At 64.3% G+C, this 45,066-nt stretch carries 39 protein-coding genes and 1 pseudogene; 27 read left to right on the plus strand and 13 right to left on the minus strand.

What is annotated here, in order from left to right; all coding sequences use genetic code 11:
- Positions 1-95 precede the first annotated feature (95 nt).
- A complete protein-coding gene (locus tag AC0L3X_RS37870; protein ID WP_473317246.1) occupies positions 96-1,316 on the plus strand; it encodes a glycosyltransferase family 4 protein in 1,221 nt (406 codons plus the stop codon).
- Positions 1,313-2,260 (plus strand): NAD-dependent epimerase/dehydratase family protein, encoded by a 948-nt coding sequence (locus AC0L3X_RS37875; protein ID WP_473317247.1) that lies wholly within the window; start codon positions 1,313-1,315, stop codon positions 2,258-2,260. Before AC0L3X_RS37870 ends, AC0L3X_RS37875 begins: the two co-directional genes overlap by 4 nt.
- On the opposite strand, the gene AC0L3X_RS37880 is transcribed toward AC0L3X_RS37875, so the two are convergent.
- Both AC0L3X_RS37880 and AC0L3X_RS37885 read right to left on the minus strand, forming a co-directional pair.
- Positions 2,248-3,267: an MraY family glycosyltransferase gene (locus AC0L3X_RS37880; protein ID WP_473317248.1), complete on the minus strand. Its 1,020-nt coding sequence runs from the start codon at positions 3,265-3,267 to the stop codon at positions 2,248-2,250. The two genes, AC0L3X_RS37875 and AC0L3X_RS37880, sit on opposite strands and share 13 nt — an antisense overlap.
- Entirely contained in the window at positions 3,264-4,223 is a 960-nt protein-coding gene (locus AC0L3X_RS37885; RefSeq protein WP_473317249.1) for a lysylphosphatidylglycerol synthase transmembrane domain-containing protein, read from the minus strand. The genes AC0L3X_RS37880 and AC0L3X_RS37885 overlap by 4 nt, the downstream gene beginning before the upstream one ends.
- Positions 4,224-4,444: 221 nt before the next feature.
- On the opposite strand from AC0L3X_RS37885, the gene AC0L3X_RS37890 reads away from it, so the two are divergent.
- The 11 genes from AC0L3X_RS37890 (at position 4,445) to AC0L3X_RS37940 (ending at position 20,316) form a co-directional block, all read left to right on the plus strand.
- Positions 4,445-5,434, plus strand: a complete 990-nt coding sequence (locus AC0L3X_RS37890) for an SDR family NAD(P)-dependent oxidoreductase (protein WP_473317250.1) — start codon at positions 4,445-4,447, stop codon at positions 5,432-5,434.
- Between the two features lie 7 nt (positions 5,435-5,441).
- Positions 5,442-6,854 carry a mannose-1-phosphate guanylyltransferase/mannose-6-phosphate isomerase gene (locus tag AC0L3X_RS37895; RefSeq protein ID WP_473317251.1) on the plus strand — a complete coding sequence of 471 codons (1,413 nt, stop codon included), beginning with the start codon at positions 5,442-5,444 and terminating at the stop codon, positions 6,852-6,854.
- A 183-nt stretch (positions 6,855-7,037) separates the two neighbouring features.
- A complete protein-coding gene (locus AC0L3X_RS37900; RefSeq protein WP_473317252.1) occupies positions 7,038-8,042 on the plus strand; it encodes a Gfo/Idh/MocA family protein in 1,005 nt (334 codons plus the stop codon).
- 34 nt (positions 8,043-8,076) lie between these two features.
- The gene (locus AC0L3X_RS37905) at positions 8,077-9,228 is read left to right on the plus strand and encodes a DegT/DnrJ/EryC1/StrS family aminotransferase (RefSeq protein WP_473317253.1); all 1,152 of its coding nucleotides are present in this window, start codon (positions 8,077-8,079) and stop codon (positions 9,226-9,228) included.
- A gap of 230 nt (positions 9,229-9,458) precedes the next feature.
- Positions 9,459-10,985, plus strand: coding sequence for a murein biosynthesis integral membrane protein MurJ (gene murJ, locus AC0L3X_RS37910; RefSeq protein ID WP_473317254.1), 1,527 nt, complete (start codon positions 9,459-9,461; stop codon positions 10,983-10,985).
- A 225-nt stretch (positions 10,986-11,210) separates the two neighbouring features.
- Positions 11,211-13,943 (plus strand): helix-turn-helix transcriptional regulator, encoded by a 2,733-nt coding sequence (locus AC0L3X_RS37915; protein ID WP_473317256.1) that lies wholly within the window; start codon positions 11,211-11,213, stop codon positions 13,941-13,943.
- A gap of 146 nt (positions 13,944-14,089) precedes the next feature.
- A complete protein-coding gene (locus tag AC0L3X_RS37920; RefSeq protein WP_354141818.1) occupies positions 14,090-15,076 on the plus strand; it encodes an alpha/beta hydrolase in 987 nt (328 codons plus the stop codon).
- Positions 15,077-15,522: 446 nt separating this feature from the next.
- Entirely contained in the window at positions 15,523-16,440 is a 918-nt protein-coding gene (locus AC0L3X_RS37925) for an NADP-dependent oxidoreductase (RefSeq protein WP_354141819.1), read from the plus strand.
- A 429-nt stretch (positions 16,441-16,869) separates the two neighbouring features.
- Positions 16,870-17,145, plus strand: coding sequence for a DUF1127 domain-containing protein (locus tag AC0L3X_RS37930; protein WP_354141820.1), 276 nt, complete (start codon positions 16,870-16,872; stop codon positions 17,143-17,145).
- Between the two features lie 283 nt (positions 17,146-17,428).
- The gene (locus AC0L3X_RS37935) at positions 17,429-19,738 is read left to right on the plus strand and encodes a xanthine dehydrogenase family protein molybdopterin-binding subunit (RefSeq protein WP_354141821.1); all 2,310 of its coding nucleotides are present in this window, start codon (positions 17,429-17,431) and stop codon (positions 19,736-19,738) included.
- Positions 19,739-19,869: 131 nt separating this feature from the next.
- Complete coding sequence (locus AC0L3X_RS37940; RefSeq protein ID WP_028153044.1) at positions 19,870-20,316, plus strand: c-type cytochrome; 447 nt, start codon at positions 19,870-19,872, stop codon at positions 20,314-20,316.
- Between the two features lie 135 nt (positions 20,317-20,451).
- Here AC0L3X_RS37940 and AC0L3X_RS37945 read toward each other — a convergent pair whose 3' ends face one another.
- Positions 20,452-20,730 carry a hypothetical protein gene (locus AC0L3X_RS37945; RefSeq protein WP_157789076.1) on the minus strand — a complete coding sequence of 93 codons (279 nt, stop codon included), beginning with the start codon at positions 20,728-20,730 and terminating at the stop codon, positions 20,452-20,454.
- Positions 20,731-21,094: 364 nt separating this feature from the next.
- Between AC0L3X_RS37945 and AC0L3X_RS37950 the strand changes: the two genes are divergently transcribed.
- Entirely contained in the window at positions 21,095-22,378 is a 1,284-nt protein-coding gene (locus AC0L3X_RS37950) for a cystathionine gamma-synthase family protein (RefSeq protein ID WP_304490583.1), read from the plus strand.
- A gap of 132 nt (positions 22,379-22,510) precedes the next feature.
- Here AC0L3X_RS37950 and AC0L3X_RS37955 read toward each other — a convergent pair whose 3' ends face one another.
- A complete protein-coding gene (locus AC0L3X_RS37955; protein ID WP_473317257.1) occupies positions 22,511-22,768 on the minus strand; it encodes a DUF1127 domain-containing protein in 258 nt (85 codons plus the stop codon).
- 170 nt (positions 22,769-22,938) lie between these two features.
- Here AC0L3X_RS37955 and AC0L3X_RS37960 point away from each other — a divergent pair, with 170 nt between their 5' ends.
- Entirely contained in the window at positions 22,939-24,507 is a 1,569-nt protein-coding gene (locus AC0L3X_RS37960; RefSeq protein ID WP_473317258.1) for a winged helix-turn-helix domain-containing tetratricopeptide repeat protein, read from the plus strand.
- 90 nt (positions 24,508-24,597) lie between these two features.
- Here AC0L3X_RS37960 and AC0L3X_RS37965 read toward each other — a convergent pair whose 3' ends face one another.
- Positions 24,598-25,014, minus strand: coding sequence for a CHRD domain-containing protein (locus tag AC0L3X_RS37965; protein WP_014493929.1), 417 nt, complete (start codon positions 25,012-25,014; stop codon positions 24,598-24,600).
- A 153-nt stretch (positions 25,015-25,167) separates the two neighbouring features.
- On the opposite strand from AC0L3X_RS37965, the gene AC0L3X_RS37970 reads away from it, so the two are divergent.
- Positions 25,168-26,097, plus strand: a complete 930-nt coding sequence (locus AC0L3X_RS37970) for a c-type cytochrome (RefSeq protein ID WP_473317259.1) — start codon at positions 25,168-25,170, stop codon at positions 26,095-26,097.
- Between the two features lies 1 nt (position 26,098).
- Here AC0L3X_RS37970 and AC0L3X_RS37975 read toward each other — a convergent pair whose 3' ends face one another.
- The 3 genes from AC0L3X_RS37975 to AC0L3X_RS37985 all read right to left on the minus strand — a co-directional run bounded on the left by AC0L3X_RS37975 (position 26,099) and on the right by AC0L3X_RS37985 (position 29,471).
- Positions 26,099-27,664, minus strand: a complete 1,566-nt coding sequence (locus AC0L3X_RS37975; RefSeq protein ID WP_473317260.1) for an alpha/beta hydrolase — start codon at positions 27,662-27,664, stop codon at positions 26,099-26,101.
- Between the two features lie 148 nt (positions 27,665-27,812).
- Entirely contained in the window at positions 27,813-28,847 is a 1,035-nt protein-coding gene (ypfJ, locus tag AC0L3X_RS37980) for a KPN_02809 family neutral zinc metallopeptidase (RefSeq protein WP_354126245.1), read from the minus strand.
- A gap of 378 nt (positions 28,848-29,225) precedes the next feature.
- A complete protein-coding gene (locus AC0L3X_RS37985; RefSeq protein ID WP_014493934.1) occupies positions 29,226-29,471 on the minus strand; it encodes an Lrp/AsnC ligand binding domain-containing protein in 246 nt (81 codons plus the stop codon).
- A gap of 129 nt (positions 29,472-29,600) precedes the next feature.
- On the opposite strand from AC0L3X_RS37985, the gene thiD reads away from it, so the two are divergent.
- The 4 genes from thiD to AC0L3X_RS38005 all read left to right on the plus strand — a co-directional run bounded on the left by thiD (position 29,601) and on the right by AC0L3X_RS38005 (position 33,524).
- On the plus strand, positions 29,601-30,401 hold the full coding sequence (gene thiD, locus AC0L3X_RS37990) for a bifunctional hydroxymethylpyrimidine kinase/phosphomethylpyrimidine kinase (RefSeq protein WP_354141824.1): 801 nt from the start codon (positions 29,601-29,603) through the stop codon (positions 30,399-30,401).
- Positions 30,402-30,620: 219 nt separating this feature from the next.
- Positions 30,621-31,433, plus strand: a complete 813-nt coding sequence (locus AC0L3X_RS37995) for a UDP-2,3-diacylglucosamine diphosphatase (protein ID WP_028153339.1) — start codon at positions 30,621-30,623, stop codon at positions 31,431-31,433.
- The gene (locus tag AC0L3X_RS38000; RefSeq protein ID WP_354126247.1) at positions 31,433-32,476 is read left to right on the plus strand and encodes a glycosyltransferase family 4 protein; all 1,044 of its coding nucleotides are present in this window, start codon (positions 31,433-31,435) and stop codon (positions 32,474-32,476) included. The genes AC0L3X_RS37995 and AC0L3X_RS38000 overlap by 1 nt, the downstream gene beginning before the upstream one ends.
- Positions 32,477-32,540: 64 nt before the next feature.
- The gene (locus AC0L3X_RS38005) at positions 32,541-33,524 is read left to right on the plus strand and encodes a threonine/serine dehydratase (protein WP_028153337.1); all 984 of its coding nucleotides are present in this window, start codon (positions 32,541-32,543) and stop codon (positions 33,522-33,524) included.
- A gap of 73 nt (positions 33,525-33,597) precedes the next feature.
- Here the strand turns inward: AC0L3X_RS38005 and AC0L3X_RS38010 are convergent, their stop codons facing one another.
- Entirely contained in the window at positions 33,598-35,406 is a 1,809-nt protein-coding gene (locus AC0L3X_RS38010) for a caspase family protein (protein WP_354141825.1), read from the minus strand.
- A 154-nt stretch (positions 35,407-35,560) separates the two neighbouring features.
- Between AC0L3X_RS38010 and AC0L3X_RS38015 the strand changes: the two are divergent.
- Positions 35,561-35,692, plus strand: a pseudogene (locus tag AC0L3X_RS38015) (RbsD/FucU domain-containing protein); the annotation flags it as partial.
- Positions 35,693-35,759: 67 nt separating this feature from the next.
- Here the strand turns inward: AC0L3X_RS38015 and AC0L3X_RS38020 are convergent.
- Positions 35,760-36,068, minus strand: coding sequence for a VOC family protein (locus AC0L3X_RS38020; RefSeq protein ID WP_354141826.1), 309 nt, complete (start codon positions 36,066-36,068; stop codon positions 35,760-35,762).
- A 151-nt stretch (positions 36,069-36,219) separates the two neighbouring features.
- Between AC0L3X_RS38020 and AC0L3X_RS38025 the strand changes: the two genes are divergently transcribed.
- Positions 36,220-36,579 carry a hypothetical protein gene (locus tag AC0L3X_RS38025; RefSeq protein WP_071912117.1) on the plus strand — a complete coding sequence of 120 codons (360 nt, stop codon included), beginning with the start codon at positions 36,220-36,222 and terminating at the stop codon, positions 36,577-36,579.
- Between the two features lie 138 nt (positions 36,580-36,717).
- A complete protein-coding gene (gene budC, locus AC0L3X_RS38030) occupies positions 36,718-37,488 on the plus strand; it encodes a meso-2,3-butanediol dehydrogenase (RefSeq protein WP_354141827.1) in 771 nt (256 codons plus the stop codon).
- Between the two features lie 218 nt (positions 37,489-37,706).
- Here budC and AC0L3X_RS38035 read toward each other — a convergent pair whose 3' ends face one another.
- Positions 37,707-39,071 (minus strand): hypothetical protein, encoded by a 1,365-nt coding sequence (locus AC0L3X_RS38035; protein ID WP_354141828.1) that lies wholly within the window; start codon positions 39,069-39,071, stop codon positions 37,707-37,709.
- Positions 39,072-39,146: 75 nt separating this feature from the next.
- Here AC0L3X_RS38035 and AC0L3X_RS38040 point away from each other — a divergent pair, with 75 nt between their 5' ends.
- On the plus strand, positions 39,147-40,343 hold the full coding sequence (locus AC0L3X_RS38040) for an MFS transporter (protein WP_354141829.1): 1,197 nt from the start codon (positions 39,147-39,149) through the stop codon (positions 40,341-40,343).
- On the opposite strand, the gene dgcA is transcribed toward AC0L3X_RS38040, so the two are convergent.
- On the minus strand, positions 40,313-41,308 hold the full coding sequence (dgcA, locus tag AC0L3X_RS38045; RefSeq protein WP_354141830.1) for an N-acetyl-D-Glu racemase DgcA: 996 nt from the start codon (positions 41,306-41,308) through the stop codon (positions 40,313-40,315). The genes AC0L3X_RS38040 and dgcA overlap by 31 nt on opposite strands.
- A gap of 143 nt (positions 41,309-41,451) precedes the next feature.
- Here dgcA and AC0L3X_RS38050 point away from each other — a divergent pair, with 143 nt between their 5' ends.
- Genes AC0L3X_RS38050 through AC0L3X_RS38060 form a run of 3 tightly spaced genes read left to right on the plus strand, consistent with a single transcriptional unit; the run spans position 41,452 to position 44,268 of the window.
- Complete coding sequence (locus AC0L3X_RS38050; RefSeq protein ID WP_166090162.1) at positions 41,452-42,585, plus strand: MlaE family ABC transporter permease; 1,134 nt, start codon at positions 41,452-41,454, stop codon at positions 42,583-42,585.
- A gap of 2 nt (positions 42,586-42,587) precedes the next feature.
- Entirely contained in the window at positions 42,588-43,370 is a 783-nt protein-coding gene (locus AC0L3X_RS38055; RefSeq protein ID WP_063982229.1) for an ABC transporter ATP-binding protein, read from the plus strand.
- 16 nt (positions 43,371-43,386) lie between these two features.
- Positions 43,387-44,268: an MlaD family protein gene (locus AC0L3X_RS38060; RefSeq protein WP_028153328.1), complete on the plus strand. Its 882-nt coding sequence runs from the start codon at positions 43,387-43,389 to the stop codon at positions 44,266-44,268.
- Positions 44,269-44,447: 179 nt separating this feature from the next.
- On the opposite strand, the gene AC0L3X_RS38065 is transcribed toward AC0L3X_RS38060, so the two are convergent.
- On the minus strand, positions 44,448-45,066 hold a 619-nt coding region (locus AC0L3X_RS38065; RefSeq protein WP_473317262.1), incomplete at its 5' end, for a hypothetical protein.

Below are 45,066 nucleotides of genomic sequence, written 5' to 3' on the forward strand. Positions count from 1 at the left end.
GCGCTGGAGCAGGCGATCGCGCGGGACGATCGGGCCACGATCAAGACGATCCTGAAGGATGCGGTTCCGGAATTCGGGTCGACCGCGGCCTGACCATGCAGTCTCAAGGCAAGATCGTCGTCGCGAGCCAGCACTATCCGCCTGATCCGAGCACGACGGCGGCGATCATGGCAGAGATCGCTTGCCGCGTCGCCGTCGACCACGAGGTCATCGTGCTGTCGGGCTCGCCCGGTGAATTGCCGGCCTCGCAAACCGGCCCGGGCAAGCCGCGCGTAATTGCCATCAAGAACCGGATGGCGGGAAAAGCCGCGCTGGTGCGACGTGGATTGTCCGAGCTGCTGTTTGCGGCGCGCACATTCTTCGCGCTGATCCGGGAGCTTAAGTCAGGTGACGTCGTGGTCACCGTCACCGCGCCGTTCATGCTGCCTTACGCGGTCGCGGCAGCGGCAAGATGCAAGGGCGCGCGCTCGGCGCTGATCATGCACGACCTCTTCCCCGATGTTCTCGTGATGGCGGAAATCCTGAAGCCCGGCTCGTTGGTGACGCGGACGATGCGCGCGGCCAACAGCCTGATGTTCCGCGCGCTCAATGCCGTCATCACCATCGGCCGCGATGCGGAGCGGCCGCTCTTGAGCTATTCCGGCATGACGCGGAACAAGATCCGCTTCATCCCGAACTGGGCGACGCTCGTACCCGCGGCGCGTCCCCTGGCGCCGGACAATCCGTTCCGCAAGGCGCTTTCCGCGCGATTCATTGTCGGCCTGTCGGGCAATCTCGGCTTCACCCATGATCCGGAGATCGTGTTCGAGGCGGCACGTCTTTTGAAGGACGAGCCGGACATCCACTTCCTGCTGTCCGGCTGGGGCATCGGCTTCGAGCGACTGAAGCAGTTGCAGGCCGAAGCGAACTTGCCCAATGTGTCCTTCGTGGCGCGGGTCGCGGATGCCGAGCTCGAGGCGTTCCTGGCGGCTGCCAATCTCTGGATCATTCCGTACCGGAAGGACGTGGCGGGGGTGTCGGTGCCGAGCCGGTTCTACAATCTGCTGGCGGTCGGCCGTCCCGTGGCGCTGGTCTCGGAGCCGGAGGCCGAGGCCGCGTTGACGGTGGTGGAGAACGGGCTCGGCTGGGTCGTGACGCCGGGCCGCGCCGATCAGCTCGCCGACGCAATCCGCGCGGCATCCCGTTGCGACGCCGCCGCCATGGCCGAACGCGCGGTGAAGGCGGCGGCGAGATTCGACCGGACGACCGCGATGAACGCCTATGCCGGGCTGATCGACGAATTGTTGCGCAACCCCGATCTGGCGGAGCAACGATGAGCGAGCGAAAACCGGTCGTGCTGGTGACAGGGGCGAGCGGCTTCGTCGGCCGCCATGTCGCGCCCGAGCTGACGCGCGCGGGATGGTCGGTCCGCCGCGCGGTGCGCAGCCCGGAGGGTGTCGACGACGAGGCCGTGATCGAATCGATCGGCCCCGATACCGATTGGCAGGCGGCGCTCGAAGGCGTCGACGCCGTGGTCCATCTCGCCGCGCGCGTGCATCACAAGCACGAGGAGCACGCGGTCCAGCTCTACCGCAACGTCAACATCGCCGGCACGCTGCACCTGGCGCGCTCCGCGGCGACGGCGGGCGTGCGCCAGTTCATCTTCGTCAGCACCGTTCTCGTGCACGGCCGCAGCAATGAAGGCCGCGCGCCGTTCAGCGAGGAGGACATCCTCACGCCGCGCGGCCTCTACGGCATGTCCAAGGCCGCCGCTGAGGCGGGCCTGAGGACGCTGGCGCGCGACAGCGACATGAAGATCTCGGTGATCAGGCCGCCGCTGGTCTATGGCGCCGGCGCCAAGGGCAATTTCGCGGTGCTGACGCGCGCGGTGAATCTGGGACTGCCGCTGCCCTTTGGCGCGATCCGCAATCAGCGCGCGTTCCTGGCGGTGCAGAATCTGTCGTCGTTCATCCTGCGCCGGCTGGCTCACCCCGATCCTACGAGCAATTTCGAGATCTTCCTGGTCGCCGACAGGGAACAGGTCTCGACGCCCGAATTCATCGAGCGGCTGGCAAAGGCTGCCGGCAAGAACTCGCGGCTGTTCGGCATGCCGCCGGACCTGCTCTCAACGCTGCTCAGCGTGATGGGCCGGCAGGATACCCATGACAGCCTGATCGGCTCGCTCGAGCTCAACCTCGCCAAGGCGATCGCGACCGGCTGGCAGCCGCAGGTCTCCCTCGACGAGGGCCTGCGGCTCGCGCTGTCGGCTCAGGACGCCTGAGGGCGGGAGAAGCGGCGCAGCACGAATCCGATCGCGATCGCGCCCGCGACGAGCGAGAGCCATGTGACCGAGGTCGAGCTTGCGTGAACGGTGACGACGGCAAGCACAGCCAGCAATAGATTGAGCGCGAACACATCGCCGATCACGCGGCGGACCGTGAAGCCGTTGTCGGTGGCGCGCTGGTAGAAGTGCGAGCGGTGCGCCGACCAGAATTGTTCGCGCCGCGCGATGCGCCGAAACAGCGTGACGGTGGAATCCACGAGATAATAGGCCGGCAGCAGCAGCGCCGCGGCGGGCTGCCCTTGCCAGGCGAGCTCCAGCAGGCACCAGCCGAGCAAAAGTCCGATCGGCAGGCTGCCGACATCGCCCAGGAACACTTTTGCGACCGGACGGTTGAACGGCGCAAAGCCGAGCATGGCGCCGCACAGCGCCGTGGCGATCAGCGCGGCCGGCCATGAGAGGTCCCCGAGCCATCCGAGCAGCAGCAGCGCTGCGGTCACCGGCACCACTTCTGCCACCGTCATCAGGTCGAGCCCGTCCATGAAATTGACGAGGTTCACGAACCAGACACCGGCGAGCAGGATGAGGCCGCGCTCCAGCGCAAGCGGCAGCGCCGGCACGATGCGCGCGGTCTCGGGCGCGGTGAACACGACCGCGCCGACGCAGGCTGCTTGCAGCACCAGCCGCACCAGCACCGGAAGCGACACGATATCGTCGGCGAACCCGACCAGCGCGATCACGATCGTCGCAATGACGAGCGCGGAGGGGATCGGAACGTTCGCCCAGACCGCCCACGCGGACGTGACGACAAGCGTCGCGGCGATCACCGCGATGCCCGCGCCTTGCGGCGTCGGAATGCGATGCGAGGACCGCGCATTCGGCCGCGCCAGCGCGTAGCGCTGGAGCAGGGGACGGCTGGCCCAGGTGATGAAGGCCGATATCAGCGCGGCAATCGCGACGGCAAGCAGCGAAGGCACGGCGGCAACGGCATCAGCGGCCGGGCTCACTCCGGCACCCCGAGCTGCGCCGACCCCTGCGCGGCCTTTTCCGCGCTCAGGATCCAGACCAGGCCGCCGATCGCGCCGACGATGAAGAGCACGGCGCCGAACAGCAGCGAGACGTTGACGCCTTCGTTGGCGGAAAGCCCGGCGAAACCGAAGGCCAGCCCCATCGTCGCCTCTCGCACGCCCCAGCCGGCGATCGAGATCGGCATCAGGGTGATCAGCATGATCGGCGGAATGAGGAGGAATGTCTGGCCGAAGCTGACCGGTGCGGCGATCGACTGCACCACGCACCACGCAATGACGACGGCGAGCACGTGAACGAGAAGCGACAGAATTGCGACGATCGGTCCGCGCTTGGCGTTGAAGATCACGCGGTTGGCAATCACGGCGCAGGCGTGGATGTGATGGGTGGCCCACCAGGTCTTCAGCCACGACCATTTCAGCGCGCCGAAGATCAGGAAACCGACGCCGCCTGCGAGCGCCGCGAAGTCGACGAGCAGCAGCGCCGAGCGTCCGTGCGGATCGGTGATGAGCTCGTAGCTCCAGGGCAGGCTCGCGACGACGACGATCGCCAGCGCGACGAGGCCGATCGCGCGGTCGACGAAGATCGAGTAGGTGGCCGCGCGCCATCCGGCGCCGGCGCGCGCGACCAGCCACAGCCGGACCGCATCGCCGCCGATCGCGGAGGGCAGCGTCTGGTTGAAGAACGCGCCGATCACGTTGTAGCGCATGGCGCGGCCGAGCTCGAGCGGCGCGCCGCATTCGGCGCTGATCTCGCGCCAGCGGACCACGCCGACGAAGATTTGCAGGAACGTGACCGCGATCGCCATGGCGATCCAGAGCAGACTGGTCGCGGTCAGGCGCGAAAACAGTTCGGACAGATCGACCTTGCGTAGCGCCAGGTAGAGCAGCGCTCCGGAAATCAGGATTTTGGCCGTCGACAGCAGGATTCGGCGCATCTCGCCCGCATGAACAGGGTTTGCGAAGATTTGAGGCAACCCGACGCGAGGCGTCGAATTCGGCCGCTTTGGTATGGTCTTGGCGCCGATCTTGCAATAGCGCTTATCTGGAGCGGTGATGAATAGCGGCGGGGCTATTGCGACGGCCTCGATACCGCGGCTAAAGAGGCGCCGCGGGGCCGGCTTGGGGATCGCGTGGCAACAGATCGCTTGGGAACAGGATGACGGATCAGGCGATTTTGGTCACGGGAGCCGCCGGGTTCATCGGCTTTCACGTCGCCCGGCAGCTTCTGGCTGAGGGCCGGCCGGTGGTCGGGCTCGACAATCTCAACAGCTATTACGATCCGGCGCTGAAACAGGCGCGCCTGGCGCTGCTTCGGAACGATTCCCGCTTCACCTTCGTCGAGGCCGATCTTGCCGACCGCGAGACCATCGCGGCGCTGTTTGCGCGACATCGATTTGACAAAGTCGTGCATCTCGCGGCGCAGGCGGGCGTGCGCTACTCGATCGACCATCCGCACACTTACGGCGATTCCAACCTCCAGGGCTTTCTCAACGTGCTGGAGGGCTGCCGCAACAACTCTTGTCGTCATCTCGTCTACGCCTCGTCATCCTCCGTTTATGGCGCCAACACTAAACTGCCATTTGCCGTCCAGGACCGGACCGACCATCCCGTGAGCTTCTATGCCGCGACCAAGAAGGCGAACGAATTGATGGCGCAATCCTACAGCCATCTCTACCGGCTGCCGGTCACGGGCCTGCGCTTCTTCACCATCTACGGCCCGTGGGGCCGGCCCGATATGGCCCTGTTTCTGTTCGTGAACGCCATCATGGCGGAGCGTCCGATCCGGCTCTTTAACCATGGCAAAATGCGTCGCGACTTCACCTATATTGACGACGTCACCCGTGTAGTATCCAAGCTCATCGATCGGGTGCCCGCGGATGACCCGGCTGCCGCAAATGCGCCGTCTAAGGTCTACAATGTCGGCAACCACCATCCGGAAGAGCTGATGCATGTCGTCGGGCTTCTGGAGCAGGAGCTGGGTCGGACGGCAATCAAAGAATTGCTGCCGATGCAGCCGGGAGACGTCTTGGAAACGTTCGCGGATGTCGAGGATCTGACGCGCGACACCGGCTTTGCACCGTCAACGCCGATCGCGCTCGGGGTCCGTAATTTTGTCACCTGGTATCGGGACTACTTCAAGGTTTGAAATGACGATGGACAAACGCATTATCCCCCTGATCATGTGCGGCGGTGCCGGAACGCGGCTGTGGCCGGCTTCGCGCGAGGTGCGCCCAAAGCAGTTCCTGCCGCTGTTCGGCACGCGCTCGACCTTCCAGGACACGCTGCTGCGCGTGTCCGATGCCTCGCTGTTTGATCGTCCGATCGTCATCACCAATGCGTCCTATCGCTTCATGGTGCTGGAGCAGCTCGCCGAGATCGGCATCGAGGCCGACGTGATCCTCGAGCCGATGCGGCGCGATTCCGGCCCCGCGATCGCAGCGGGCGCGGTGTTCGCGCAGAACCGTGCCAGTGACGCGATCGTGCTCGCGCTCGCCGCCGACCACGTGGTGCAGGACAACGCAGCGTTTGTCGCGGCGTGCCGCGAGGGCCTCACCGCCGCGAGCGCCGGGCGCATCGTTACCTTCGGCGTCAAGCCGGAACGGCCGGCGACCGAATACGGCTATATCAGCCCGGGCGAGGTGATCTCCGGTGAGGTGCACGCCGTCGCGCGCTTCGTCGAAAAGCCTGATGCCGTGAAGGCGGCCGACTACGTCAGTTCGGGCTATCTCTGGAACAGCGGCAACTTCATGTTCCCGGCCACTGTGCTGCTCGACGAATACCGCAGGGTCGACGCGGCGAGCGTCGAGGCGGTGTCCAATGCAGTGAGCAATGCCGGCCGCGATCTCGGCTTCGTGACGCTGGAGCCCGAGGCGTTTGGCGCGGCGAAGGCGATCTCGATCGACTATGCGGTGATGGAGAAGACCTCGCGCGCAGCGGTCGTGCCGGTGTCCTGCGGCTGGTCCGACGTCGGCTCCTGGCGTGCCGTGTGGGAATTGTCCGACAAGGACACGCAAGGCAACTCGGCACATGGCACCGCCGTATTCGAGGATTCGCGCAACTGCAACGTCACGAGCGATCATGCGTTGGTCGCGCTTGAAGGCGTCGACGATCTCGTCGTGGTCGCCACCGCGGATGCGGTGCTGGTCTCGCGCCAGAAGGATGCCAACGGCCTGAAGCGCCTGGTGACGAAGCTGAAGGCGGTCGCACCGAAGGTCACCGAGGAGCATCTCAAGGTGCACCGGCCCTGGGGCAGCTACCAGTCCGTCGACAATGGCGAGCGCCATCAGGTCAAGCGCATTGTCGTCAAGCCGGGCGGGCGCCTGTCGCTGCAGAAGCACCATCATCGTGCCGAGCACTGGATCGTCGTCCGCGGTGCCGCCCGGGTGACCGTCAACGAAACCGTCAAGACGGTGCACGAGAACGAGTCCATCTACATCCCGATGGGCGCGGTGCACCGGATGGAGAACCCCGGTAAAATCATGCTGGAACTCATCGAGGTCCAGACCGGCAGCTATCTCGGGGAAGACGACATCATCCGGATTGAAGACGACTATCAAAGGTCGTAACCAGCAAGCTCCGAATCACGCGACCCGGGCCGACAAGGCGGCCTGTTTTTCGCCTTAAGGCCCGGGGAACGTGTAACTTTTTGAATCAAATCGTGTCCGGACCGTCAGGTCGGCATTCGCCACAAATGTGGCGCCCGTGCTAGAAGCGGCCCGGGGATTTGCGTTGAATCGGGGTTTACTCAGATGAGTTCCAAAGGGTTTGCACCGGCAAAGGCCGGCTTGCGCGTTGGCGTCATTGGCGCGGGCGTGATGGGCAGCAACCATGCGCGCGTGCTCGCGGGTCTTCCGGGCGTCAGCCTCGTCGGTGTGGTCGATCCGTCGCCAGCGCACCTGACCCGCACCACCGAGCTTGCCAGCTGCCAGGGTTTCGAGACGCTCGACCAGCTCCTCGCCGAAGGCGTCGACGCCGTCACCATCGCCGCGCCGACCCATCTGCATCACGAGGTCGCGCTCGCCTGCATCGCAAGGAACGTCCATGTGCTGGTGGAGAAGCCGATCGCCTCCACGGTCGCGGAAGGCCGCGAGATCGTCGCCGCCGCGCAAAAGGCCGGCGTCACGCTGATGATCGGCCATGTCGAGCGCTTCAATCCGGCGGTCGCCGCCGTCAAGCAGGCGATCGCGGGCGAAGACATTCTCTCCATCGCGATCACCCGTGTCGGCCCGTTCCCGCCGCGCATGTCCAATGTCGGCGTCGTCATCGACCTCGCCGTGCATGACATCGATTTGATCCGCTGGTTCACCGAATCCGACATCGTCGAGGTGCAGCCGCAATTGTCGAGCGCGGTCGCCGAGCGCGAGGACATCGCGCTCTTGCAGTTCCGCACCGCCAACGGCGTGCTCGCGCACATCAACACCAACTGGTTGACGCCGTTCAAGGCGCGGAGCGTCACGGTCGCGACCCGCGACAAATACGTGATGGGCGATCTGTTGACGCGCCAGGTCACCGAGTGCTTCGGCTTCAAGCCTGATGGCAGCTATTCGATGCGGCATCTGCCGGTCGGCCACGACGAGCCGCTCCGTGCCGAGCTGGTCGCGTTCCTGAAGGCCGTGCGCAACGGCGAGACGCCGGCGGTCACCGGCGACGAGGGCGTCGCCAGCCTCGAGATCGCCACGCAGTGCCTCGAAACGCCGTCGCGGCCCGCCGCCTCGTCGGCTGCCCGCAAGGGCCCGCGCCGCGTCGCCGGCTGATTCCCTTTCCATGTCGACCACTCAAGAAGGCGCCATGAACCAGCACCTGCGTTCCGAACCCATTCCCTTCATCGACGTCGCCTCGCAGCGGCGCCGGCTCGGCGCCTCGCTCGATGCCGCCGTCAAGCGCGTCCTCGACCATTGCCAGTTCGTCAATGGCCCTGAAGTCGCCGAGCTCGAGAAGCAGCTTGCGGCCTATAGCGGCGCCAAGCACGTGATCGGTTGCGCCAGCGGCACCGATGCGATCCTGATGGTCATGATGGCGAAGAATGTCGGCCCCGGCGATGCCGTGCTGTGTCCGTCCTTCACCTTCATCGCAACCGCGTCGCCGGTGGCGCGGACCGGCGCGACGCCTGTTTACGTCGACGTCGATGAAGCCACCTTCAACATGAGCCCGGAGTCGCTGAAGCGCGGCATCGCGACCGCCCGCAAGGCCGGCCTGAAGCCGGTTGCAGTGATCCCGGTCGATTTGTTCGGGCAGCCCGCCGATCACGACGCCATCGCCGAGATCGCCAGGGCCGAAGGCCTGTTCGTGCTCGATGACGCCGCCCAGGGTTTTGGTGCGAGCTACAAGGGCCGCAAGCTCGGCACCTTCGGGCTCGCCACCGCGACCAGCTTCTTCCCGGCAAAACCGCTCGGCTGCTTCGGCGACGGCGGTGCGATCTTCACTGATGACGATGAGCTTGCCGCGACACTGCGCAGCATCCGCGTGCACGGGCAGGGCGTCGACAAATACGACAACGTCCGCCTCGGCCTGACCGGCCGGCTCGACACCATGCAGGCCGCGATCCTGATCGAGAAGCTGAAGATCTTTGACGACGAGATCGCCGCCCGCAACAGGGTCGCGGAGCGCTACGCCCGAGGCCTGTCCAATGTGGTAACCGTGCCGCGTCTGGCACCGGGCAACACCTCGGTCTGGGCGCAGTACACCATCCGTCTCCCTGAGGGCACCGACCGCGACGGCTTTGCCGCCGCGCTGAAAGCCCAGGGCGTGCCGACCGCGATCTATTACGGCAAGTCGATGCACCAGCAGACCGCCTACAAGCAGTATCCGGTCGCCGACGGCGGCCTGCCGGGCTGCGAGAGCCTGTCGCAGGACGTCATCAGCCTGCCGATGCATGCCTACCTGACCGAAGCCGACCAGGAACGTATCATCGCCGCCGTGCGCGGCGCGATCGCGGGCTGATTTCGCCGTTTTGCCGCGCTGGTCGTCATGCCCGGGCTTGTCCCGGGCATCCACGTTCCTTGTGTGCGTGGCAAGGCGTGGATGGCCGGGACAAGCCCGGCCATAACGCTGTGGAGACTGTCGGCGCTCCTGGCGCGCGCCTTATGTGCGATTGCCCTCCCCCGGGAGGGGGCACACCTCTGCCGCGGCTTGCACCTAGACCTAATCGCGCCATGCTCTAAAACAGACGCATGCTCGGACGCATCTTCACGGTCGGTGGTTACACGCTGCTCTCGCGGCTGACGGGATTTGCCCGCGACATCATGCTCGCGGCGATCCTGGGCGCCGGCCCCGTGGCCGACGCCTTTTTCGTGGCGCTGCGGCTGCCCAATCATTTCCGCGCGATCTTCGCCGAGGGCGCCTTCAACGCCGCCTGGGTGCCGGCCTATGCCCACGTCCATGGCGAGCGCGGGGAGGGGGCGGCAAAACTGTTCGCCGACCGCATCTTCACGCTGCTGCTGGCCTCGCAGGTTGTGCTGCTGATCGTCGCGTGGCTGTTCATGCCGCAGGCCATGAGCATTCTGGCGCCCGGCTTCAGTGAGGACGCCGAGCAGCGCAAGCTCGCGATCGAGCTGACCCGGATTACCTTTCCCTATCTGCTGCTGATCACGCTGGTGACGCTCTATGGCGGCATGCTCAACGTGATGCAGCGCTTTGCCAGCGCCGCGGCCGCGTCGATCTTCCTCAACATCTCCATGATGATGACGCTGGCGGTTGCCGCCTGGTTTCCCAGTGCGGGCCACGCCGCGGCCTGGGGCGTCCTGATCTCCGGCTTCCTGCAATATTTCCTGCTCGCGGGCGATCTCGCGCGCCATGGCGGCCTGCCGCGCTTTGCGCCGCTGCGGCTCGACGAGGACGTCCGGGGCTTCTTCAAGGCACTGGGACCGGCGACGCTGGGCTCGATGGGCACACAGGTCGCGCTATTCGCCGACACCATCATCGCGACCTTCCTGCCCGCAGGCGCGCTGTCCGCGCTGTATTATGCCGACCGCCTCAACCAGCTGCCGATCGGCGTGATCGGCATCGCGATCGGCACGGTTCTGCTACCGGAGATGTCGCGGCGGATCACCGCCAACGATCATGACGGCGCGATGAAGGCGCAGCGCCGCGCCTTCGATTTCACGCTGCTGTTCTCGGTGCCGTTCGTGGCGGCCTTCATCACCGTGCCCGACGCGATCATGCGTGCGCTGTTCGCCCGCGGCGCGTTTTCGAAGGCCGATGCCGCCGCCGCCGGTGCCACGCTCGCGGCCTATGCCATCGGCCTGATCCCCTTCGTGCTGATCCGCAGCGCGGTCGCGACCTTCTATGCGCGCAAGGACACGGCGACGCCGGTGCGCGCCTCACTGACCGGCATCGCGGTCAACGTTGCTCTGAAGGTCGCCCTGATGGGATCGCTCGCCCAGATCGGCCTCGCGCTGGCGACCGCCGTCGGTGTCTGGACCAATCTGCTGCTGGTGCTGTTCTTCGCGGTGCGGCGCGGTTTTCTCGTGCTGGATCGCGCATGGCTGACGTCGCTCGCCAAATTCCTGCTGACCGGACTGATCCTCGCCGCCACGTTCTGGTTGATCGCGCGGTTCAGCGGTTCCTATCTGTCCTCGATGCGCTTCCACGATGAACTGACGTTGGTCCTGCTGGCCGTAGGAGGCACGATCATCTACGCGCTCGCGATCCTCGCGCTGTTCGGCCGCAACTGGCTGGTCTCGCTCGTGCGCGGCTAGGCCTGTATCAATCCGGCGGGCCAAAGGCTGCTGCAGCAGGCGAGACATGCCGGAAGCAGCCATCACGTATACGGCTCTCCTCTGGTTCCCGGTACATGCTAACGTTAAACCTCGACTGAGTTCGAAGGGTGCAGTGCCACCAACGGTTATGCGATGACCAGACGGGCGAAAAAGACAGCCTCGTCGCCGAAAAGGCGCAGTGGTGCTGCCCCTGCGTCTCCAAGTTTGCAGGGTCGTGCGCAGGACATTGCTCTGATTGATCATCTGATCGAGCGGATCGACCAGGGGGGATCCACGCTTGTGATCAGCGGCGAGCCGGGCATCGGAAAATCTGCGCTTCTCGATGTGGCCAGGCACAGAGCCAGTAAACACGGCTTCTCCTTCCTGAGCATGACCGGCGTCCTGGCCGAAGTCCATTTGCCGTTTGCAGCACTTGAACAGGCCCTGCGTCCGCTGATGAAGGGGGCAGAGCGCCTTGTCCCTCGCCAGCGATCGGCCTTGCTGGCTGCATTTGGCATGCAGGATGACACGGGGGCGCATATTTTCCTGGTTGCACTCGCGACGCTGTCTCTGCTGAGCGAAAGGGCGACGCGCGAGCCTCTGCTGCTTGTTGCCGACGATGCCCAATGGCTGGATCAGGCTACCTATGGGGTGCTGGCCTTCATCTCGCGCAGATTGAGTTCGGACCCGATCGTTCTGGTGGTGGCCATGCGCGATGACTTCAAGGGTTCGCTTGGCGACGCCTCGACCCAGAGGCTGCGACTTTCAGGGCTTGACGCGGCCGATGCCGAGCATCTGCTCGATGCCAATGCGCCGGGCCTTCCTGCGGAGCTGCGCAGCCGCTTCCTTAAAGAAGCCTCGGGCAATCCCCTGGCCCTTGTGGAGCTGCCTCGCGGAGAACGAGCCGCTGGAGATACGCCGTGGCTTCCGCTGACCGACCGGCTCGAGCGCGCCTTCTCCAATCGCTTATCCGACCTCCCGCCCATCGGGCGATTGCTGCTGTTCGTGACGGCAGAAAACGACGGGACATCGCTCCACGAAATCCTTTCCACCGCCGAAGCCGTGTTGGGCGAGCGCGTGGGGATCGATGCGATGGCGCCCGCGGTCGCCGCCAAGCTGATCGAGATCAACGGAACGGAGGTGCGGTTTCGGCATCCGCTGGTTCGCTCCGCCATGCACCAGGCCGCCGACCCGGCGACCCGCCAAAGGATCCACGCCGCGCTTGCTGCCGTGCTTCACGATCAGCTCGACCGCCAATTATGGCATCGTGCCGCAGCAACGATCGGACCTGACGACGAGCTCGCCGGCGAATACGACCTGATGGCGGCGCGCGCGTTGCGGCGCGGCGCCGTGGCGATGGCGATCGAGGTTCTGGAAAGCGCGGCACGGCTGAGCAGCACGGCGAAAGCGAGAGGCGATCGGCTGTTGCGGGCAGCCGAGCTCGCCGCCGACCTTGGACAGCCGGAGCTCATGGAGCGCCTGCTGCGGCAGGCCGACATCGACGAGACGAACCAGTTGGCGCTGGTCCGGATCGCCTGGTGCCGTGAGATCAGCCAGCCTCCGGCGGCCAACCATCCCGCGAAGATTCTCGCCTTGATCGGGTTCGCCGCGAAAGCCCACGCCGCCGGCGCGATCGATCTCGCTGGCAATCTTCTTTGGCGCGCCGCGCAACGCTGCTGGTGGAGCAGCGCAAGCGATGAATTTTGCAAAAAAGTTTACGACGCGGCAACGCAGCTGGAATTGCCCGACACGGACCCCCGCCTGATCGCGATCTCCGCTTACGTCGAACCGCTGCGGCGCGGAGCTGATGTGTACCTCAAGCTGCAGGGGCTTGCGGGAACGGCGCCCAGCGATCCCACCATTGCGAGAATCCTCGGCAGCACCGCCAATGTCATCGGGACCTTCGACGTCGGCGTGAACTTTCTCGCCGAGTCCAGTGCCGTGCTGCGCATGCAGGGACGGCTCAGCGATCTCGCCCGGGTGCTTTTCGCCCAAGGGTGGGCGGAAATGGAAGTCGGTGACTGGCGGGGCGCCATGAGGGAGGCCGAGGAATCCGCCCGGCTTGCCGAAGAGACCGGCGGGCTTCCGTGGATTGCCGCAGCCACGATCCTGAAAGCCAGGCTCGCAGGAATGCAAGGCAATCTGGAGCAATCCGAAGCGTATGCGGCGCAGGCGGAAGCCCTGGCCCTGTCCATCGGCGCGAGTTTCCTGCTGGCCATGTTGCAGATCGCACGAGGCGTATCCGCAATCGGCGCGGGCCGGCATTGGGAGGCCTTTGAGCATCTGCGACGCCTGTTCACGCCGGCCGATCCCGCTTTCAATTTCGGCCTTCAGTTCTTTGGCCTCGCGGATTTCGTGGAGGCCGCCGTGTCGTCCGGCAATGCGGACGAGGCGAGCCGCGTGCTTGATGAGATCGAGCGCGCCTCGGCTCCGACGCCGGTGCCGTGGGTCGGGACGATGCTGCAATATGGCAAGGCGTTCCTCGCTGCGCCGGAAGACGCCGAGCCGTTCTTCCTGCAAGGTCTTGGACTGCAAGGTCCTGGGCCGGCCGCGAAGAAATGGCCGTTCCTGCGAGCCCGTTTTCTCCTGGCCTATGGCGGATGGCTGCGCCGCCAGCGCAGATCCGCCAATGCGAGGGCTCCGTTGCGCGAGGCACGCGACATGTTCGATGCGCTCGGCGCTTCGCCCTGGAGCGATCGGGCCCGCGAGGAACTGCGCGCGTCCGGCGAAACCAGCCGCCGGCGAACCGAACAGGTGTGGGACACGCTGACCCCGCAGGAGCTTCACATCGCGCAACTCGCCGCCGAAGGTCTCTCGAACAAGGAGATCGGCGCCAGACTGTATCTGTCCCACAGAACTGTCGGGTACCACCTGCACCGGATCTTTTCGAAGGCCGGAATCACCTCGCGGTCCGGGCTACGCCCCGTTCTCGCAAGCATCAGCCGCCCCGCGGACTGATCGCCGTCCCGTCATCGGACTGGTCATTTGACAGAAGCGGCAGCCCCTCCGCGCGGGCTAGCTGTGCGAGTGCGTCTACCCTCAAGCAAAAGTTGACCATGAAACTGTTCTCTTCACTCGCAATCCTCAGCCTCGGAGCAATCCTCATGACCCAAGCCGCCGATGCGGCCCCAGACGCCGGGACCGACCCCCGGATCGATCCCCAGGTTCGCGCCTTCCTGCGCGAGATCAACAAGGATCCGAGCCCGTTCTGGGAGCTGCCCCAGCCCAAGCCGCAGGACATCCTGACGGAGCTTCAGAAGAAGACGCCAGTCGACATGTCGGGGGTGAACACGACCGAGCAGACCATCACCCAGGATGGTCAGTCCGTGAAAATCTACATCATGAAGCCCGAGCACGTGACCGGAAAGCCCGGCGTACTGCTGTTCATTCACGGCGGTGTCTGGATCGTCGGCAATTTCCAGAACCATCAGCGTCTGTTGCGCGACCTGGTGGTCGGCTCCGGCCAGATCGGTGTTTTCGTTGAGTACACGTCCCTGCCGAAGGCGCGCTTCCCCACGCAGCTCGACCAGTCCTATGCGGTGCTGAAATGGGTGGCGAGCCACGCCGAAGAGTTCGGCGCGGACGGTGGCCGGATCGCGGTGGCCGGCAATTCGGTTGGTGGCAACATGACCGCGGCATTGTCGCTGATGGCCAAAGACCGCGGCGGCCCCAAGATCAGCTATCAGGTCATGATGATCCCGGCGACCGACGCCAGCGTGGACACCGCGTCCTATCATGAATACGGCGCGGGACGATTTCTGGCCCGTGCCTTCATGAAGTACGGCTGGGATCTGTACGCGCCGGATGCAGCGACGCGCAACAACCCCTATGTCTCGCCGCTGCGCGCCAGCCTGCAGCAATTGAAGGGGCTTCCCTCGGCTCTGGTCGTCACCGCAGAGAACGATCCGCTGCGCGACGAAGGCGAGGCTTACGCGCGCAAGCTCAAGGAGGCCGGAGTGTCCGTGATCGCGACCCGCTACAACGGGATGATCCACGACTTCGTCCTGCTGAACGGCATCCAGAGCGACCCCGAGCCCCAGGCCGCGATTCGGCAGATGTCGGCGGAGATCAAGGCACATCTCGCGCCTTGATCCAGCCTTGGAAGAGCAGGCGGCGACATTGTCGCCGCTTGCTACGTATTGATTGATCCCGAACTTATGATTGCGACGTTCTCGCGCAACGCCCCGCTGACTGAATAAGTCCAGTCGGTTGGTGTCTGCAGCAACTTGCCAAGCCCAGTTTTGCGATTCTCGTCGGCTCACAGTCTCAAGGCCGACATCACGGCATCGGTTGGTACAGCCAGAATCGTCAATCTTGGTACTTTTTTATAGCCAGGCGCAACGCATCTACTCGCTACGACCATAGATCGGAGCGAGCCCGATCCATCGGGCTTAGCGGGAGTTCCGATCAGTGCAGACAACTCAATCGCCGACACGGAGACAGGAGTTCCACACTGCCTAGCATTTTGTGGAAAGCCGGCGCGTGCGCGCTCCCTCGCATTTCCACCGAAGAGACAAATGACCAAGGAGAAAATCTCATGAAGGCTATCGTTGCAACGGAGCAAGCCGCGGGAACGGCCGGCATGAAGCTGGTGCACCGGCCCGAGCCACAGGCGGCGATAAACGATGTCGTCGTCCAGGTTCATGCGTCGAGATTTATCCCGACTGAGCTTGCGTGGCCCTCGAGCTGGGCCGATCGCCTTGATCGCGACCGAACGCCGTCGATCCCTGGGCACGAGCTGGCCGGAGTGGTCTCTGCCCTTGGATATGGAACGACGGGGCTGTCGGTGGGACAACGGGTGTTCGGCCTCGCGGACTGGTATCGTGACGGCACGCTGGCCGAGTACGTGGCAATCGAGGCGCGCAACCTTGCGCCGTTGCCGGGCGACGTCGACTTTACCGTGGGCGCGAGCCTGCCGATCTCGGGCCTCACCGCGTGGCAAGGGCTGTTCCAGCACGGTCGCCTACAGGCGGGGCAGAGCGTGCTGGCACACGGGGCTGCAGGCGCAGTCGGGTCTATGGTGACGCAACTCGCACGAGCGGCCGGAGCTTACGTCATCGGCTCCGGACGTGCCGCCGATCGTCAGACAGTGCTCGACCTCGGCGCGAAGGAGTTCGTCGACCTCGACAACGACGCACTGGAGGACATCGGCGAAGTCGATCTGGTGTTCGATGTCATCGGTGGTGACATCCAGAAGCGGTCCACAGCACTCATTCGAGCCGGGGGAACACTGGTGTCCATCGTCGGGCCGGCGGAGGCGCAGCCTTCCAACGGGCTGGCGATCGACTTCGTCGTCGAGGCTGATCGTGCCCAACTGAGTGAGATCGTCCAGCGGGTGCGGGACGGACGACTGCGGACCAACATCGGCAACGTCTCGACCCTCGACGATGCCGTCGCCGCCTTAAATTCGACCGAGCGACGTAAGGGAAATACGATTATCCGCGTTCGTCCCTGAGCGACGCACGTCCGTTGATGCGCGCAGCCGGTCGGCTCGTCCAAGTCGGCCGGCTGTTGAGAATGTCCCAGGGGGCAATGGCCGCCCTCTCAGAGCGGTCGTAAACGTCCGCTTTGGAATGCCCCTCGCGTAGGGGGCATGAACCGTCGCGTCGAATGAGCGAATTCGTCGGAGCGAGGGACTCGCCTCCAAGGTGCAACCGACCTCCGCACATCCCTTGATTTTGCACGATTGCCGTGGTATTGGCGCCGCATGATCAAATCGTCGCGCCATTTCAACCGCAACCACATGACCCGCTTCGGCTGGGCCGTGGAAGGAGTCGCGCGCTAGGAATTCGACGACGACATCTTTTCCACCAGGCCCCGCCGGCATCGGACGGGGCCTTTTGTTTGGCCACGCTCCCTGCCGGCACAACAGCAGGAGCATCCGATGCCACCCCAACAGACGGACATCTCATCCGAGATTGAGTGCGATGCCGCGAGGCTTCGGCTCGACCTCTCCATCGTCTTGAGACTGATCAAGCGATACTGGCGTGCGTTTCAGGAGCGGCGCCAGCGCCCGCAGGTCGCATTGCAGGACCTGAGTGACAGGGAGCTGATGGATATCGGCTTGACGCGTAGCGAGATCGACTACATCACGCCTGAACGTGCTATCGATACGCTGAGAGATCGCGCCACGGATCTTTGGAGGCGGGGCGTGATATAGGTGATCAACCGTCAGAAGCGGAGATACGCTTTGCGAACAAGCGGCAGTCAGCACGGCTACTTCTTAGGAGTGCACCGCGGGACGAGTTCGGCAACTATCGTGCCATCAACCGGACCGTTCCTCACAGGGAAATGACCGGGCTGCGGCGTTTTCGTCGCATCCCGCTCTGACTGGCGAGGCACCGGGAGAGTCTTCGCGGCCTGTGCACGCCTAAAGCCGTTTGCCTTGCCACTTTTTCCACGGCAATATGCCCGCAAAACAACCATGAGGACGGGAAAAGAAAATGGCGGCTCCCATCAAGTTCGGCGTTGGCCAAAGCGTGCTGCGCAAGGAGGATGACGCGCTCATCCGCGGCAAGGGCCGATATACCGATGATTATGCGCCGCAGGCCGCGCTTCGCTGCCTGATGCTGCGCTCGCCGCACGCGCATGCCAAATACACCATCGATGCGAGCCGGGCTCGCACGCTGCCGGGCGTTGCGCTGATCCTGACCGCCGATGACGTCAAGGACCTCGGCAATCTGCCCTGCCTGTTCAATCTCGAGACCGATCCCTTCACCGGCCCGCCTTACCCGATCCTCGCCAAGGACGAGGTGCGCCATGTCGGCGATTCCATCGCCTTCGTGGTCGCCGAGACCATCGACCAGGCCCGCGACGCGATCGAGGCGATCGAGGTCAAATGGAGCCCACTGCCGGCCGTGACCGGCGTCGTCAACGCCGTCAAGAAGGGCGCGCCGCAGGTCTGGCCGGACAAGGCCGGCAACGTGCTGTTCGACGTCTCGATCGGCGACAAGGCCGCGACCGAGGCTGCCTTTGCCAAAGCGCATGCGGTGGCCGAGATCTCCATCGTCAATCCGCGCGTGGTCGCGAGCTTCATGGAGGCGCGTGCGGCGGTTTGCGAATACGACGCCAAGCGCGACCACCTGACGCTGACCGTCGGCAGCCAGGGCAGCCATCGCCTGCGCGACATCCTCTGCCAGAACGTGCTCAATATCCCGACCGAGAAGATGCGGGTGATCTGCCCCGACGTCGGCGGTGGGTTCGGCACGAAGCTGTTTCCGTACCGCGAATACGCCTTGATGGCGGTCGCCGCGCGGCAGCTCAAGAAAGCCGTGAAATGGGCGGCCGACCGCACCGAGCATTTCATGGGCGATGCGCAGGGCCGCGACAACGTCACCACCGCCAAGATGGCGCTGGCCGAGGACGGCAAATTCCTCGCGATGGATTGCGACCTGATGGGCGACATGGGCGCGTATCTGTCGACCTTCGGCCCCTACATTCCCCATGGCGGCGCCGGCATGCTGCCGGGCCTCTACGACATCCAGGCCTTCCACTGCCGGGTGCGCACCATCTTCACCAACAGCGTGCCGGTCGATGCCTATCGCGGCGCGGGGCGGCCCGAGGCGGCCTATGTGATTGAGCGTCTGGTGGACGCGTGCGCGCGAAAACTCGACATGACGCCGGACGCCATCCGCCGCAAGAATTTCATTCCGCCGAAGGCGCTGCCCTACAAGACCGCAACGGGCAAGGTCTATGATTCCGGCGATTTCGCCGCGCATCTCAAGCGCGCGATGGAGATCGGCGAGTGGAAGGAATTTCCGAAGCGCGCCAAGGCGGCCAAGAAGAATGGCCTGATCCGCGGCATTGGCCTTGCGAGCTATGTCGAGATCTGCGGCGTGATGGGCGAGGAGACCGCCAATGTGCGGCTCGATCCCAACGGCGACGTCACCGTTCTGATCGGCACACAGTCGAGCGGGCAGGGCCACCAGACGGCTTATGCGCAGATCGTCGCCGAGCAGTTCGGCCTGCCCCCGGAGCGCGTGCACGTGCGCCAGGGCGACACCGACGAGATCGCCACGGGGCTCGGCACCGGCGGCTCGGCCTCGATCCCGTCAGGCGGCGTCAGCGTCGAGCGCGCCACGCGTGAGCTCGGGCAAAAGCTGAAGGAGATCGCGGCGCAGGCGATGGAAGCCAGTGCCGGCGACCTCGAGCTCTCCGAAGGCATCGTGCGGATCGCCGGCACCGACCGTTCGATGTCGTTCGCCGATCTCGCCAAGCGCGGGAGCGCCGATCCATCGAAGCTTAACGGCAGCGCGACCTTTGCCAGCGCCGACGGCACCTATCCGAACGGCACGCATCTGGCCGAAGTCGAGATCGATCCGGCGACCGGCATCATCAAGATCGTCAACTACGTGATCGTCGACGATTTCGGCAAGACGCTCAATCCGCTGCTTTTGGCGGGCCAGGTGCATGGCGGCGCCATGCAGGGCATCGGCCAGGCGCTGATGGAGCAGGTGGTCTACGGCGCCACTGACGGGCAACTGATCACTGCGACCTTCATGGACTACGCGCTGCCGCGCGCGGCTGATGGTCCGGACTTCGTATTCGAGACCAGCAACGTTCCCTGCACGACCAATCCGCTTGGCGTGAAGGGGGCGGGCGAGGCCGGCGCGATCGGCTCCTGTCCGGCCGTCGTCAACGCCATCGTCGACGGGCTCTGGCGCGAATACAAGATCGACCACATCGACATGCCGGCCACCCCGGAGCGGGTGTGGATCGCCGTCAACGAGCACCACCGCCGTCACAGCCTTTAATCTCGAGCTCGACCAAATAATCCATAGTGCGACGATCTATCGCCGCGCTTTGGATGGAATGAACTCCGCCAATCGGTGTTGGCCCAATGTGGGGTCAGCACGATCCTGTCTCAGGGAAAGGGATTTTGCGAATGAAGCGAGTGTTGGTTGTTGGGGGCGCGCTGCTGCTCGGCATGGGCGCGGTTTGGGCGCAGCAGGACTCCGTCAAGGAGGTCCAGACCCTCATGAAGGGCAACGGCAAGAACGCCGGCGCGGTTGCGGCGATCGTCAAGGGCGAGAAGCCTTACGACCAGGCCACGGTGGATAGCGCGCTGGCGCAGTTCGCGGATACTGCCAAGAAGCTGCCGAACCTGTTCCCGGCGAGCGCAAAGGGCCAGAAGCCCGAGGGCGACTACAGCGCCTCGCCGAAGATCTGGGAGGACAAGGCCGGCTTCGACGCCAAGATCGCAAGTTTCGCCAAGGTCGTCGGCGAGGCCAAGGGCAAGATCAAGGACCTCGATTCGCTCAAGGCGACTTTTCCCGCTGTCGGCAAGGAATGCGGCGGCTGCCACGAGACCTTTCGTGTGAAGAACAGCTGACGCGGAGCCGGCAAAAAGTGAGGGCGGATGCGCACGGCATCCGCCCTTTTTGCGTTGTGCGCGGGCGCCTCGGTTGACTCGTACGCGTTTTCGGTCGGACGCGCATCTGGGCGGATCGAAGGCGAGCGCAATTGCTCAGCCGGCTCCCGAAGCTTTTCGAGCGGCAGGCTTGCGAGTCTCTTTTTCGAGTAACCACCCCAAAGCCTTCGCTGGGTTCAACCAGCGCACCTCATCGATCTGTTCGGCGAGCGTCAGCGCATGAACGGTCAGTACCTCAATGTCCTGAGGATCGACGTCCGCCTTTTCCAGCACGTGTATGCACCGGTTGATCGCCGCCAGATCGAGCTGAAGTTGCTCGACATTGGAGTGGTGATGTTTGGCCCCCACGACTTTCCATGGTCTTCTTGCGCGCATCTTTTTCTCCCCATACGCGGGTCACGCCTTCGTGAGTGCTGTTTGTGGCGGCAGCACGAAAATGGATGGACGGAATCGGGGATGTTTGCGGGCGGCCCGTCAAAGGTAGGGCGGCGGCGGGGAGGCTCGGACCATTGCGTTGAGGTGCCTCGGTTACCGAGGCATCGATTCGTCGAACCACATCAAAGGCAAAATTTGTTTGCGAGGCCTGGCTGATCGCTGTCGGGGCGCCACGTATGAGCTTATCTTCAACCGCAGCCGCTGCGACGTTGACGAGTCGGATGCAGGCGTATCCGAGTCCTGTGCTTCGATCGAAGAGTTCCAATACGCGGCGAGAATCTGAATCAAAACAGCGAGGCAGGCCATGGTCAAACCGTTCCCGTCGAAGACGCACATCGGCAACCATATGCTGCATCCTGAAACGCTGATGCTGACCTATGGCTACGATCCGCAATTGTCGGAAGGCGCCATCAAGCCGCCGGTGTTCCTGACCTCCACCTTCGTGTTCAAGACGGCCGACGACGGGCAGGACTTCTTCGATTTCGTCGCCGGCCGGCGCGAGCCGCCGGAAGGGATGGGCGCGGGGCTGGTCTATTCGCGCTTCAATCACCCCAACAGCGAAATCGTCGAGGACAGGCTCGCGATCTACGAGCGCACCGAGAGCTGCGCGCTGTTCTCATCCGGCATGGCGGCGATTGCAACCACGATCCTGGCGTTCGTCCGCCCCGGCGATGTCATCCTGCACTCCCAGCCGCTCTATGGCGGGACGGAAACCCTGCTGACGAACACGCTTGCGCGCCTGTCGATTGGCGCCGTCGGCTTCGCTGATGGCGTTGATGAAGCGGCGGTCAGCCAGGCCTCGGAGGAGGCCATGCGCAAGGGCCGGGTCTCGATGATTCTGATCGAGACTCCGGCCAACCCGACCAACGGGCTGGTCGACGTCGCGATGATGCGCCGTGTCGCCGAAGCCATCGGAAAGACCCAGGGGCACATTCCAATCATCGCCTGCGACAATACGCTGCTCGGTCCGGTGTTTCAGCGGCCGATCGAGCATGGTGCGGACATTTCCCTGTACTCGCTCACGAAATATGTCGGTGGTCATTCGGACCTGATCGCGGGGGCCGCGCTCGGCGCGAAGGCGATCGTGAAGGGCATCAAAGCGCTCCGGGGTGCCATCGGCACCCAGCTCGATCCGCATTCCTGCTGGATGATCAACCGCTCGCTCGAGACGCTGAGCCTGCGCATGGAGAAGGCCGACAGCAACGCGCGCCTCGTGGCGGACTATTTGCGCGATCACCCCAAGGTGGCCAAGGTTCACTATCTCGGCCATCTCGAGGAGGCTTCGCCGGCCGGAATGGTGTTCGCGCGGCAATGCCTGGGGGCGGGCTCCACCTTCTCGTTCGACATCGTCGGCGGCAAGGACGCGGCGGTGAAATTCCTCAACGCGCTGCAAATCCTCAAGCTGGCGGTGAGTCTTGGCGGAACGGAGTCGCTTGCGAGCCTGCCTGCAACCATGACCCATTCCGGCGTTCCCGCCGACATCCGCCGCAAAATCGGCGTCCTCGATTCCACGATCCGGCTGTCGATCGGCATCGAAAACCCGACGGACCTGATCGCCGACCTCGCACAGGCGCTGAACGCGGCCTGAAGGCGTAGCCCCGACATTGCGGAAGCGCCCCCAGGCAATGCAATGCGGTCGGCCATGCCGCCGCCCGCGCGAGCCAAGGTGCCAAGCCGTTGGTCAGGCTGGTGTCTCCTGGCAGGTCGAATGGCTCCGGACTTACGCTCCGCGCGAGCGGCTCACGATGTCTCGCGGGTCGATATCGTGGCTGGAGGCAACGTAGTCGATCTCGCCGCGCGTCGTGCCGATGTCCATCAACTCCCGGTCACTCAAGCCGGACAACGTGCCGCGCAATCTCTGGCGATCGCGACGTGCCTGAAAGACATCCCAGTACTTCCGGATCAGGCTGTGGACATGCCGGGACGATGACGATATGGACGCCCGTTCCGGCCATATTGTACCTTGGATCAGGGTCATTGCAGTGCCTTCGGGGGGTGTTTTTCACCCCTAGAAGGTGCCCGAAGACCGACGCGCGTGCTTGACCGACAGCTTACATTTTTCCTACCGGCAGCTTATTCTTGCGACGTCCAGCGGGCCAAAAAGCCCACCCCGGTCGCCCCGGAGGGCTCACCCAAGGGATTCGCGCCGTGCGCTATCTCTTTGAGGAGTATGCATTCGACGCCGGTCGGCGAGAGCTGCATCGCGGAGCGGATCGGATCTCAGTTACGCCACTGGTGTTCGATCTCCTCGATTACCTGATCCGCAACCGGGAGCGCGTCGTAGGCAAGGATGAACTCATCGATGCCATTTGGCAGGGGCGCTGCGTGTCCGATGCTGCGCTGACGACCCGCCTCAACAGTGCGCGATGCGCGATCGGGGATTCTGGCGAAGAGCAGCGGCTGATAAGAACACTGCCACGCAGAGGTTTCCGCTTCGTGGGTCAGGTCCGGGAAACGCTTGCCGCCGAGGGCGCAGCGGCCGCCGACGGCGCGGCCGAGACGCCGAAACCTGCGCTCTCGCTTCCCGACAAACCCTCGATCGCGGTCCTTCCATTCGCCAACCTGTGCCCGGATCCGGAGCAGGACTATTTTGCCGACGGTATGGTCGAGGACATCATTTCGGGACTGTCGCGTTCGAAGTCTCTTTTCGTCATCGCGCGACATTCGACTCTGGCCTACAAAGGCAGGGCGATCGACGTCAAACAGATCGGTCAGGAACTGGGCGTTCGCTACGTGCTCGAAGGCAGTGTGCGCAAGGCCGGCAACCGAGTCCGAATTGCGGGCCAGTTGATCGACGCGTCGAGCGGCCTGCATCTCTGGACGGACCGGTTTGACAGTGAGATCGAAGATATTTTCGACTTGCAGGATCGGCTGACGGGCAGCGTCATCGGCGCAATCTCCCCGCAGCTGGAGCGCGCCGAAATCGAGCGCGCCCGACGCCAGCCGACCGACAACCTTCAGGCCTACGACTATTATCTTCGGGCATTTGCCTCCTTCTTCAAATTCACCGAGGAAGCAAGCATCGAGGCTATCGAGCTCGCAAAAACTGCCCGCGAGATCGATCCCGAATTCGCGCGTGCATACGCGCTCGGCGCCCGCTGCTATGTCCTGAGGAATGTTTTCGACTGGATGACTGATGAAGCCCATGAACGCAGTGAAGCCGCGCGGCTGGCGAGACGAGCGGTTGAACTTGACAGGAATGATCCATCGGTACTTGCCATGGCCGGACATGCTCTCGCCCAGGTCCTCGGTGAGGTCGAGGAGGGCGAATCTCACCTGACGCGAGCGATAAAGCTGGACCCAAACCTCGTCATCGCACGGCATTGGAGCGGATGGGGCCAGCTCTGGCTTGGCCGCGGTGACGCCGCAGTCGAGCAGTTCAGTATTGCATTGCGTCTGAACCCGCTCCATCCGCATGGGAGCTGCAACGCCCAGACGGGTCTGGCTTACGCTTATTTCCTGGCCGGTCGCAATGAGGACGCCCTGTCCTGTGCTGCGTCAGCAGTCAGTCTGATCCCAATCTTTCCGCCTGCACTGTTCATTCTGGCAGCATGTCACGCTGCACTAGGCCACGTCGAGGAGGCGCGGCGGATTTGCGCCGACGCGATCAAGCTATCTCCCAACAAGCGCATCGCCAGCTACACATCGCGAATGCGTCGACCGCAAGATGCCGAAAAGCTGACGCAAGCGCTCCGGGTTGCCGGCATGCCGGAATGAGCGTGTTCAGCCACCTCGCGGCGCGCGGAATCGAAAAGGCCGGACGCTCCCTCCAGCGCCCGGCCTTCGCGTACGAAGCAGCCTTGAGGCCTACTTCGTCACCTGGCCGCGGATCTCGCCGCCCGGATTGGCCGCGGTGTGGATGTTGACGTAGAGCTTGCCGGCGAGCAGATCGGCGGCCTGCGCATCGGTCAGCGTCGCCGAGCCCTCGACCGGGCTGGAGGTCGCGTTCGGGATCGCGACCGCGACGCCGGCGTTCTTGCCGGCCTCGGCCGGCCCGTGGAAGTGGGCGGCCGTTGCCGGGCCGGACAGACCGGAATAGGTGACCTTCCAGGACAGCTTCTTGCTGGCGGCATCATAGTCCAGATCGGCGGTTCCGGTGCCGCTGGTGGTGGTCGCGGGCACCTCGGACTTGCCGTCGAGCGTTGCTTTCAGCTTTTCGGCGCCGGCGGGGGCTGCAAAAGCTGCGGCGCCCAGCGCGACCATGGCGATGACGGTCTTGTTCATGACATTCTCCCTGAGACCTCGTTGGCCTGCCAACCTTCCAACATTGGCCGTTTCAGTTTATTCCCGTTTCCGGCCGGGGCGGGCTAAATTCTTCGTGGCTGGAGCCGCTTGGACATCGGTCATAAGTTCGCGGCAAGCAATGAATGGATCTGCATGTTGCAACGAACAATTGTCGTGGCGCTGCTTGCCGCGGTCACCGCTGCGGGCGTCTATTGGTGGCTCAGCGCGCCGGTGGTGGCGGCCGGTGCCGCCGCCGCGCCTGCCCATGTCCCCAATCTCGCCAATGGCGAGGTGATGTTCAACGCCGGCGGATGCGCGTCCTGCCATGCTGTCCCCGACCAGCCCGATCGCACCAGGCTCGGCGGCGGCGTCGCGATCAAGTCGCCGTTCGGAACGTTCTACGCGCCGAACATCTCCTCCGATCCGACCTACGGCATCGGCAAATGGACCGACGCCGATTTCGTCAACGCGGTCATGCACGGGGTCTCGCCGGACGGACAGCATTATTTTCCGGCGTTTCCCTACACGTCCTATCAGCACGCCAGGCGCGAGGATGTGCTCGACCTCTTCGCCTATCTGAAAACGCTGCCGCCCGTTGCAGGCAAGGTGCGTGACCACGACGTGCGCTTTCCGTTCGACATCCGGCGCAACATCGGCATCTGGAAATTCCTGTTTATGGACGGAAAGCCCTTCGTCGCCGACGGCACGAAGTCGCCGCAATGGAATCGCGGCGCCTATCTCGTCAACAGCTTCGGCCATTGCGCCGAATGCCACAGCCCGCGCAATGCGCTCGGCGGCATCATCTCCGGAGAACGCTTTGCCGGCGGACCCAATCCGGAAGGCGAGGGCTGGGTGCCCAACATCACACAGAAGCGTCTCGGCGAGTGGAGCGCAAAGGATATTGCCTATTTCCTCAAGACCGGCGAATTGCCCGACGGCGACAGCGTCGGCGGCGCGATGACGCGCGTGATCAAGAACACCTCGCAATTATCCGACGAGGATCTCGCGGCGATCGCGGATTACATCAAATCACTGCCGCCGGTGGACGGACCGCCGCGGCCGAAACGCAAGGAAGCCAGCTAGTCTAGGGTATGTAGCGGAAGTACGCGGCCTTTTGGGGAGGCTCAGGGAAGCCCCGGATTTCAATCAGCCGTGGTGGAGGCTTGCCTTCCATAAGTAGTATCGCAAGATCGTTAAGCACATTTCGTGTTGTGGCGAACGTGTTATGATTTAGTCCGAACAGTTCATCTCCAATTAGACTGACATCAATCGTCCAAAGTCCAGGCAAAACAACTGGCCCGGCATCAGGTACATCTCCTGCGCGCGGGATACCTCCGGCAATACGCTTCGATAGCTGCAAGGCCTTGTCGTTCTTGGATGCGTAAAGTGTAAGCCCCTTAGTGACCTTTGCAACGCCGGAAATGTCTTGAACAAACATGTCTCGGTCCACATCGGGGGCGACCATAATCAACTGCGCGATAGCCGTGGGTGATCGTGTCGCCGCGCTATTTGATAGGGCCTCAACTGCGATCAAGTTCCCCATACTGTGAGCTATCACATCGATGTTGTCATATCCGGCTTTGTAAAGATCGTCGATCACGCGAAGAAAGGCCGTGCGCGAACCCAACGCGCTTTCTTTGTCATAGAGATAGTCCGCGATATCCCCGCGAGACGGCCATGAGAATAAGATTGTGGTGCCTCTGAACTGAATATCCCAAGTTATCTGCGCTGCCCGGAAGACGGCGTCGCGGAATTTGGTATTGAAGCCATGGACAAACACGAGAGCCTTTTTCTTCTTTGTTGACGCTAGCGTTTTTATCCATTTCGCTTCGTCTGTTTTCTCGATGCTGCGAATAGTAAAATGCTTCGTTGGGTCAAGTGTGTCTCGTCTCAACTCAAATCCGAAGAGCTTAAGGCTCGGGGGCAATTCTATGTTTCCGATGTGGTGTCCTTCAGGCACCCGGACGCGAACGATCCCGACACTCAGATCAGGGTTGCGCTCGCCTGTGTAGCCGCTGACAGCAGTCCAGCCGTTTAAGCTGTAGACGGGAGGTCCATCGCTTGTGAATGCGGGCTGGGGATGGCCTTCGACATCGGGGGGAGTGTCCGACTGTTTGCGGTTCGTTGCATAGAAAAACTCAACGATACGTGTATCGACGCTGGAGTCTTGAATCGCGCCGCCTTGGATATTCGGGTCTATTTTGGCGCCGCCGGGTTTAATCGTTGGCCTGATCGGGGCTGCTGTCACATCAAAAGGCGCGCGCCATGGCTCATCATCTGCCAGCGTGACGGGCCTAAACCTCTCGATAGAAATCCATTGAACTGAGTTGGAATCAGTGAGGAACTTCCAGTAACTCTCGTACTGTGTGTTCTGAATCAAAAAAGTCACGCTATTTGGCTCGCGCTCGCGCTCCGCTGCCGATAGGCAGCCTCGTAGCCGGTCCGAAAAGCGAGCGTATCTCCCAACGAAATTTTTGGCAGCTTCCGGCTGAACAATTGCCGGCATTCGCTCTGGGGCCTTCCGCGAAAACGCTTCGCAAATTTGAAGGACGTCTCGCTCGGCGACGATCGGTTTCGCGTAGCTGCTCCCGAAGCCCGTTGCGAAAGCAATTGACCAAACAGCTAGGTATTTCAACCAATGCTGGGGCACGGCACTCCCCTCAAAATGAAAATGCAAGAGACCGGGCAGGCGTTCGTCGCGGTGTTTCTCTTCGTCCAGTGGGGGCTCCCCGCGGCCCCGCTCGGTAGTATGCAGTCGTCGTCGGACATCGGCTGTTGAGAGTTGGGAAGGTCGGGCCTCATTGCCGCGCTCCAGCAAAGGTGTTGCAGCTCTTCACCAATCCAGTTGCGTAACCGACATCGAACCAATGATGGCGCTGCGCAGCGCTGCCATGAGTGAACGAGTCAGGCACTACGTACCCCACGGCACTTTTCTGCAGGGTGTCATTGCCTAGTGCTTCTGTCGTTCGAATTGCCGCTGCTATGTCGCTCGCGTTGATCTTCGCTTTCTCTTTAATTTTACGCGCCCAAATGCCGGCGAGACAATCGGCCTGCAACTCGAGAAGAACTTGTAACCGGTTTCTCTCCGCCTCCGTTTCCATGCTCTCCTGAAGCTCGCGCACTTTTGGCATAATTCCCAGCAAGTTCTGAACGTGGTGTCCGATTTCGTGGGCTATCACATAGGCCTGAGGAAGTTGACAGTCGGCGCCGCTCGAATCGCAGGCGTGAAGTTCAGTCTGCATCTCTTGGAAGAACGAAAGGTCGAGGTAGACTTTCTGATCATCAGGACAATAAAATGGTCCCATGATTTTCTCGGCTAATCCGCAGGCTGCGTAGGTGGCGCTTGTGTACAGGACGAGACGGGGTGGCCGATAAGTTAGGCGATCGGATGCGAAGATTGCCTGCCAGACCTCCTCCGTGCTGCCCAGAACTCGCGAAACGAAGAGATACATTTTGTCGCGCGGCGCACCGGTCTGGTCGCCCGACTTCGCTGGAAGCTCAGCATAAAGCCGCTCGGCTTGCGCGTCATCGCTACTCGTTGTTGCCGTGAATCCTTCGCCGAATAGGCGAGCCCGCATGAAGCTGCCAACCTCGATCTGTTCAGTTTGAGCCACGCCATGACGTTGGAGCGGCTGGACGGTTGTTGGCTCGTGATAGCCGACCGTCATTTCCGTCGGAGGATCAAAGACAACTGAACCCGGACCAATCTTGTCGACTTGGTTACGGAGGATGGCAGCGGGGTCTATCGCGGCTGGGCGAACCGCCCAGGCTAAGCCGCCTGTGCAAAGCACCCAGACAGCAACTGCTATCGAAACAAGCGGTCCTTTGGGCATTGCCGGCCCCTGGCGCTCACGATCCGTGCGAAAAGAGCATTCCAGGGTTGTATGTTCAATGAAATGTTTCACACTTTGCGCGCGGCATAAGTGCACGCGGTCGGGCCGCCGAATTGTTCCTCCGCGGACCTAAGCGCGTGGGCTACGATGCAAAGGCCCCAACCGCTTGGAGACTATCCGTTTTTTGACCGGACATTGGCGCGATGTCGACGCGGCCGTCGTCGATGAAGCGAGTTGGGCCTTGCCAGCGCGAGAGGGGGGCGAGCGCTGGATGATGCATGCGATGGTCAAAATCCGAAGAACTCACTTTGAGCACAATTGGTCCGCTGCGCTGTCTCGGAAGCGGACTTCCCACCCGGCCCTCTGTGAGTGCACACCCTAGCTCGCGCCAAACGCCTTGAAGGTGATGATGGTGAGGGTGTCCTGGATGCCCGGCAGCACCTGCACCTTCTCGTTGATGAAGTGGCCGATGTCGGTGTCCTTGTCGACGTAGAACTTCACCAGCAAATCGTAATGGCCGGCCGTGGAGTAGATCTCGGAGGCGATCTCGGCTTCGGCAAGCGCGTTGGCGACCGTGTAGGACTGGCCGAGCTTGCATTTGATCTGGACGAAAAAAGGAACCATTGCAGTCACTCCGAAGCATATCTGGCGGCTAATAGGCCAAAACCGGCCGGATTTAGCAAGCGAACTTGCGGGCGACCGGGGTGCGCGCTAGGACGGGGCGATGGCCTCAAAAACGCGGAAAATCGCCCCATGACGACGCCCGTGGCGCTCACCATCGCCGGCTCCGATTCGAGCGGCGGCGCCGGCATCCAGGCCGACCTGAAGACCTTTGCCGCGCTCGGCGTCTATGGCGCCTCCGCGATCACGGCCCTGACGGCGCAGAACACAAAAGGCGTCACCGGCATCCACGCGGTGCCCGCCGACTTCGTCACCGCGCAGATCGATGCCGTGTTTTCCGATCTCGAGGTCGGCGCGGTGAAGATCGGCATGGTGGCGCAGGCCGCCAGCATTGATGCGATCGCGGCGGCGCTGACGCGCTGGAAGCCTCAGCATATCGTGCTCGATCCCGTGATGGTCGCAACCTCGGGCGATCGCCTGCTCGCCGCGGAGGCGGTGGAAGCCCTGCGCAAGAAACTGATGCCGCTGGCGTCGGTGATCACGCCTAACCTGCCGGAGGCCGCGGCTCTGCTCGACGAGCCCGTCGCCACGCGCGAGGCCGAGATCGAGAGCCAGGGGCGCCGGCTGCTGGCGCTGGGCTGCCGTGCGGTCCTGATCAAGGGCGGGCACGGCGAGGGCGCCGAAAGCATCGACTATCTCGTCGATGCCGACAACACGATCGCGCTTGCGGCGCCGCGCGTCGCCACCCGCAACACCCACGGCACGGGGTGCTCACTGTCCTCGGCCGTCGCGGCGGGGCTTGCCAGGGGCGAGGATCTCGAGCGGGCCGTGCGGAGCGCCAAGGCCTGGATCAGCGCAGCGATCGCGGCCGCCGACCGCTTCAGCGTCGGCCACGGCCACGGGCCGATCCATCATTTCCACAAATTTTACTGATCCGGGCCGCCAGCGGCGCGCGGGACCGCTGCCGTTAACCTGATCAGCCATCGGTTCCGGGGTAGGTCTTGCGGAGGCCGTTGCGGCGTCATGTCGCCTGATTGTCGCATGCGACTGATATTCGCGGGACGGGCGAGGCGAGGTTTGATTCGTATCCGAGGGTGCCTCAAAGGTTCATTGGTCATCCCCCTGTCACGGGATATTGTTACAGGCTGTCGCATGGGAAGTTACGATGTGAGTGACGAGAGCCCTGAAAGGCGCTTTCGCACGTTGTTCATCTCCGACGTTCATCTCGGAGCCCGCGGTTCTCAAGCCGACCTGCTGCTCGACTTCCTGCGATACCACGATGCCGACACGATCTATCTCGTCGGAGACATCGTCGACGGCTGGGCGCTGAAATCGAGCTGGCACTGGCCGCAATCGCATAACGACCTGGTCCAGAAGCTGCTGCGCAAGGCGCGCAAGGGCGCCAAGGTCATCTACATTCCCGGCAATCACGACGAGTTCCTGCGCAACTATTACGGCACACATTTCGGCGGCATCGACGTGGTCGAGAACACCGTCCACACCGGCGTGGACGGCAAGCGCTATCTCGTCATCCACGGCGACATCTTCGACCTCGTGGTGCAGAACGCGCGCTGGCTCGCCCATCTCGGCGACAAGGCCTATGACTTCGCGATCCAAATGAATCGCTTCGTCAACTTCTTCCGGCGCATGTTCAAAGTGCCCTATTGGTCACTGTCGCAATGGGCCAAGCAGAAGGTCAAGAACGCCGTCAACTATATCGGCGCGTTCGAGCAGGCGCTCGCCGCCGAGGCGCGGCGTCACGACGCCGACGGCGTGATCTGCGGCCACATCCACTATGCCGTGATCCGCGACGAGGGCGGCATCCGCTACATGAATTGCGGCGACTGGGTCGAGAGCTGCACGGCGCTGGTCGAGCATGACGACGGTCATTTCGAGATCATCACCTGGGCGGATCAGGCGCGGAAGCCGGCACAAGTCCCGCAGGTCGCAGCAAGGGCCGCTTGATGCGCATCCTGGTCGCGACCGACGCCTGGCACCCGCAAGTCAACGGTGTGGTTCGGACGCTGACCAAGCTCGCAGACGCCGCCAAGGGGCTCGGCGTCGAGTTCACGTTCCTGACGCCGCAATCGTTCCGCACCTTCGCGATGCCGAGCTATCGCGACGTGCGGCTCGCCATGCCGCGCCCGGCGCGAATCGCGAAGCTGATCGAGGAGGCGCGCCCCGACAGCATCCACATCGCGACGGAGGGGCCGATCGGCCTGATGGTCCGCCGCTATTGCCGCCAGCGCAAGCTGCCGTTCACGTCCAGCTTCCACACCCGCTTTCCCGAATATGTCCGCGCCCGCGTGCCGGTTCCGGAATCCCTGATCTGGCGGGCGCTGCGCCGATTTCACGCGCCCAGCCGCGCCGTGATGGCGGCAACGCCGGCGCTCGCCCGCGAGCTTGGCGAACGGGGCTTCGACAACGTCGTGCTGTGGCCGCGCGGCGTCGACACCAGCCTGTTCCACCCCCGTGGGATCGACCTCTGCCTGCCGGCGCCGGTATTTCTCTCGGTCGGCCGGATCGCGGTGGAGAAGAACCTCGAGGCGTTTCTCGATCTCGATCTGCCCGGCACCAAGGTGATTGTCGGCGACGGCCCGGCGCGGGTCGCGCTGGAAGAAGCTTATCCGGATGCGATCTTCCTGGGCGAGAAGCACGGCGAGGCGCTGGCGGCAATCTATGCTGCGGCCGACGTGTTCGTGTTCCCCAGCAAGACCGACACGTTCGGCCTGGTCCTGCTGGAAGCACTCGCCAGCGGCCTGCCGGTTGCGGCGTTCCCGGTGAAGGGCCCCCGCGACGTGATCGGCGGTGCACCGGTCGGCGCCCTCGATCACGATCTGCGCAACGCCTGCTTCGCCGCGCTCGACGTGTCCCGGCAGGACTGCGTCGAATTCGCCGCCAATTACACCTGGGAGGCCTCGGCGAGGGCTTTCGTCGATAGCATCAGGGCGGTCGGAGCGGTGCTTCCAGGCAGGAATGGGGCGGAGCCGGTTAGTTTCGTAGCCTGAAAACCAAGGTTCATCGCGCGCAGGTGTCTTGCCCCGCGCCTCGTCCGGCGCGATAACATTAGGCATGACCGAACAGCTCCTCCCGATCGGCCCTGCCGATATCGATGCAGCAGCACGCGTGATCGCGCCCTTCGCCATCCGCACCCCGCTGTTGTCCTTTCCCGTGCTCAACGAGCGCGTCGGCGCAAAGGTCTTCCTGAAGCCGGAGATGCTCCAGCGCACCGGCTCCTTCAAGTTCCGCGGTGCCTTCAACAAGGTCGCCTCGATCCCGCAGGACAAGCGCGCCGGCGGCGTCGTCGCGTTCTCGTCCGGCAACCACGCCCAGGGCGTGGCGGCGGCTGCGAAGATCCTCGACATGCACGCGACCATCGTGATGCCCGCGGATGCGCCGCTGTCGAAGCGCGAGCGCACCAAATCCTACGGCGCCGAGGTCGTGCTGTACGATCGCGACCGCGACGACCGCGAGGCGATCTCGCGCGGTATCGCCGAGAAGCGCGGCGCGACGCTGGTCAGGCCCTATGACGATCCGTTCGTGATCGCGGGGCAGGGCACCGCAGGTCGTGAGATCGCGGAGGACATGGCTGCGCTCGGCCTCAGCCCCGACATCGTGGTGGCGCCGGCCTCCGGCGGCGGCCTGATCGCGGGTGTCGCCACTGCAGTGAAGGCGCGCTATCCGCTCGCCGAGATCGTGGTGGCCGAGCCCGAGGCGTTCGACGATCACGGCATTTCGCTGACCGCCGGCCACCGCGAGCCGCATGGGCCTGCGGGCCGCACCATCTGCGATGCGCTGATGGCCCTGATCCCCGGCGAGATGACCTTTGCGATCAACAGCAAGCTCTTGGCGCGCGGCGTGACGGCATCTGACAAGGAAGTCGGCGCGGCCGTGGCCTTTGCCTATCGCGAGCTGAAGCTGGTGGTCGAGCCGGGCGGTGCCGTCGGTCTTGCCGCGCTGCTTGCCGGCCGCCTCGACGTCGCCGGCAAGAACGTCGTCATCGTGCTCTCCGGCGGCAATGTGGATGCGGATCTGTTTGCCGAGCTGGTTGCTTAGGTTTCGGACCTTCTAACACGAGGAAGGGGCAGAGCGTCGCCGCTCTGCCCCTTTGTCGTTTCGCTTGTGGCGATCAGCGGATGAAGCCGCGGTGATTGTTGCCGCCGCCCATGGAGGGCGCCTGGTTCATCGACTGCCGGAAGTTGTTGCCGCCGTTGTTGACCACACGGTTGGTCGCATTGAACTGCGGGCGGTTGTTCTGCTGGTTGTTCTGGACCTGCACCTTGTTCACCGGGTTGTTGTTGAGCTTCACGCCGTTGTTGACGCGGATCGGGTTGTTCTGCGTCTGAACGACCGGCTTCGTATCGACAGTCGTGCCACCCTTGCCGACATTCACCGGCATGCTGACGATCTTGCCAGGCGTGCCTTTGGTCGTACCGTTATTATTGCTGCCGCCGTTCTGCGTATTGTTGGTCGCGGGCAGCGTCACGATCTTGCCGGTGCCGCCATTGGTGTTGGTCGTGTTGGTCGGCGCAGGCAGGGTGACGATCTTGCCCGGGGTCTGCGACGGCGTGCCGTTCGGCTGGTTGTTGCCCGCCGGCAGGTTGACGACCTGACCGCCATTGCCGAGCTTGCCGATGACGTTGCTGTCCACCGGCTTCTGCACGACCGGCAGATTGCCGTTCATTTGGCCACCACCATTACCCTGCTGCATCAGCGGCATGTATTTGGGCTGGCCGAGATTGCCGATCTTGAACGTCGGGGCAATGTTTTGCGGCGCGAGGAACTTGGTCGCCTGCATCAGGGGGATCAGCTTTGGCTGCACCTGGAGCTTCAGCGCGACTTGCGCATAGGGGCTGTTGCCGTAGCTGTCATAGAAGCTCTTGTAGCCGAGCGGGGAGTTCGCGAGCACCGCCTTGTGCCAGGCCTGCGTGATCAGCAGGTTGTTGAGCAGCCAGCGGATGTGGTCGCACATCGGGTCGTGCGGGTACATCTGGATGAACTCCTGATAGTACTCCGGACGTCCCTCGGACACGACGTAGTCATAGGCCTGGCGCGTCGAGCGGCTCGGCAGGTTGGAGGCCATCTGCACGACAGGCGCATTCACCGGCGCGCGGGTGGCGGCGACAGCGGTGTCGCCGAAGAAGGTGAAGTCGGACGTCAGCGACGAGCTTTCCCACGGGATCTGCGCGCCGCTGGTGGTCTGGTTCACTTCGAGGCGCACGCGCTTGAACAGCTGCTCGATCGGCACGTTGGGTTCGCGCGCGACGTTGAGGAAGGCCTGGGTGTAGGGGCTGTGGCCGTTGGTGCCGTCCTGTGCTTCCGCACCCGGCGCGGTCGAGTAGCCGACGATCGAGCCGTTCGGCGCATCGACGATGGCCAAGCCGCGGCCGGCGTCGTTGACATCAGGGAACGGATTGTTGCGGCAGGCATCGAGGATGACGATGCGCATGCGGCTCGGGATCGTCTCCAGCGTCGACATCACGTCGACCAGGCGCACCGAGTTGCTCACGAGCTCGGTGGGGTTCGAAACCTTGGCATCGACAGGAACGAGATAGTTCTCGCCGGCGAGCTGCACGCCGTGACCGGCGTAGTAGACCATGGCGACAGTGTTCGGACCCCGCGCGGACACCTTGGCGGAAAAGTCCTGGACGACGCGGAGCATGTCGTTCTGGGTCAGGTCGGTCGCGGCGACCACCTCGAAGCCGGCGGAGTTCAGGAACTGCGCCATCGACTCCGCGTCATTGTCGGGGTTTTGGAGCTGCGGCGCGTTCTTGTAGTTGGAATTGCCGATCACCAGCGCGAGCCGCTGCTCCGGGCCTTGCAGCGCGGTCGGGGCAGGCTGGACCGGGGCGACCTGCGCGGAAGCAGGGCCGCAGGCGAAGGCGAACAGGCTTCCCACGAGGCTAGCCGTCATCAGGAAAGGCTTTAGGCGGAACATGGCGTGCTCCTCTGGCACTCATCTCGATGCGAGATTGGTTGCGAGGAAGCCTGGTCGCGTTCGAGCCCGTGGTCCGTGATCGCAATCACCATGGTAAGCTGCGTGATCTGAATCACGCTTTGGAACCTGCTATGGTGAACGGCCCATGACCGGCCGCGCCGTTGCTCCCGGCAAGCTCTCGCGCCCGGAATTCTATCGCGCGGCGGCGGCGAGCTTTGGCGTCGTGCAGGTCGGCGACAGCAGGGGTTATGGATGCTTCCTGATCCGGAAGGGCGTGATCAGCTAGGGCGATGCATCAGCCCTGACGGCCAGCCGATCCTGACGAGAAGACCGTCAGGTCCGTTGATGCCCACCTAATACATCCCCCATTCGCGGTGACGCAGCACGCCACCGGGGCGAATGATCAGATCGTCCACGCGCGCGGCGATGGCCTCGACGTCGGGCGTGCGAATGAAGACGCCGAAGGGATTGTGCTCGGGCACGCGCCACGGGCCATCGCCGGCTTGCGTGAGATGCACCTCGCAGCCCCAACCGGTCATGATCACGTAGCCGGCGTCACCGCCCGCGCGCGCAAAGCCGAGGCGCTCCCAGAACGGAATCGCTGCGGCAAGGTAGTTGCTGGGAACGATGGCGAAAGCGCCGACGCGCGGGGTTTCAGACATTTTCCTAAGTCCGGAGTATGCAAATTTCCCGCGCAGCTCTCATGCTGCGCTTTCGCGAGCTTATCGGGAGAAGCCAGTGAATCGAAGCGGCGAAAAGTCTCGCACCCGAATTTGAATGGCCTTCGGGCAAGCGACTGTCTATGGTCGATCCATGTCGCGCCTTATGTGTCTATCCATTGCTGTCGTCCTGTCGCTGCTGCCCGCCATCGCGTCTGCTGCGTCATCTCAAAAACGCCCCAAGCAGGCTTGGCATGGTTACGGCTTCCTGCCGGGCTATCGCCAGCCGCTGAGCAACAGCATTCCGCTCTACAAGCAGAAGGAGGCGATGCGGCGCATGTCGCGCAGCGACCGCCGGCACTGGTACATCGACCCGGTGCCCCAGTATTACGGCTGGGATGGCGAGTGGCGCTATTTCGGCCGGCCCGGCTTCGGCGGCGGCCGCTACAATGGCGGCAGCTTCGGACCGTGCTGGACGCGGACCCCGATCGGCGCGGTCTGGAACTGCGGCTGATCGGCCTCGCATCGATTCGCGGAACGCTTCGCGCGACAGATTTCAATCGTAACCGAATCCGGTTCGGCTGAAACCGGGCTGTCTTTCCGGTGTCCTAGCTCTTGTCCGGACCTCGCGGTTTCGGATGGAGTTATTGGCATGAATGATCGGTTCAGGGATAAAGTCGTCATCGTTACCGGCGCCGGCAGCGGCATCGGCGCCGCAGCCGCAAGGCGCTTTCACGGCGAAGGCGCCATTGTCGTGCTGAACGGGCGCCGGGAGGTCAAGCTGGCTGAAGTCGCTGCCGAACTCGGCACCGATCGCTGCATGATCTGGCCTGGCGACGTCTCGATCGCCGCAGACGTCGAGCGCCTGGTCGCAGACGTGGTCCGGCAATTCGGCAGGATCGACATTCTCGTCAACAATGCCGGGACGGGCGCACTGATCGATTTCCTGGGCTCGCCGGTTCAGCTGTGGCGAGATCTCTTCGCGGTCAATGTCGACGGTGTCCTCTACATGACGCGCGCCGCGCTTCCGCACCTGATCGAAAGCGGCGGCTCGATCGTCAACGTGTCGTCTCTCAGCGGGCTTGGCGGTGACCGGGGCGTGAGCTTCTACAACGCCACGAAGGGTGCCGTCGGCAATCTGACACGCAGCCTGGCGCTCGAATTTGGCCCGAGAGGCGTGCGCATCAATGCGGTGTGCCCATCATTGACCCTCACCGACCTGACGAGGCCGATCATGGAGCAATATCCGGAATTGTTCGTGAAGCTGGTGGAACGTATCCCCCTGGGACGCGGAGCCCGGTCCGAGGAAGTCGCGAGCGTCATCGCATTTCTCGCAAGCGACGACGCCAGCTTCGTGAATGGGGTGAACCTTCCAGTCGACGGCGGCGTCGACGCATCGACCGGGCAGGCCCCCTTCGCGTAGCGCGGTTAGGTTTGCGAGAACATCCGTGCAACAGCCTGGGTCCCGGCTCTGCGCCGCAACGCCTACGCGTTGCAGCTTGTCCGGGACACGAGAGAGGGCGCGGTGATTCACCTTGCTCCGTCATTGCGAGCGTAGCGAAGCAATCCAGAATCCCTCCGCGGAACGACTCTGGATTGCTTCGCTGCGCTCGCAATGACGATGTGGAGCGAGCGTGCCCCTTACGAGAAGAACGCGATCTTCTCGGCCTGGGTCATGCGGCGGATTGGCGCCATGGGGTCGTTGGCCGCCGCGCGGGGCTTTTGCAGGATGCCGCTGGCGAGGATGGTGGCGCCGAGCGAGGGCTCGGGCAAGGAGGCGGACAAGGGCGAGGGCATCGGAAGCGTCGCGGTTGGGGCAGCACCGAATGTCGCTGCGGCCGCCATGGCCGGGGCCGGCTGCTCCATCACTTCGGCGGCGGCCTCCGCAATGGCGTCGGTGAGGCGCGCGAGCGAGTCCATCGCGATCGGTGCATCTTCGGCGGGCTCTTCCGCGACTGCGGTGACGGCTGGCTCCGGTGCGACCGGCTCGGGAAGCTCTGCGGCAATCGGCGCTGCGACCTCCGCGGCCATCGGCTCCGGAATGGCCGCTTCCAGCTCGACCGGTTCGGTGATCTCGTCGAACTCCGGATCGGGCGCGGCCATTTCCAGCGCGATGGCATCGAGTATGGCTTCGTCCTCGGCTTCCGCGGCCGCGTCGAGCGAGACCCCGTCAGTCACCTCAGTGAAGGCGGCGGCCTCTGCGACCTCCTCTTCGGGGCCGACGTGATGGCCGGCGACGAGCTCCGGCTCGGTGGCGACGTCGATCGCTTCCTCGCCAACGGCGCGTGCTTCGGCGGCGCTGGCCTCGACCGCTGCTTCGGGCGCGGGAGTCGCTGCGATATCCTGCGGCGCCTCCGTAAAAGCCACGGGTGCTTCAGTGGCCATCGCGGCAGGCACAGCCTCTGCGACGGACGCTTCCTGCACCGGCGCAGGCGCAGGATGCACCGCCGCTTGCGGCGCTGTGTCGCCGTCACCATCGAGCTGCTCGACCCGATCCCTGAGCAGATCGAATGCGGCCTTGAGCTCGACGCGGGGGTCGACGGTCGATAGCTGCCCGCAAGCCGCCTCGATGGAGGCGAGCTGCGAATCAATGAGATCGCAGATTCGCCCGTCGGCGCCGATCTCGCGCCAGCGCCAGGAGATCTCCTTGATGATGCGCACGCCGCGCGGAATCGGCGCGAGGCTGGCCTCGATCGCCGCAGGATCGAAGGCGGCAATCGCGATGGTCTCGGCTTCGCGGATGGCGCGGCGGATCTCGACCAGCGCCTCGGGCAGGCGATCCTCGACGACCGGTTGTCGCTGTGCCGCAAGGGTTTCTTCGATTTTCGCGACCGCATCGAGCACCATGCGGGTATCCGCATTGCGGTTGCGCTTGGCATATTCGCCGAGGAACCAGCGGCCGCGCGCGGTCTCCATGAAGGCTTCGCGGATCGCGTCGTAATCCTGCTCGTTCGGCTCGGCCGCACGGGCAGACATAGGCGAGAGGGCGAATGCTTCGTTGGCCATGACAATCTCGTCGCGCAAATCACTACGCGTTACTATAACGATCACCACGATATCGACCGAATCGCAATTGGTTTGATGGCAGGCGAATCACAAATCCCCACGCAAGCCGCCGTGAAGCGGCGATTCGCCGTGAGTCTGGCGCTGTTCTATTCGGCGGTCTTCGCGGTGTCGGGCACGCATCTGCCGTTCTTTCCGCTCTGGCTGAAGGCGATCGGCATCGACGCAAGCTGGATCGGCCTCATCAACGCGCTGCCGGCGATCACGCGCTTCACCACGCTGCCACAGATCACCGCCCTTGCCGAAAGGCGACATGCCATTCGCGCCGGCATGATGGTGTCGGTGCTGGCGACTGCGATCGGGTTCACGGCGGTCGGCTTGCAGCAGCAGCCGCTCGCGCTGTTCCTGATCTATGCGCTGACCTGTATGATGTGGACGCCGACGACCCCGCTGACCGATGCCTATGCGCTGCGCGGCGTCGCCCGCTACGGGCTCGACTACGGACCGTTGCGGCTGTGGGGTTCGGCGGCCTTCGCCGCGGGCTCGCTCGCCTGCGGCTTTCTCGTCGACCACATCGCGGCGCGCGATCTAATCTGGATCATCGTCGCGTGGGCCGTCGTTGCGGTCGCCGCCAGCCTGCTGCTCCAGCCGCTCGACGATGTCAGGCGAAGGACGACGGAGACGCATGCCGGCAAGGCCTTGCTGCGCGATGGCGGCTTCTGGGCCGTCATCGCGTCGGCCGCGCTGATCCAGGGCAGCCACGTCGCCTATTACACGTTCTCGGCCATCAACTGGCAGCTCCATGGCTTCGGCGGGCTGACGATCGCGGGCCTCTGGACGCTGGGTGTGATCGCCGAGATCGTCGTCTTCGCGCTGTCGCCGCGGTTCTCGCTGCATCCGTCCACGCTGATCGCAATCGGCGGCGTGAGCGCCGTGGTGCGCTGGATCGTCACCGCGCAGGAGCCGCCGCTGGCGCTGCTCGTGATCGTGCAGCTCGGCCACGGCCTTACCTTCGGCATGACCATCGTCGGCACCATGAACCTTCTGGTGCAGCGCGTGCCATCGCATCAGATCGCGCGGGGGCAGGGCTATTATGCCGCGTGCAACGGGTTGCTGGGTGCAGCGACGTCGATCGCGTCAGGTGCGATCTACGCCCGCATCGGCGACAGCTTGTACTACGTCATGGCAGCGATGGCCGCGGCCGGCGCGCTCGTGATCTGGTCGGCGCGGCATCGACTCACGGCTCATCCCCAGAGCGAGGAGTCCGGCGGATAGACCAGGCTGTCGTCGTAGCGCAGCCCGTGATCGCGATCGCGCGCCAGCAGCAGCGGGCCGTCGAGATCGACGAAGCGCGCCTGCGGCGTCACCAGCATTGCGGGGGCCATCGACAGCGAGGTCGCGACCATGCAGCCGATCATGATCTCGAAGCCGAGCGCCTGCGCCGCGTCGGCCATCGCGAGCGCCTCGGTGAGGCCGCCGGTCTTGTCGAGCTTGATGTTCACGGCGTCGTAGCGCTCGCGGAGCGGCGCCAGCGATTTGCGGTCATGCACGCTCTCGTCGGCGCAGACCGCGAGTGGCCGCCTGATCCGCGCCAGAGCGCCATCCTTCCCGGCCGGCAGCGGCTGCTCGACCAGGGTGACGCCGACAGCGTCGCAGGCGGCGAGATTCTGCTCCAGATTGGCCTCGGTCCAGGCCTCGTTGGCATCCACGATCAGCTCGGATTCGGGGGCGGCCTTGCGAACCGCCGCGATCCGCTCCGGATCGCCGTCGCCGCCGAGCTTGATCTTGAGCAATGGCCGGTGCGCGGCCCTGGCCGTCGCCGCCGCCATGGCCTCGGGGGTCCCTAACGAGATCGTGAAGGCGGTGGTGCGCTCGCCCGGCACCGGGCGGTCCAGCAGGTTCCAGGCCCGCAGGCCGGTCGCCTTGGCCTCGAGGTCGATCAGGGCGCAATCCAGCGCGTTGCGGGCGGCTCCCGGCGGCATGGCGGCCTGCAGGGCCTCCCGCGAGAGGCCGCCCGCGACGGCCGCCTGCATGGCCTGGATGGCCGCAAGGGTCGCCTCGGGGGTCTCGCCATAGCGGGGATAGGGGACGCATTCGCCGCGGCCGGTCAGGCCGTTCCGGCTCACTTCGGCCACGACGGTCACGGCCTCGGTCTTGGCGCCCCGGCTGATGGTAAAACTGCCGGCGATGGGAAAGCGCTCGATTCGCGCGGCCAGGGCCGGAACTTTGCTGGAAGTCATTTTGAACTCTGGCGAAATCTGAACCTGCTAGTTACCTCTAGCAACTAACATTAACCAGTTGGGGATACCTTCTCCGGGTAAGGGCGTGTGCGCAACCATCTGATTCTACCCGTTTCTCGCGCCCCGGCACGGGAGCGGACACTTTGAGCGGCGATCCGAAGCTGGAACGGATTGCCAAGGGCAACGCGCTGGCACTCTGCGCCACCGGAACCTGGACCGCGAGCTTCGCGCCGGTCCTGGAGCGGATGGTGGCTGACGCCGAGAAGCTCGCCGGCGGTTCGCAAAACATCTTCATCGACGTCTCCGAGGTCGCCAAGCTTGACACGTTCGGCGCCTGGCTGATCGAGCGGCTGCGCCGCAGCCTGACCCAGGGCGCCGTCGAGGCGCAGATCGCGGGGCTCTCCGCCAATTATTCGAGCCTCGTGGACGAGGTGCGGCGGGTCAGGGCGACGCCGGTCGTCGACAGCAGCGCGGTCACCATCACCGGCATGCTGGAGCAGATCGGCCGGGCCGTGGCCGGGGTCGCCGGCACGGTTGCGGGCCTCGTCGACATGCTCGGCGCGGTGCTCGCGGCGGGGTTTCGCGTCTTGATCCACCCGCGCTCGTTCCGCCTGACCTCGACCGTGCACCACATGGAGCAGGTCTGCTGGCGCGCGGTGCCGATCATTGTGCTGATCACGTTCCTGATCGGCTGCATCATCGCCCAACAGGGCATTTTTCATTTCCGCCGGTTCGGCGCCGACATCTTCGTCGTCGACATGCTCGGCGTGCTGGTGCTGCGCGAGATCGGCGTCCTCCTGGTCGCGATCATGGTCGCGGGTCGCTCGGGCAGCGCCTACACGGCCGAGCTCGGCTCGATGAAGATGCGCGAGGAGATCGACGCGCTGCGCACGATGGGTTTCGACCCGATCGAGGTCCTGGTGCTGCCGCGCATGCTGGCGCTGGTGCTGGCGCTGCCGATCCTCGCCTTCCTCGGCGCCATGGCCGCGCTTTATGGCGGCGGCCTCGTCGCCTGGCTCTATGGCGGCGTCGATCCCGAAGCCTTCCTGCTGCGCCTGCGCGACGCCATCTCGATCGACCATTTCATCGTCGGCATCGTCAAAGCACCGGTGATGGCCGCCGTGATCGGCATCGTCGCCTGCGTCGAGGGGCTCGCCGTGCAAGGCAGCGCGGAATCGCTCGGACAGCACACCACGGCCTCCGTGGTGAAGGGCATCTTCTTCGTCATCGTCATGGACGGCGTGTTCGCCATCTTCTTCGCCTCGATCGGGATGTGACGATGGCGCAAGAAACTCAAAACGCGATTCAAGATCCGATCATCCGCGTTCGCGACATCACCGTGCAGTTCGGCGCGACGCGCGTGCTCGACGGCCTCAACCTCGATGTCAAGCGCGGCGAAATCCTCGGCTTCGTCGGTCCATCCGGTGCCGGCAAGTCGGTGCTGACGCGCACCATCATCGGCCTCGTGCCGAAGGTCGCGGGCTCCATCGAGGTGTTCGGCGTCGACCTCGATTCCTCCAGCACCTCGCAGCGCCGCAGCGTCGAGCGCCGCTGGGGCGTGCTGTTTCAGCAGGGCGCGCTGTTCTCCTCGTTGACCGTGCGGCAGAACATCCAGTTTCCGATGCGCGAGTATCTCCGGGTCTCGCAGCGGTTGATGGACGAGATCACCCTGGCCAAGCTCACCATGGTCGGGCTCAAGCCGGAAGTCGCGGATCGCTTTCCCTCGGAACTGTCGGGCGGCATGATCAAGCGCGTGGCGCTGGCGCGCGCGCTGTCGCTCGATCCCGATCTCGTGTTCCTCGACGAGCCGACCTCGGGCCTCGATCCGATCGGCGCCGGCGATTTCGACGAGCTGGTGAGGACGCTCCAGCGTACTTTGGGCCTGACCGTTTTCATGGTAACGCACGACCTCGACAGCCTTTACACAGCCTGCGACCGCATCGCCGTTTTAGGGAACGGTAAGATCATTGCGGCAGGGTCGATCGCCGACATGCAGGCCTCGCAGCATCCCTGGCTGAGACAATATTTCCACGGCAAGCGCGCCCGTGCGGTGATGGGCTGAGGTGCCGGAGTAGCTGATGGAAACGCGGGCCAATTACGTACTGATCGGATCATTCACGCTGGCGGTGATCGCCGCGGCGATCGGCTTCGTGCTGTGGTTCCAGTCGCTGCACACCACCAAGCAGCGCAGCCCCCTGCGCGTCGTGTTCGAGGGCCCGGCGGCGGGCCTGCGCAACGGCGGCAGTGTCAATTTCAACGGTATCCGGGTAGGTGAGGTGGTCTCGGTGAAGCTCGACAACCCGCGGCGGGTTGTCGCACTCGCCATGGTCGAGAACAACACACCGCTCCGCAAGGACACCCTGGTCGGCCTCGAATTCCAGGGCCTGACCGGCGTCGCCGCGATCTCGCTCAAGGGCGGCGAGGAGGCGGCACCTCCGCCGCCGCTCGATGAGGACGGCATCCCGTCGCTGACGGCCGATCCCAACAAGCTCCAGGACGTCACCGAGGCGATCCGCGGCACGCTCCAGAACATCAACAAGATCGTCGCGGACAATCAGGAGTCGGTGAAGAACTCGCTGAAGAACCTCGAGACCTTCACCAACTCGCTCGCCCGCAACTCCGAGAAGATCGACGGCGTGATGGCCAAGGTCGACGGCGTCATGCACAAGGCCGACAGCCTCATGCTCGGCCTCAACACGCTTGCCGGCGGCAAGGACGGCGGCGAGCTGTTCCAGGCGGTGAAGTCGATCCGCGAGCTGGCCGATGATTTCGACAAACGCTCCGGCGCATTGATGACCGACGGCCGCCGCACGCTCGGCGACATCAGCCGCGCCGTGAACAATTTCGACCGCAACCCGACCCGCGTGCTGTTCGGCGCCAGCAACAGCGCCCCGGCCGCCGCTCCGCCGCCCGCCGAGCCGCCGAGGCAGGCGCCCGCCGCGAGCGGCAGGCGGCAGTAGGCGTTTAGTACACGGACCTCACCTCGTCATTGCGAGCGTAGCGAAGCAATCCAGATTGTCTCCGCGGAAGCAGTCTGGATTGCTTCGTCGCAAGGACTCCTCGCAATGACGGGCTCAAACGAAAACGGAGGCCGTGAGGCCTCCGTTCTCATTCGCTATTCGTTGTCGCTATGGGCTGATCACCCGAGCCGGCCCGCTGCATGCGCGAGCAGCGTGTAGACCAGGCCCGTCTCCGAGGTCAGGTGGCTGCGCAGCTCCTGCGGACCACGGCCGTCGCGGGCGACTTCGTCGAGCAGACGCTCGAACTCGGCGACGTAGCGGTCGACCGTGCCCTTGAAGTTGCGGTCGGCGCGGTACTTGCGGGCGACCTCGTCAAAGGCCTTCTGGCCGGCGGGCGTGTAGAGGCGCTTGGTGAAGGCCTTGTTCTCGCCGCGCTGGTAGCGGTCCCACATCTCGGCGGCGAGGTTGCGGTCCATCAGGCGGCCGATGTCGAGCGACAGCGACTCCAGCGGATTGCTGCCACCCTGCGGAGCCTGCGGCTGCGGCGCGGGTGCCGCGCGGCCACGCGGGGCCTCACGTCCGGTCGGAGCGCCCTGGTTGGCGTCCGTGCGGTTCAGGAGGTCCGACAGCCAGCCGTCGCGGCCCTGGTCGTTGCCTGCGGGCGCGACCGGCGGCGCTTCGGTGCGGCGCGAGGAGGCGGGCATGCCGAGGTCCGGCGGCGGGGGGGGGGGGGGGGGGGCGGGGGGGGGGGCGCCGGGGGGGGGGGGGGGGGGGGCCGCCGCGGGCCCGCGCGGGGGG

The sequence above is a fragment of the Bradyrhizobium sp. MI1.7 genome, from assembly GCF_055811795.1.

Coding starts and splice junctions, on each gene's coding strand:
- AC0L3X_RS37870 (WP_473317246.1), top strand. CDS start 96: ATGCAGTCTCAAGGCAAGATCGTCGTCGCGAGCCAGCACTATCCGCCT.
- AC0L3X_RS37875 (WP_473317247.1), top strand. CDS start 1,313: ATGAGCGAGCGAAAACCGGTCGTGCTGGTGACAGGGGCGAGCGGCTTC.
- AC0L3X_RS37885 (WP_473317249.1), bottom strand. CDS start 4,223: ATGCGCCGAATCCTGCTGTCGACGGCCAAAATCCTGATTTCCGGAGCG.
- AC0L3X_RS37890 (WP_473317250.1), top strand. CDS start 4,445: ATGACGGATCAGGCGATTTTGGTCACGGGAGCCGCCGGGTTCATCGGC.
- AC0L3X_RS37895 (WP_473317251.1), top strand. CDS start 5,442: ATGGACAAACGCATTATCCCCCTGATCATGTGCGGCGGTGCCGGAACG.
- AC0L3X_RS37900 (WP_473317252.1), top strand. CDS start 7,038: ATGAGTTCCAAAGGGTTTGCACCGGCAAAGGCCGGCTTGCGCGTTGGC.
- AC0L3X_RS37905 (WP_473317253.1), top strand. CDS start 8,077: ATGAACCAGCACCTGCGTTCCGAACCCATTCCCTTCATCGACGTCGCC.
- murJ (WP_473317254.1), top strand. CDS start 9,459: ATGCTCGGACGCATCTTCACGGTCGGTGGTTACACGCTGCTCTCGCGG.
- AC0L3X_RS37920 (WP_354141818.1), top strand. CDS start 14,090: ATGACCCAAGCCGCCGATGCGGCCCCAGACGCCGGGACCGACCCCCGG.
- AC0L3X_RS37925 (WP_354141819.1), top strand. CDS start 15,523: ATGAAGGCTATCGTTGCAACGGAGCAAGCCGCGGGAACGGCCGGCATG.
- AC0L3X_RS37930 (WP_354141820.1), top strand. CDS start 16,870: ATGCCACCCCAACAGACGGACATCTCATCCGAGATTGAGTGCGATGCC.
- AC0L3X_RS37935 (WP_354141821.1), top strand. CDS start 17,429: ATGGCGGCTCCCATCAAGTTCGGCGTTGGCCAAAGCGTGCTGCGCAAG.
- AC0L3X_RS37940 (WP_028153044.1), top strand. CDS start 19,870: ATGAAGCGAGTGTTGGTTGTTGGGGGCGCGCTGCTGCTCGGCATGGGC.
- AC0L3X_RS37945 (WP_157789076.1), bottom strand. CDS start 20,730: ATGCGCGCAAGAAGACCATGGAAAGTCGTGGGGGCCAAACATCACCAC.
- AC0L3X_RS37950 (WP_304490583.1), top strand. CDS start 21,095: ATGGTCAAACCGTTCCCGTCGAAGACGCACATCGGCAACCATATGCTG.
- AC0L3X_RS37955 (WP_473317257.1), bottom strand. CDS start 22,768: ATGACCCTGATCCAAGGTACAATATGGCCGGAACGGGCGTCCATATCG.
- AC0L3X_RS37965 (WP_014493929.1), bottom strand. CDS start 25,014: ATGAACAAGACCGTCATCGCCATGGTCGCGCTGGGCGCCGCAGCTTTT.
- AC0L3X_RS37970 (WP_473317259.1), top strand. CDS start 25,168: ATGTTGCAACGAACAATTGTCGTGGCGCTGCTTGCCGCGGTCACCGCT.
- ypfJ (WP_354126245.1), bottom strand. CDS start 28,847: ATGCCCAAAGGACCGCTTGTTTCGATAGCAGTTGCTGTCTGGGTGCTT.
- AC0L3X_RS37985 (WP_014493934.1), bottom strand. CDS start 29,471: ATGGTTCCTTTTTTCGTCCAGATCAAATGCAAGCTCGGCCAGTCCTAC.
- thiD (WP_354141824.1), top strand. CDS start 29,601: ATGACGACGCCCGTGGCGCTCACCATCGCCGGCTCCGATTCGAGCGGC.
- AC0L3X_RS37995 (WP_028153339.1), top strand. CDS start 30,621: ATGGGAAGTTACGATGTGAGTGACGAGAGCCCTGAAAGGCGCTTTCGC.
- AC0L3X_RS38000 (WP_354126247.1), top strand. CDS start 31,433: ATGCGCATCCTGGTCGCGACCGACGCCTGGCACCCGCAAGTCAACGGT.
- AC0L3X_RS38005 (WP_028153337.1), top strand. CDS start 32,541: ATGACCGAACAGCTCCTCCCGATCGGCCCTGCCGATATCGATGCAGCA.
- AC0L3X_RS38010 (WP_354141825.1), bottom strand. CDS start 35,406: ATGTTCCGCCTAAAGCCTTTCCTGATGACGGCTAGCCTCGTGGGAAGC.
- AC0L3X_RS38020 (WP_354141826.1), bottom strand. CDS start 36,068: ATGTCTGAAACCCCGCGCGTCGGCGCTTTCGCCATCGTTCCCAGCAAC.
- AC0L3X_RS38025 (WP_071912117.1), top strand. CDS start 36,220: ATGTCGCGCCTTATGTGTCTATCCATTGCTGTCGTCCTGTCGCTGCTG.
- budC (WP_354141827.1), top strand. CDS start 36,718: ATGAATGATCGGTTCAGGGATAAAGTCGTCATCGTTACCGGCGCCGGC.
- AC0L3X_RS38035 (WP_354141828.1), bottom strand. CDS start 39,071: ATGGCCAACGAAGCATTCGCCCTCTCGCCTATGTCTGCCCGTGCGGCC.
- AC0L3X_RS38040 (WP_354141829.1), top strand. CDS start 39,147: ATGGCAGGCGAATCACAAATCCCCACGCAAGCCGCCGTGAAGCGGCGA.
- dgcA (WP_354141830.1), bottom strand. CDS start 41,308: ATGACTTCCAGCAAAGTTCCGGCCCTGGCCGCGCGAATCGAGCGCTTT.
- AC0L3X_RS38055 (WP_063982229.1), top strand. CDS start 42,588: ATGGCGCAAGAAACTCAAAACGCGATTCAAGATCCGATCATCCGCGTT.
- AC0L3X_RS38060 (WP_028153328.1), top strand. CDS start 43,387: ATGGAAACGCGGGCCAATTACGTACTGATCGGATCATTCACGCTGGCG.